The 57,671-nt window shown below is 60.1% G+C and carries 50 protein-coding genes and 2 pseudogenes (2 of these 52 cut by a window edge); 30 read left to right on the plus strand and 22 right to left on the minus strand.

Annotation, left to right across the window (positions count from 1 at the left end):
* From ACS4NR_RS11090 to ACS4NR_RS11115, 6 genes and pseudogenes are all read left to right on the plus strand, one after another.
* Positions 1-855: pseudogene (locus tag ACS4NR_RS11090) on the plus strand (RHS repeat-associated core domain-containing protein); its annotated part reaches 1,377 nt to the left of the window's first position; the annotation flags it as partial.
* Entirely contained in the window at positions 852-1,472 is a 621-nt protein-coding gene (locus tag ACS4NR_RS11095; RefSeq protein WP_367085073.1) for a hypothetical protein, read from the plus strand. The pseudogene ACS4NR_RS11090 and the gene ACS4NR_RS11095, both read left to right, overlap by 4 nt.
* Before the next feature lie 318 nt (positions 1,473-1,790).
* Positions 1,791-2,589 (plus strand): annotated as a pseudogene (locus tag ACS4NR_RS11100) (RHS repeat domain-containing protein); the annotation flags it as partial.
* A gap of 216 nt (positions 2,590-2,805) precedes the next feature.
* Positions 2,806-2,991, plus strand: coding sequence for an HNH/ENDO VII family nuclease (locus ACS4NR_RS11105; RefSeq protein ID WP_456020103.1), 186 nt, complete (start codon positions 2,806-2,808; stop codon positions 2,989-2,991).
* 62 nt (positions 2,992-3,053) lie between these two features.
* A complete protein-coding gene (locus ACS4NR_RS11110) occupies positions 3,054-3,500 on the plus strand; it encodes an SMI1/KNR4 family protein (protein ID WP_456020104.1) in 447 nt (148 codons plus the stop codon).
* 900 nt (positions 3,501-4,400) lie between these two features.
* Positions 4,401-4,898, plus strand: a complete 498-nt coding sequence (locus ACS4NR_RS11115) for a hypothetical protein (RefSeq protein WP_456020105.1) — start codon at positions 4,401-4,403, stop codon at positions 4,896-4,898.
* Between the two features lie 37 nt (positions 4,899-4,935).
* Here the strand turns inward: ACS4NR_RS11115 and ACS4NR_RS11120 are convergent, their stop codons facing one another.
* On the minus strand, positions 4,936-5,748 hold the full coding sequence (locus tag ACS4NR_RS11120; protein ID WP_456020106.1) for a VanW family protein: 813 nt from the start codon (positions 5,746-5,748) through the stop codon (positions 4,936-4,938).
* Between the two features lie 215 nt (positions 5,749-5,963).
* Between ACS4NR_RS11120 and ACS4NR_RS11125 the strand changes: the two genes are divergently transcribed.
* Positions 5,964-6,770: a glycosyltransferase family 2 protein gene (locus ACS4NR_RS11125; RefSeq protein WP_456020107.1), complete on the plus strand. Its 807-nt coding sequence runs from the start codon at positions 5,964-5,966 to the stop codon at positions 6,768-6,770.
* Between the two features lie 329 nt (positions 6,771-7,099).
* Here the strand turns inward: ACS4NR_RS11125 and ACS4NR_RS11130 are convergent, their stop codons facing one another.
* The 6 genes from ACS4NR_RS11130 to ACS4NR_RS11155 form a co-directional block, all read right to left on the minus strand.
* A complete protein-coding gene (locus ACS4NR_RS11130; RefSeq protein ID WP_095136646.1) occupies positions 7,100-7,684 on the minus strand; it encodes a hypothetical protein in 585 nt (194 codons plus the stop codon).
* Positions 7,685-7,769: 85 nt separating this feature from the next.
* A complete protein-coding gene (locus ACS4NR_RS11135; RefSeq protein ID WP_007961361.1) occupies positions 7,770-7,952 on the minus strand; it encodes a hypothetical protein in 183 nt (60 codons plus the stop codon).
* 11 nt (positions 7,953-7,963) lie between these two features.
* A complete protein-coding gene (locus ACS4NR_RS11140) occupies positions 7,964-8,206 on the minus strand; it encodes a hypothetical protein (protein ID WP_448180124.1) in 243 nt (80 codons plus the stop codon).
* Positions 8,207-8,356: 150 nt separating this feature from the next.
* Positions 8,357-9,427 (minus strand): lipocalin-like domain-containing protein, encoded by a 1,071-nt coding sequence (locus tag ACS4NR_RS11145; protein WP_456020108.1) that lies wholly within the window; start codon positions 9,425-9,427, stop codon positions 8,357-8,359.
* Positions 9,417-11,888, minus strand: a complete 2,472-nt coding sequence (locus ACS4NR_RS11150; RefSeq protein WP_456020109.1) for an ABC transporter permease — start codon at positions 11,886-11,888, stop codon at positions 9,417-9,419. The genes ACS4NR_RS11145 and ACS4NR_RS11150 overlap by 11 nt, the downstream gene beginning before the upstream one ends.
* Entirely contained in the window at positions 11,885-12,538 is a 654-nt protein-coding gene (locus tag ACS4NR_RS11155; RefSeq protein WP_456020110.1) for an ABC transporter ATP-binding protein, read from the minus strand. The genes ACS4NR_RS11150 and ACS4NR_RS11155 overlap by 4 nt, the downstream gene beginning before the upstream one ends.
* 138 nt (positions 12,539-12,676) lie before the next feature.
* Between ACS4NR_RS11155 and ACS4NR_RS11160 the strand changes: the two genes are divergently transcribed.
* The gene (locus ACS4NR_RS11160) at positions 12,677-14,650 is read left to right on the plus strand and encodes an alkyl/aryl-sulfatase (RefSeq protein ID WP_456020111.1); all 1,974 of its coding nucleotides are present in this window, start codon (positions 12,677-12,679) and stop codon (positions 14,648-14,650) included.
* A gap of 248 nt (positions 14,651-14,898) precedes the next feature.
* Here the strand turns inward: ACS4NR_RS11160 and ACS4NR_RS11165 are convergent, their stop codons facing one another.
* The 5 genes from ACS4NR_RS11165 to ACS4NR_RS11185 form a co-directional block, all read right to left on the minus strand.
* Complete coding sequence (locus ACS4NR_RS11165) at positions 14,899-16,290, minus strand: DUF1254 domain-containing protein (RefSeq protein ID WP_456020112.1); 1,392 nt, start codon at positions 16,288-16,290, stop codon at positions 14,899-14,901.
* Entirely contained in the window at positions 16,287-17,636 is a 1,350-nt protein-coding gene (locus ACS4NR_RS11170; RefSeq protein WP_456020113.1) for a DUF1254 domain-containing protein, read from the minus strand. Before ACS4NR_RS11170 ends, ACS4NR_RS11165 begins: the two co-directional genes overlap by 4 nt.
* Positions 17,637-17,781: 145 nt before the next feature.
* The gene (locus tag ACS4NR_RS11175) at positions 17,782-19,119 is read right to left on the minus strand and encodes a DUF1329 domain-containing protein (RefSeq protein ID WP_456020114.1); all 1,338 of its coding nucleotides are present in this window, start codon (positions 19,117-19,119) and stop codon (positions 17,782-17,784) included.
* An 11-nt stretch (positions 19,120-19,130) separates the two neighbouring features.
* Positions 19,131-20,957 carry a DUF1302 domain-containing protein gene (locus tag ACS4NR_RS11180; protein ID WP_456020115.1) on the minus strand — a complete coding sequence of 609 codons (1,827 nt, stop codon included), beginning with the start codon at positions 20,955-20,957 and terminating at the stop codon, positions 19,131-19,133.
* A 98-nt stretch (positions 20,958-21,055) separates the two neighbouring features.
* Entirely contained in the window at positions 21,056-21,898 is an 843-nt protein-coding gene (locus ACS4NR_RS11185) for a helix-turn-helix domain-containing protein (RefSeq protein WP_456020116.1), read from the minus strand.
* Between the two features lie 98 nt (positions 21,899-21,996).
* Here ACS4NR_RS11185 and ACS4NR_RS11190 point away from each other — a divergent pair, with 98 nt between their 5' ends.
* Entirely contained in the window at positions 21,997-22,917 is a 921-nt protein-coding gene (locus tag ACS4NR_RS11190; protein WP_095136658.1) for a LysR family transcriptional regulator, read from the plus strand.
* 199 nt (positions 22,918-23,116) lie between these two features.
* Here the strand turns inward: ACS4NR_RS11190 and ACS4NR_RS11195 are convergent, their stop codons facing one another.
* Positions 23,117-24,049: a LysR family transcriptional regulator gene (locus tag ACS4NR_RS11195; RefSeq protein WP_456020117.1), complete on the minus strand. Its 933-nt coding sequence runs from the start codon at positions 24,047-24,049 to the stop codon at positions 23,117-23,119.
* Between the two features lie 71 nt (positions 24,050-24,120).
* Between ACS4NR_RS11195 and ACS4NR_RS11200 the strand changes: the two genes are divergently transcribed.
* On the plus strand, positions 24,121-25,143 hold the full coding sequence (locus ACS4NR_RS11200) for a helix-turn-helix domain-containing protein (protein WP_456020118.1): 1,023 nt from the start codon (positions 24,121-24,123) through the stop codon (positions 25,141-25,143).
* Positions 25,144-25,268: 125 nt separating this feature from the next.
* Here ACS4NR_RS11200 and ACS4NR_RS11205 read toward each other — a convergent pair whose 3' ends face one another.
* The gene (locus tag ACS4NR_RS11205) at positions 25,269-26,966 is read right to left on the minus strand and encodes a sulfatase-like hydrolase/transferase (protein ID WP_456020119.1); all 1,698 of its coding nucleotides are present in this window, start codon (positions 26,964-26,966) and stop codon (positions 25,269-25,271) included.
* Between the two features lie 388 nt (positions 26,967-27,354).
* Here ACS4NR_RS11205 and ACS4NR_RS11210 point away from each other — a divergent pair, with 388 nt between their 5' ends.
* From ACS4NR_RS11210 to ACS4NR_RS11285, 16 genes are all read left to right on the plus strand, one after another.
* On the plus strand, positions 27,355-28,707 hold the full coding sequence (locus ACS4NR_RS11210; RefSeq protein ID WP_115987034.1) for a UDP-glucose dehydrogenase family protein: 1,353 nt from the start codon (positions 27,355-27,357) through the stop codon (positions 28,705-28,707).
* Positions 28,704-29,741, plus strand: a complete 1,038-nt coding sequence (locus ACS4NR_RS11215) for an NAD-dependent epimerase (protein ID WP_456020120.1) — start codon at positions 28,704-28,706, stop codon at positions 29,739-29,741. Before ACS4NR_RS11210 ends, ACS4NR_RS11215 begins: the two co-directional genes overlap by 4 nt.
* An 18-nt stretch (positions 29,742-29,759) precedes the next feature.
* Positions 29,760-30,506, plus strand: coding sequence for a sugar transferase (locus ACS4NR_RS11220; protein WP_115987032.1), 747 nt, complete (start codon positions 29,760-29,762; stop codon positions 30,504-30,506).
* Positions 30,506-31,153 carry a CpsD/CapB family tyrosine-protein kinase gene (locus ACS4NR_RS11225; RefSeq protein WP_047601869.1) on the plus strand — a complete coding sequence of 216 codons (648 nt, stop codon included), beginning with the start codon at positions 30,506-30,508 and terminating at the stop codon, positions 31,151-31,153. The genes ACS4NR_RS11220 and ACS4NR_RS11225 overlap by 1 nt, the downstream gene beginning before the upstream one ends.
* A 21-nt stretch (positions 31,154-31,174) precedes the next feature.
* Entirely contained in the window at positions 31,175-32,197 is a 1,023-nt protein-coding gene (locus ACS4NR_RS11230) for a polysaccharide biosynthesis/export family protein (protein ID WP_456020121.1), read from the plus strand.
* Between the two features lie 16 nt (positions 32,198-32,213).
* On the plus strand, positions 32,214-33,803 hold the full coding sequence (locus tag ACS4NR_RS11235; protein WP_095136666.1) for a GumC family protein: 1,590 nt from the start codon (positions 32,214-32,216) through the stop codon (positions 33,801-33,803).
* Entirely contained in the window at positions 33,800-34,891 is a 1,092-nt protein-coding gene (locus ACS4NR_RS11240; RefSeq protein ID WP_456020122.1) for a glycosyltransferase family 4 protein, read from the plus strand. Before ACS4NR_RS11235 ends, ACS4NR_RS11240 begins: the two co-directional genes overlap by 4 nt.
* A complete protein-coding gene (locus ACS4NR_RS11245; protein ID WP_456020123.1) occupies positions 34,888-36,255 on the plus strand; it encodes an O-antigen ligase family protein in 1,368 nt (455 codons plus the stop codon). Before ACS4NR_RS11240 ends, ACS4NR_RS11245 begins: the two co-directional genes overlap by 4 nt.
* Positions 36,252-37,220, plus strand: a complete 969-nt coding sequence (locus tag ACS4NR_RS11250; RefSeq protein WP_456020124.1) for a glycosyltransferase family 2 protein — start codon at positions 36,252-36,254, stop codon at positions 37,218-37,220. The genes ACS4NR_RS11245 and ACS4NR_RS11250 overlap by 4 nt, the downstream gene beginning before the upstream one ends.
* Positions 37,213-38,349, plus strand: a complete 1,137-nt coding sequence (locus tag ACS4NR_RS11255; protein ID WP_115987028.1) for a glycosyltransferase — start codon at positions 37,213-37,215, stop codon at positions 38,347-38,349. The genes ACS4NR_RS11250 and ACS4NR_RS11255 overlap by 8 nt, the downstream gene beginning before the upstream one ends.
* A 13-nt stretch (positions 38,350-38,362) precedes the next feature.
* A complete protein-coding gene (locus ACS4NR_RS11260; RefSeq protein ID WP_456020125.1) occupies positions 38,363-39,364 on the plus strand; it encodes a polysaccharide deacetylase family protein in 1,002 nt (333 codons plus the stop codon).
* Positions 39,361-40,668 carry a lipopolysaccharide biosynthesis protein gene (locus tag ACS4NR_RS11265; protein ID WP_456020126.1) on the plus strand — a complete coding sequence of 436 codons (1,308 nt, stop codon included), beginning with the start codon at positions 39,361-39,363 and terminating at the stop codon, positions 40,666-40,668. Before ACS4NR_RS11260 ends, ACS4NR_RS11265 begins: the two co-directional genes overlap by 4 nt.
* Positions 40,665-42,584: a hypothetical protein gene (locus ACS4NR_RS11270; protein WP_456020127.1), complete on the plus strand. Its 1,920-nt coding sequence runs from the start codon at positions 40,665-40,667 to the stop codon at positions 42,582-42,584. Before ACS4NR_RS11265 ends, ACS4NR_RS11270 begins: the two co-directional genes overlap by 4 nt.
* A gap of 61 nt (positions 42,585-42,645) precedes the next feature.
* On the plus strand, positions 42,646-43,335 hold the full coding sequence (locus ACS4NR_RS11275; protein ID WP_456020128.1) for an N-acetyltransferase: 690 nt from the start codon (positions 42,646-42,648) through the stop codon (positions 43,333-43,335).
* Positions 43,336-43,339: 4 nt separating this feature from the next.
* Entirely contained in the window at positions 43,340-44,530 is a 1,191-nt protein-coding gene (locus tag ACS4NR_RS11280; protein WP_456020129.1) for a GNAT family N-acetyltransferase, read from the plus strand.
* Positions 44,527-45,219, plus strand: coding sequence for a GNAT family N-acetyltransferase (locus tag ACS4NR_RS11285; RefSeq protein ID WP_095136676.1), 693 nt, complete (start codon positions 44,527-44,529; stop codon positions 45,217-45,219). Before ACS4NR_RS11280 ends, ACS4NR_RS11285 begins: the two co-directional genes overlap by 4 nt.
* Positions 45,220-45,356: 137 nt before the next feature.
* Here the strand turns inward: ACS4NR_RS11285 and ACS4NR_RS11290 are convergent, their stop codons facing one another.
* Positions 45,357-46,163, minus strand: a complete 807-nt coding sequence (locus ACS4NR_RS11290; RefSeq protein WP_456020130.1) for a class I SAM-dependent methyltransferase — start codon at positions 46,161-46,163, stop codon at positions 45,357-45,359.
* 384 nt (positions 46,164-46,547) lie between these two features.
* Positions 46,548-47,435, minus strand: a complete 888-nt coding sequence (locus ACS4NR_RS11295) for a LysR family transcriptional regulator (protein WP_095136678.1) — start codon at positions 47,433-47,435, stop codon at positions 46,548-46,550.
* Between the two features lie 129 nt (positions 47,436-47,564).
* Between ACS4NR_RS11295 and ACS4NR_RS11300 the strand changes: the two genes are divergently transcribed.
* Both ACS4NR_RS11300 and ACS4NR_RS11305 read left to right on the plus strand, forming a co-directional pair.
* Positions 47,565-48,581 carry an alpha/beta hydrolase gene (locus ACS4NR_RS11300; protein ID WP_456020131.1) on the plus strand — a complete coding sequence of 339 codons (1,017 nt, stop codon included), beginning with the start codon at positions 47,565-47,567 and terminating at the stop codon, positions 48,579-48,581.
* 177 nt (positions 48,582-48,758) lie between these two features.
* The gene (locus ACS4NR_RS11305; RefSeq protein WP_456020132.1) at positions 48,759-50,186 is read left to right on the plus strand and encodes a mechanosensitive ion channel domain-containing protein; all 1,428 of its coding nucleotides are present in this window, start codon (positions 48,759-48,761) and stop codon (positions 50,184-50,186) included.
* 199 nt (positions 50,187-50,385) lie between these two features.
* Here the strand turns inward: ACS4NR_RS11305 and ycaC are convergent, their stop codons facing one another.
* The 5 genes from ycaC to ACS4NR_RS11330 form a co-directional block, all read right to left on the minus strand.
* Positions 50,386-51,009 (minus strand): isochorismate family cysteine hydrolase YcaC, encoded by a 624-nt coding sequence (gene ycaC / locus ACS4NR_RS11310; RefSeq protein WP_007961287.1) that lies wholly within the window; start codon positions 51,007-51,009, stop codon positions 50,386-50,388.
* Positions 51,010-51,077: 68 nt separating this feature from the next.
* Positions 51,078-52,916 (minus strand): amidohydrolase, encoded by a 1,839-nt coding sequence (locus tag ACS4NR_RS11315; RefSeq protein WP_095136681.1) that lies wholly within the window; start codon positions 52,914-52,916, stop codon positions 51,078-51,080.
* 30 nt (positions 52,917-52,946) lie between these two features.
* The gene (locus tag ACS4NR_RS11320) at positions 52,947-53,573 is read right to left on the minus strand and encodes an antibiotic biosynthesis monooxygenase (RefSeq protein ID WP_095136682.1); all 627 of its coding nucleotides are present in this window, start codon (positions 53,571-53,573) and stop codon (positions 52,947-52,949) included.
* Complete coding sequence (locus tag ACS4NR_RS11325; RefSeq protein WP_456020133.1) at positions 53,566-53,982, minus strand: DoxX family protein; 417 nt, start codon at positions 53,980-53,982, stop codon at positions 53,566-53,568. Before ACS4NR_RS11325 ends, ACS4NR_RS11320 begins: the two co-directional genes overlap by 8 nt.
* A 214-nt stretch (positions 53,983-54,196) precedes the next feature.
* On the minus strand, positions 54,197-55,120 hold the full coding sequence (locus tag ACS4NR_RS11330) for a LysR substrate-binding domain-containing protein (RefSeq protein WP_456020134.1): 924 nt from the start codon (positions 55,118-55,120) through the stop codon (positions 54,197-54,199).
* A gap of 307 nt (positions 55,121-55,427) precedes the next feature.
* On the opposite strand from ACS4NR_RS11330, the gene ACS4NR_RS11335 reads away from it, so the two are divergent.
* Entirely contained in the window at positions 55,428-55,883 is a 456-nt protein-coding gene (locus tag ACS4NR_RS11335) for a helix-turn-helix domain-containing protein (RefSeq protein ID WP_456020135.1), read from the plus strand.
* 34 nt (positions 55,884-55,917) lie between these two features.
* Here ACS4NR_RS11335 and ACS4NR_RS11340 read toward each other — a convergent pair whose 3' ends face one another.
* Entirely contained in the window at positions 55,918-56,487 is a 570-nt protein-coding gene (locus ACS4NR_RS11340; protein WP_456020136.1) for a flavodoxin family protein, read from the minus strand.
* A 355-nt stretch (positions 56,488-56,842) separates the two neighbouring features.
* Between ACS4NR_RS11340 and ACS4NR_RS11345 the strand changes: the two genes are divergently transcribed.
* Positions 56,843-57,671 carry the start of an ATP-binding protein gene (locus tag ACS4NR_RS11345; RefSeq protein ID WP_456020137.1) on the plus strand. Its footprint extends 1,979 nt past the window's final position, so only the first 829 of its 2,808 coding nucleotides appear in the window; it begins with the start codon at positions 56,843-56,845; the stop codon falls past the right edge of the window.

The raw sequence follows: 57,671 nt of genomic DNA on the forward strand, positions 1-57,671 counted from the left end.
GCTGAAAGCGCCGAAAACCGCTACCGCAGCTACATCTATGAGCCCGGCAGCTTCCGCCCACTGGCGATGCTCGATGGCGAAGGCCCGCGCAAAGCCACGCCGTTTTACTACCAACTCGACCACCTCGGCACACCGCAGGAACTCACCGACTACAGTGGCGAGATCATGTGGTCGGCCAAGTACCGCGCCTACGGTAACCTCGCGGCGCTGGACGTCAGCGAGATCGATAATCCGTTGCGCTTCCAGGGTCAGTATTTCGACGCCGAGACGGGCCTACACTACAACCGGCATCGCTACTACAATCCGGGGACTGGACGGTTTTTGACGCCGGATCCGATCAAGCTTGCTGGGGGGTTGAATAATTACCTGTATGTCTCAAACCCCACAGGCTGGGTGGATCCTCTTGGGCTTAATCAGTGTCCGGGTAGCGGCAGATATTTAGACAAACCCGCAGAAGCTGATGGTTCTTTAAACATTGGTGCCGGTACAAATCCGATAGAGGGTTATTACAATATCGATATTGATCCTAAAGCTCCGGGAGTACACGCTGGGAATGCAACGGATTTGTCGGGTATAAAATCAGGATCACAAAGTCATATCAACATGGATAACCCTTACGGCTACGACCCTTTAAACCCAGAAATATTAAGGGTATTATCCGAAAATGGAAAAATCACTATTACAGGCAGCGCATTCGCAAACAAATACATAAAGAAATCACTAAAAAGAATAGATGAATTAGGGCTAAGAATAGTTTCACAAACCAAAGTCGACCCAAAAGGCTTTAAAACAATTGACGGCAACCAAATCGAATCAAAACAACTTGATCAGTTTGTAATCGAGAGGGCAAAATGAATTTCTCAGTTGACATTACAGAATCCTTTGGCGCTATCGATTTCGATAATGCCGGCGGAGTTATTTCACATATAAATATACCCCCGAACGAAAATATTCAAGATAAATTTCGACTCGAATTATTTAACTTTGTACTTAACTTAATAGACAAACCGGTAATTTCTTCAATAGAAAACCAGAATCCAAATTTTCTAGAAAAGATGGACGAGGACGGATTCCTGGTCATTAAGAAAGCTATTATCACATTTGAAAAAATAAAAGGTCACGAAAAATTAATACGCCTATTGAACCAGGAAAGTGGCTACTTGACACACGAATCTTACGGCCCAAAACTAGAGAACAAAGATAAAATATACGACATCGGCGGAAGATCGTTTTCAACTCCTGAATTATTAATTAACCTCGCAATAATTTCACCAAAAAAAGTAATCCTCGACTTCAGCGCTTCAAACCACACCTATATACCCACATACGAAGAACTTCAGAAATCAGTAGGAATATTGAACTCACAAGCAAATCGTTCCCAACCTGAAATCCAGGGAGTATTCGATACTAACTTTAGCAATTCTCATATGATAAACGACTTTGACGCAGGCTATCGAGTATACAAATTATAGAAAAGTAACGAACCGGGGCCATATGGAAGAGATTATTCAGGAGCTTTTGCTCAAAGTTTCAACCAGAGGTATCCTCACGAAAACCTGAATGTATAAATAGTTGCAGCACGCACAACAAGAACCGTAACTGATGGATAGCATTTTTATAGACAAATCAAAGGACAAAAACAGGCAAGAAAAGTTTACAGATTTATTTCGCTTGCAAAAAAGGGACAGATTTATTTTCCGGCTTGCCCCCCTTTTTTTGATTCAAAAGTTTTTTGAAGACAGCCTTTCTTAGCCCCCTTTTCAGAAAATAAATCCGTCCCCTTTTTTCTCAGCTATCACTACGACCCGCTTGATCGGCTGATCAGCGTGCGCGGCGCTACGCCGGAAAGCTTCGCCCACGATCCGGCGAGTAACCTCCTGGGTCAGAACAACGAAGGCACGGCCAACCTCGCCAACGTCAAAGGCAACCGTCTGCTGATGCAGGGCGACCGTCATTACGACTATGACGCCTATGGCAATCTGATCCGCGAACGTCGTGGCACCGGCCAGAAACTCGTCACTGAATACAGATACGACTGCCAGCACCGTCTCATCGGCGTAAGCCTGCCGGGCGGTAGCACCGCGTCCTACAAATACGACGCCTTTGGTCGCCGCATCGAAAAAACCGTCGACGGTCACACCACCGAATTCCTGTGGCAAGGCGAGCGGCTGATCGCCGAAAACGTAGAAAACCGCTACCGCACCTACATCTACGAACCAGGCAGCTTCCGCCCACTGGCGATGCTCGATGGTGAAGGTCCCCTGAAGGCGACGCCGTTCTATTACCAACTCGACCACCTCGGCACCCCTCAAGAGCTCACCGACTACAGCGGCGAAATCATGTGGTCGGCGAAATACCGTGCATATGGCAATCTGGCAACCCTGGACGTCGCAGAAATCGACAACCCTCTACGCTTCCAAGGTCAGTATTTCGATGCCGAGACGGGGTTACATTACAACCGGCACCGCTACTACAATCCGGGCACTGGACGGTTTTTGACGCCGGATCCAATCAAGCGTGCGGGTGGGTTGAATAACTACCAGTACGTGCCAAATCCTACGGGGTGGGTGGATCCGCTGGGGTTGAACTGCGTCCCTGAAGAATGTCCCGATGAGGTGCCAGCTCCCGAAAAAGATGTTCGCAAATTTTCCAGCACCAAGTACAAACCAGAGGAGGTATTGGGTCGTAAGGTCTATAAAAATACTATGGACGTAGAGCCTGGGGTTCCTACTACAATCGACAAGAACGTTGACCCTAGAATACGCAAAAAAAATCGAAGAAGACGGATGGAGTAACCTGGACCTGATGAAAAACGGAAACGCTCCCATTGGTCCAGATGGGAAATACATCAACCTTCACCACGTTACAGGCGATGAGCCAGGGCCGATGGTGGAGTTAACCGGAACCGTACACAAGAAATACCATAAAGAACTTCATGGCACTATTGAAGACGGTGATAGCTTCAGGAATGACCCAAAGCTAGAATTATAGTATTCAAAATTTAGAAAAGCATATTGGAAAGAACGAGCCAAAGACTTTGAGTGAGGAAGCCCATGCATAACTATCAAGATTTGATAACAAAGCTCGACAACTCCGACGAAGAAACTTTTTGGCTCGGCTCCGCCACTACTGAGCAAATTAAAAAGCTCGAAATCATTTTAGACATAAAACTACCTGAAGATTTCGTTGATTTCTTGAGTGTATGCGGTGGCGGTGGAGCAGCAGGCTCAGAAATATGTGGAATTGAGAACAATGATGCGGCCTTAGATAATGGCGGAACTGTAAATTACAGCACCGTGTATTGTCGATCAGAATTTGAACTACCTAGAAACTTCGCAGTGATTTACTTAAAGGATGACGAAGTTTGCTGGGTAATAGATTGTGGACCCACAGGAAACGGCCAGATCACTAGCTACGATCTATTTAAGAAAAAACCGTCAAAAAAAATAGCAGATAACTTTTATTCATTCTTTAAAGAATACGTCGAACTTAGAACCTGACTTATTCAACCCTGAACTATCTGATAAGCGGCAAGGGGCATTCTACATTCGATTTTCTAGACGTGGTCTAGCCCCGAACAGATATCTGTATCTCGGTCTCCGAAGGTGGCATGTACATCAATCACCTTGCCGAGGTGTAGGGACTTAAAGGCAAATGAACAGATTTATTTTTCGACCGGCTCCCCTTTCGATTCAAAAGGGATTGAAAATAAACTCGTCGCCCTTTTACTTCATTTCAATCAACGACCAGTTGAAAACTCTATAACAGGCGAAGCATCTAGTAAAGCCTACTACATATTTTGAGCAATCTAAAATGTGGACATCATCAATATCGAACAAAAAACAGTGGACGTCTATTTTCGGAAAAACATATTCCCCCTCAAGCATGCGTACGTCATACGTAATGCTGGACGGAAACTCTATATGCATAAAATTATCCAGAAAAATAGAGCAAGCAGCCCCTAAAAAGTGGCTGGCAAAGAATTACAACGAGTATGAGTTTCAGCTCTACATAGTAGACATAGAAATTTTAATGTAGAGAACTCAACTTCAGCGGCACCACCACCTTAACAATCGAGGGAAAATCCTCAGACTACAAAGTCACAATTAAATTTGAAAATAGCTGTATAACCACATGCCAAGCAAAAAATATTAATATAGCCAATATTACGGCATACAATAATGACGGCGCAGTGTAGCGCAATGCGCTCACTGACACTTTTATAGACAGTGTGCATTCAGACACTACCGACGATCTCGGGAAAAGATCACAGTTTCTTATTACATAGATGTGATTATCTTACAACCTAAACGCTTTCATAAATCTGGCTCGTGAGCTTCTTAGCTCTATGCAGAAACCATACCCATTACTTTGCGGCCTTTCAGTTTACATGAGCACCCATGAATAAACATCAAATCACACTCGCCAACAACTGGACCGCCACCTTCGAAAACAACGGTGAATTCCGCATGGGAGCCGAAGGCTGGAGCTTGCTCCTGCAAGGGCCTGACGGCAGAAATATCAAATACTTTTCGGACAAGGTCATATTGGTCAACGATGACGACGGCACCCAGGCTAATTCGTGCATTCGTCTATCCAGCGACGGTGTCTACGGTTATTTGAGCACAGCCGTTGACAGCTGCTGGGTGATCGATTTCTCGCGGTGCATGATCGCCCCGCACCGAGTGAGCATCCATCACTACCATGACGCCTATGACGAAAGCGTGGCAGCTTACGAACAACCGGCCTTCAAGCGTGCGAGGCAATATATCAGTGTGGTTGGAAGGTACGTCTATCTGACCTTCCCGCTGACCAAAGATGAAGACTTCCCCAAGGTATGGGAAGAGTATCTGTCCATACGCAAACGCCAACTGGATGAGCTTTATTTCAGAAACTGACCAGTGGGCGCCAATATCATGTTGCTATTGGCGCGCCCTACCCGATCAACTCGTCCGCCACCTCATACTTAACCACCACCCGATTCCGATACAACCTCACCCTCTCCACCAACTCCCCCACCTGCCCCTTCTCCCGCAACTCCCGCCAGATCTCATTCTCCCGATACACCCGCTCTCCCTCCCGAACAAACCGGTGCCCTTCCTGAAACACGTGATATCGATACGCCCGCGCCTGATCGCACAGTAACTCACCCTCCAACTGCGTCTCCCCCACGTTCAACTTCAACTGAAAAGTCCGATCCGTCGGGTTATGCAGTATCAAATCAACGTAGTTGTAGAAAATCGCCGCGCCGGAACCGAATGGCAGTACTCGCCCTTCGTCCGGGAATGGGTCGAAGCTGTGGTTGGAGCGCTCGATCACGACCAGCGGTGAGTGAATCGCCATCCAGTGGATCAGGTTGCTCAGTTGGCAGATTCCGCCGCCGATACCGCGTCGCGCTTCGCCGAAGGACAGTTCCATGCCTTCGACGTAGCCGCGTTTGCGGGTTGGGCGGCCGACGAGGCGGCAGAAGGAGAAGTGTTCGCCGGGGGCGATGATGAGGCCGTCGATGGCGGCGACGGCGAGTTTGAGGTTGATGACTTTGTTGTGTTGCAGGGCGAGGTCGGAGTCGCCGAGTTTGCGGATGAGTTTCGAGGTGTGTTTCAGGTAGCGGAATGGCAGACGGTCAGCGCCGGCAACCAGGCGTGCGTAGCGTTTGCTGGAGCAACGCCAGGCGATCTGGCGGAACAGTCTTTTTTGCCACACGCGCAGCCAGTACAGGGCCGGGTGGTAGAGGGAAAGTGGTTTCATCCGTGAGGCAACGGCAGGCGCCGTTTTGTCCTTGAAGCGTGTTAGGGGCGCGCAGTTTAGCCTGTGGGACGGCTTGCGTCGTGCGCGAGATGTCGTGTCTCGACACACTTCGAATGACTTGCTGAACGGCGAATTAAGCTTCAACTAAGCTTGCGTCGCTAGCATCCCGGCCCGAGAGATACCTGTCGCCGATCAACCGCGGATGAGCTTCCAGAATGAGCCAGTTTGATTTACCAGCCGTTACGCAGCCGAATTTCAGTCTTGTATTGGTAAATTACAAAACCCCGGACATCACCCGGATGTGCCTGGAGTTGTTGCGCCAGCATGTTCAGGAACAGCGCATTCCGGTTTGGGTGGTGGACAATGATTCGGCGGATGCCAGCCTGGATTACTTGCGTTCGCTGGACTGGATCAATCTGATCGAACGTCCCTCCCCCGGCAAAGAAGCCGGGCATATTGCGCATGGCAAGGCGCTGGATCTGGCGCTGGAAAAAGTTGAAACCGACTATCTGTTTCTGCTGCACACCGACACCTTTGTCTACGACAAGGAGGTCTTCGCGATGATGCTGCGTGAGTGTACAAAGTCTGCGGATATCGCCGCAGTCGGGTGTGTCGAGCAAATCAATCGTGGGATAGTCAGAGACACCTGGCGACTAACTTCGCGGTTTTGCAAACACTATATTCGCCGGGCGAAAACTGCGTTGGGTTTGCGCAGCAAAGAGCCGAAACCTTATCGGGAAACTCATCTCAAAAGTTTTTGCACCTTGTGGAACGCCAAGTTGATGAAGTCCCAGGGACTGCACTTTTGCATGGATGACCGAGTGCCCGGTTATACCCTGCAGGATCGAATGGTGGGTCTGGGTTACGGCATCAAGCTGCTGTCACCGCGCAAGATTTTCCGCTACCTGGATCACATCCAGGCAGGAACCGTCGCCGCTGCCGGCACCTACGGCAAAAACCACCGCCGCACCAGGATGTATGAAGCCACCCTCAAACGCTTTGAGGAGCAGGCATCGGTATAATCGCGAACACAAAAAAGGGCGACTGCAAAGTCGCCCTTTTTTTATCTGAAATTGTATACATCCGCTCCGAAGAGGTGTTCGCCCAGTGTAATGGCCTGGCAATCCATGCACCGGTAAAGAGCCCTGACACTGGGCGAACGGGAAGGATTTTAATAGAAGTTGGCGGATATGTCGTCATACCCAAAGGTAAATTTAATGTACGAAGAAGTTAATAGATATTTATCGACGAAATCCTTTCATGAAACTTTCAAAGCACGGCTCAAATCGTTTCAGATGATTGTTCTCATACAATAATCTGTACAAGAACAATCATCTTGTAGAGTTAATGCTCAGCTTTCATGCTGACTGGTCACTTTTAATACATCGGTATAAGTGACAACTACGCTTTGACCGACTTTCAGATCTTTCAGCCTGGCTTGAATTTCAGGCTTTTGCACGTCGAGGGTTTTCGACTTACCTTGAGGGTTTTCCAGGGTCACCTGATTATTCTTCAAATCAATTTTGGTGATTTTCAGTTGCACCTGAATCTGGCGATAAGCAGCCCCGCCCGGGTTTTCAGTGCCCGGAGCGTTGCGCAGCTCGCCGCTGCGCTCGACGGTGCCAGGCAGACCTTTATCCACATCGGTATCGAGGTAAGCCGCCACCGAGCGTTCCACTTCGACTTTTACCTGGTCGCCAACCCTTAGATTGGCGAGGTTTTTCGCCTGGTCGCTCAGTTGAACGTGGACCTGTTGACCTTCGGCACCTTCAAGCACGACCTGATGTTTGGCCGCATCGACAGCCAGCACTTTGGTGGTGACCTGATCGGCCAGGACAGTGGCGGACAGCGGAATATCCGCCGCCATGGCGCCGAAGCTGGTGGCGGACAGAACGGTTGCGAGAGTGATGGCCTTGGCCAGAGCGTGGAGCTTCATAAGCGGTACTTTCCCTGTAATGAATGGCAGCAACCGGCGCCCACGCGTGGTAGGCGCCGACTGTGCCACTGAGCATAGACGCTGTTCAGGGCTTGGCTTTCGTTTCAGCCGCAGCGGTCTCCTGCGCAGTGGACTCGCCACTCGCGGTGCCCTTGCCGCTGTCTTTGCGCTGTTTGGGGTCGGTTGGGCGCAGGGCGTCGTTGTCGCGCTCAGTTTCTCCCGGGGGCCGGGGTTCGTCGGGGTGTTCGCTGGGGGATACGGGTTTCATGGCGGGGCTCCTCAGGCTTCAGGGTCATCCAGTTCATTGGTAACGTTCACGGCTGGCGAATCCTTGTGCAGATCGTCGGCCTTGGCGCGCAGGATCTGCCACTGCTCCAGATCGATCGCGCCCTGGCCGAGCAGATCGTCGGCGATGCGCTGCAGGTCGAAATAGTGAGCGTCGGGGGACTGCTGCCAGTAGGTCTGGTCGTCGAACAGGCGCTGCCAAGTGGTGAGGTCTGGGGGTTGCAGGTCGTCGCTCATGGGCGGGGTCCTCGCCGGGGTCTCGGAAATAGGCCGGGATTGATCGGTAGAGGGCGGTAGACGGGGCGGAGTTCCGGGCAATTGCTCTGTGGGTGACTGTACCGGCGCTTTCGCGAGCAAGCCCGCTCCCACGGGTTTTGCGTGTGAGCGTCAGTACCCGGTCATTTCCAGATAGCCGCGCCCGCCATGGCTGCCGGCGATCCGCACCGGCCCTTCCCAGTAAGGGATGCGCAGGTCCATCCAGGCCTTGGGATTGAGCGCGTCGAGGCTGATGTCGAGGTGTTTGTCGGGAATGCTGATCGACCAGCGTACCGGCATCTGGCGGCCGGCGACTTTGGCGGTGTCTTGAGGGGTAAGTTTGATTTGCTCGCCGTGCAGGGTTTCGGTCTGGCCGTTGGCGCTGATCCAGGTGCCGGTCAGAAACGGCGCGCCGTCGGTTTGCCGGGTGCGAAACAGCATCAGCGATTCGCCGCTGTCCAGGTGCAGGGAAAACCAGTCCCACCCGGTCTGATTGGCCGCCAGCGGCTGACTGCTCCATTCACGGTCCAGCCACGCCGGGCCGCTGACGGTGTAGGTCTGGCCGTCGATTTGCAGGGTGCCGCTGGCCTGAAAGAACGGCTGACTGTAGTAATACGAGGCCTGGCCCTGTTCGGATTTGCGGCTGAAACCGTTGTCACCCTGCAACACCAGCGGCCGACTGGAGGTGAGGTGCAGTTGATAGCTGAAAGCTTTGTCGCTGGCACTGAGTTGCAGATCGGTCAGCGGATCCTGCGCCTGACTGGCGAAACGCCAATCATCGATCCACGCCTCGAATGGCGCCACGTTCACCCCGGCCTGCCCCACTCCGCCCCGGGCATAGCGCTCTGCGGCATGGTGCGCGGTGGCCGACGTCACGGCGGCATGGCCGAGCCAGATTGTCTGGTTGGCCCAGCCCGGTTGCTCTGCCGCAGGCTTTAACGCACTGCGAAACAGCGTCCATTGCACACCGAAATCGTGACCCTGCCGGTCCTTGAGATTGGCGGTGACATACCACCACTCGATACGAAAACCATCATGCGCGCCGTGATCCGCCGGGAAGCTGAACTCTCGCCCCGACACCACGGCGGTGAACTGCGCAGCCTGATCGCCAAGCCCGGCGAAGCCCTTTTGCTCAGGCACAGACTGATCGCAACCGCCCAAGAGCAGCAGCGCGAACAGCAGCGCAACCTGATTAGTCCTCATGGGCAAACGTCCTCAGCAGATCCGCCGGTTGCGTGCGGTACAACGAATACAGCGGCCATGCCGAGGCCAATAGCGTCGCCAGCAACGCCAGCCCGAGCAATTGCAAGAGTTGCAGCGGAAAGATCCGCAACGGCAAACGCCAACCAAATGCCTGCACGTTGATCACCGCATCCAGACACCACGCCAACGCGATCCCCAACGGCAACGCCAGCACCAGCGTCAACACCGCCAGCAGCCAGGTCTGGCCGAGGTTGAGCAGCATCAATTGGCGGCGCGTCACGCCCAAGGCCCACAGCGGCGCCAGTTGCCCGAGGCGGCTCTGGCTCTGGGTCAGCAGGCTGATGAACAGCGCCACACCGGCCACCGCCAAAGTCAGGCTGTTCAGCGCGGCAGTGGCGGCGAAGGTGCGCTCGAACACTTGCACCGACCACCCCTTGAGCCGCGCCTGATCGACGATGCGGCTGTCATCGAGTTGAAAGTGCGTTTGCAGTGCGCGCAAAAACGGCGGGATGTCGGGCGGTGCGATGCGCAAGTTGAATCGGTTCGGTGTCAGTGATGGCCACAACCGCAGCAGATGATTGCTGTTGATCAGCACGTGGCCCTTGGGATTGCCGTAGTCGGCGTAGATCCCGACGATCCGCGGCGACCACGCTCCACTTGGGGTCGGCAGACTCAGATGTTCACCCGCGCGCACCTTCAAGCGCCGCGCCAGTTGTTCGCTGAGCATCACCGCGTCGTCATTTGCCAGATGCGCCCACGGATCTCCGGCGATCGCCTCGAGCAACGGCCAGTGCTGCCGGTAATACGGATGATCGATCACCCCGAACACATCCGCCGGCCAGCCTTGCAGGGTCACCGCGACTTGCCAGTTGGGCAGCACCGCGCTGACGTTCGGCTGTTGCTTGAGCCAGGCGTACATCTCGCGCGATTGCGCCGGATTGACCGGGTTGAGGTACAGCTCGGCACTGAGGCGTTGTTCGAGCCAGTCGTCGAAGGTCTGGCGAAAACCGGCGGTCATGCTGCCCGCGCCGATATTGGCCGACAGCGCCAGCAGCAACGCCATCAGCGCCAGACTGAGTGCCGGCAGTTGCTGGCGGCAGTCGGCGAGAAACCACTGACCGAGCACCGAGCGACTACGCCCGAGCAACGGATTGAGCACCGCGCTGAGCACTACCGGCAACGCCAGCGCGGCGCCGAGCAGCAACCCGGCCATCAACACAAAACCACTGCTCAGGCTGTCACCGAACAGCAACGCCAGCAGCGCGATCAGTCCCAACACCGCCGCCAGCCAACCCTGACGGCGCAACCAGCGCGCATGTTGCTGATGCCAGGCCTGCGGATCCGCCACCGCCAACAGCGGCAAGCGTGCCGCACGCAAAAGACTGTTGGCACCGGCCAGCAACGCGCCGAACAGGCTCAAACCGATACCGCTGAACCACCACCAAGGGCTCAGGCGCAACTGCCCCGCCACTTCCGCGCCGTACAGACCGCGCAGGCTGGCGGCGACATCCGGCAGCAACACGCTCGCCAGCCAATAACCGCTGATGACCCCGAACACCCCGCCAACCAACGCCAGCACACCGAGTTCGACCACCAGACAGCCGATCAGCATCCGCGCACTGACCCCGCAGGCACGCAACGTGCGCAACAGACCACGACGCTGTTCCAGCGCCAGACCGATGGCCGCGTGCACGATGAACAGCCCGACCAGAAACGAGAGAAAGCCCAAGGCATCCAGGTTGAGGTGAAAGCTCTCGGTCAGGCGCGTCAGATTGTTTTCCTCGGCGCTGCTTTTGAGCTGCAGCCGGCCATTGAACGCGGCCGGCAGCTCGGCATGAAAATCCTTCGGCAGTAACAAGCGCGATAATTGTCCGGGCTGTTCGAGCACGGTTTGTGCGACACCGATGTCCACCAGCAACACGCCCGGCGCCATGTCCTGTTGCGCGTGCAGCGGCGGCAGTGTCTGGCCGTTGACGGTTTGCGGCGTGGCGCCTTCGGTCAAGCCAAGGGCCTGCAGGGTTTCCGGTGAAATCCAGGTGCTGCCCGGCGGCGAGAAGAACGCGACGATGCGCTCGATCGGCATCGCCTGTCCGGCCACCGCAGCGTCCGTGGGCAGCGACACCGGTTCGATGCCCATCAGTTGCAGCCGCTGGTCCGGGTGATCCTTGAGAACCAAACGGCCTTGCAACAGCGGCGACACCGGCCAGCCTGCGCGGCGCAGATCGACAAACCACTGCTGACTGAAGGTCGCACCGCTCGGTGTGGCCAGACTGGCCTGGGGTTCACCGCCGATCATCTGACTGGCCCGGGCATAACTGTCGCGGGCCTGACTGTTCAGTGCCTCGACCCCGGTCAGCAGACTGGTCGCCAGCCACAACCCGGTCAGCACACTGAAAAACTGCACCGGATGCCGCCGCCAGTGGCTGAGCAGCGCGCGCAGGGTTTGCCAGAACACGTTCACGTCAGGCGACCGTTGGACAACTCCACCCGTTGCGCCAGCCGCGCCGCCACGCGTGGGCTGTGCGTGACCATCAGCAGCGTGGTCGGCGTGTCGTCGAGCAGCTCCAGCAACAGGCGCAGCACTTCATCACTGGTGGCTTCGTCGAGGCTGCCGGTGGGTTCGTCGGCCAGCAGCAATTTCGGCCGTGAGGCCAAGGCCCGGGCCAGCGCCACCCGCTGTTGCTGACCGCCGGAAAGTTGTTCGGGATAACGCTTGAGCAAATCGCCCAACCCCAGACGCTGCACCAGATGCGCCTGCCAGCGCGGTTCATGGCGCCCGGCCAGACGCGCCTGAAACGCCAGATTATCCTCGACCCGCAGACTGCCGATCAGGTTGAACTGCTGGAACACCAGACCGATTTCAGTGCGGCGCCAGTCGGCCAGTTGCGCTTCGTTCATCCGCTCCAGCCGATGCTCGCCGCTGTGGATGCTGCCGCGATCAACCTTGTCGAGGCCGGCGATCAGGTGCAGCAAGGTGCTTTTGCCGCTGCCGGATTCGCCCATCAGCGCCAGACTGCTGCCGGCTTCGAGCGTCAGGTCGACGCCTTGCAGTACCGGGAGCGGGCCTTGGGGAGTGAGGTAACTTTTGAACACGCCTTGAACCTGAAGCATGAGCCAACCTGATCGATGAACCTGGCCCCAAGGATAGCGGCCCTGAATGGTTTTTGTCCGTTGACGATCATCGTCGCGCCAGACCAGCGCCCTACCCTCCGGGACGGATCCCCCATAACGATAAAAACCGGAGACACCATGCCCCGTTTCATATTGAGCCCCCGTGGCCTGCTCGCCTGCCTGATCACCGCATGCCTGAGCCAATCGGCGATGGCCGCCAACGCGCCTGTTGCCCCCAGCGCCCAGACCATCGCCAGTAATGCTGCCGTCCTGCAACAGCTGCCCTTCAGCGATCGCACCGATTATGAGTCAGTCAGCAAAGGCCTGATTGCGCCATTCAAGGGCCAGGTCAAGGACGCTGCCGGCAAGGTGATCTGGGACGTGCAGGCCTATGATTTCCTCGATAAGGATCAGGCGCCGGAGTCGGTCAACCCGAGCCTGTGGCGCCTGGCCCAACTGAGTGCCCACGCCGGTCTGTTCGAGGTCAGCCCCAGGCTCTATCAGGTGCGCGGTCTGGACCTGGCGAACATGACCATCATCGAAGGTGATGACGGGCTGATCATCATCGACCCGCTGACCATGGCTGAAACCGCCAGGGCGGCGCTGGATCTGTACTACGCCAACCGCCCGCGCAAGCCAGTGGTGGCGGTGATTTACAGCCATACCCACCTCGACCATTTTGGTGGCGTGCGCGGAGTCATCGACGAGGCCGACGTCAAGGCCGGCAAGGTCAAGGTGTTCGCCCCGGCCGGGTTCATGGAACACGTGATGAGCGAGAACGTCTACGCCGGCAACGCCATGAGCCGCCGTGCGCAGTACCAGTTCGGCAGCCTGTTGCCGCGCGGTGAACAGGGTCAGGTCGACGCCGGGCTGGGCAAGAGCACGCCTTCTGGCGGCACGATTACCCTGATCGCGCCCACCGATCTGATCGCCAAGGAACTGGAAACCCGTACCATCGCCGGCGTGCAAGTCGAATTTCAGCTGACGCCCGGCACCGAAGCCCCGGCGGAAATGAACCTGTATCTGCCCGAACTGAAAGCCTTGTGCATGGCCGAAAACGCCACGCAAATGATGCACAACATCCTCACGCCACGTGGCGCGCAGGTGCGCGATGCCAAAGCCTGGTCGCAATACCTGGACGACAGTCTGGCGCGCTATGGCGACAAGGCAGATGTGCTGTTTGCCCAGCACAACTGGCCGACCTGGGGTGGCGAACGGATCCGCACATTCCTCGCCGATCAGCGCGACATGTATGCATTTCTCAACGACCGGACCCTGCATCTGCTGAATCAGGGCCTGACCCCGCTGGAAATCGCCGACGCCATAAAGCAACTGCCGGGTTCGCTGGATCAGAAGTGGTACACCCGCGGCTACTACGGCTCGCTGAGCTTCAACACCCGCGCGGTGTATCAGCGCTACATGGGTTTCTATGACGGCAACCCGGCCAACCTCAATCCGCTGCCACCGGCGGACACCGCCAAACGTACCGTCGAGGCCATGGGTGGCGGCGCGGCAGTGCTGGACAAAATGCGCGCGGCAATGGCCGCCGGTGACTATCGCTGGGCCGCACAATTGGGCAATCAGTTGCTGTTCGCCGAACCGGACAACGCCGACGCGCGAAAGGCTCAGGCCGAGTCCCTGGAGCAGTTGGGTTACCAGAGCGAGAACGCCACCTGGCGCAACATGTACCTGACCGGGGCCATGGAATTGCGCAATGGCGTGCCGGCACACGCCGGGACTTCGGTGTCGGTGGACATGGTGCGCGCGATGAGCCCGGAGATGTTCTTCGATTATCTGGCGGTTCGCCTGGACAGCGACAAGGCCGTCGGCCATGACCTGACACTGAACTGGACATTCGAGGATCAGAAGAAGGACTTCAATCTGACGTTGCGCAATGGTGTCCTGACGCACCGCGCCGGTCTCAATCCGGCGGCAGATGCGGGCATCAGTTTGAGCAAGGACACGCTGGAGAAGATCAGCCTCAAGCAACTGGATTTCCCGACCGCAATGCAGAAAGGACTGATCAAGTTGCAGGGTAACGGCAAGAAGTTCGCCGAGTTGATGGGCAGCCTCGATACGTTCGGGCCACAGTTCAACATCGTCACCCCTTAAACCGCGTCACGCCCTTCGCGAGCAAGCTCGCTCCCACAGAGTTGCGCGGCACCCTGTGGGAGCAAGCTTGCTCGCGAAAGCACTCCCACAGCATTGCGCTGCCCCCAGTGGGAGCGAGCTTGCTCGCGAAGGCGCTCCCACAGCATTGCGCTGCCCCCTGTGGGTGCGAGCCTGCTCGCGAAGGCGCTCCCACTGCATTGCGCTGCACCCTGTGGGAGCGGGCTTGCTCGCGAAGGCGTCGGTCCAGACTACACAGAAACCACTTCAACCACCGGCATCCGCCAGCGCTGTTCAATCACATCCCGCGTCGGCCCATACAACCGCAAGATCAGCGTAAACGCCCCGCTCTGTGGCGTCGGCAGCCAATTGCTCGACACCCTCTGTTCAGGCGCCCCACTCTGCATCATTAACGTCAGGCCGCCATCGTTATCCGCCTGCAATACATCGCGACTGCTCAGGCAATAACGATCGATCGCGTTCGCCACCAGTTGCCGATCGGGCAAGTCATACAACGTCAGTGACCAGAACTCACTGGCTGGCGGCAACTGTCCCGGAGCGAAGCGCAGACGATAACGTCGTCCGCCCTGCAACGGTTGTCCCTGATTATCCAGACGGGCGCCGGTGTAGAACGCCTCCTCGACGCTGTTGCCGTAGATCCCGATGTTGGCGGCCACCGCCCGATTGAGGTCATTGCCGTGCATCGCTTCACGGTTGCCGAACAACCCGAGCGTGGTGCGGGTCTTGCCCACCGCCTCCTGCAGTTGAGCTTGCGCCTGCCGGATACCGGCGAGCAGCGCCTGCTGCGCCTCGGCAGGCAGCGTGGCGAAATCGAACGCCTGTCCCGGGACGATGCCGATTCGCGCAAAACGCTCGCGCAACCCTTGCTCCGCAGACGGCATCGGACACAGCGTCAGGATCTGGTTGAGCACGCTAATAAACGCCGGCCCCAGCCCGGTCTTGCTATCCCACGCCGGCCAGGCAATCGCCGGCGCCGCGACAGGTGCGGCGCTGCCGGTGTATTCATGCAAACCACGCAAGCGGTACTGCGCCTGCAACGCACGCACGGCGGGCATGTCATCAGCGTTCTTCAGGCCCGTGCGGCCAAGGATCATGACGATCTCGGTTTCGCTGCGCAGCACGGCTTTGATTCCGTCCGGCACCACGCCCTGCCAGTGCGGCCCGGCGATCAGGTAATCGCCCGCTGCGCGACCGGTACTGAGCACACCGACGTAGCCAAAATTGTGGGTGTACTGATCGACCAGTTGATGCACGTAGTAGCGGTCCCGGGTTACCGCCGGAACGCTCAATACTTGCGGTTCGCTGCGCAGATCGAGCCAGGCCCAGGAGTACGGCGTGTCGTTGTTCGGTGTGACGATTTCGCGATTGGCCGGAGTGTAGAGCTGGCTGTAATGACGAAAGCGATTGAAGCCGCCGACGTATTCCGGCGCACTCGGATTGAACAGCTGTTTTTCCAGGGTCTGGTAGTGCATGAGCATCGGGTAGGCGTAAATCCATGCCTGCTGCGCAATCGCTTGCAACTCAGAGGGCTCGCCGGCCAGCAAGCAGCGCGGAACCATCAGACTGGCGCCCAGCAGCCCCATGCCACCGAGCACCGTGCGGCGGCTGTAAACAAAGCTCATGGCTCGACCCTCGCAATGCTCGGCAACTGATAACGGCCATCCAGCGCCGGTTGTTTGGGCAGGTACAGCCGCAACAGCAGATTGAACGGACCTTGCGGAGTCGGCAGCCAATTGCCTTGTTGCGCCTGCGCCGGAGCATTCGGTTGCAGCAGCAGGGTCAAACCGCCATCGGCGTCGTATTGCAGATTTGCGCTGCGATCACCCAAGGCGTAACGCTGGATCGGATTGGCCGCGAGCAACTGGGTCTTGCCGTCGTACAGGGTCAGCGACCAGAACGCATTCACCGGCGGCAATTGTCCGGCCGGGAAGTGCAGGCGATAAGTGTGATGGCCATCGAGCAACTGACCTTCGGCATCGCGCAGGGCCATCGGGTAAACCGCTTCGGCTGCATCATTGGCATAGATGTAGCGCCAGGCCACGGCGGCGCGCGTCAGGTCATCATCGCCGAACTTGCCGACATTGGTTGGCGACGGCAACCAGCCTTGCTGCTCGCGAGCCAACTGACTGGACGCCACGCGCACCTGCTCACGGCCCGCCTCAGCACCGGCCGCCACCGCGTCACGCAGGGAGTCTGCCGGGGTAAACGGCGCTCCGGGGATCACACCAATGGCGGCGAAACGCGCCAGTCTGCTCTGCTCGCGGGTCGTCCATTCATGCAACGGCGCCAAGGCGTTGAAGGTTTCGAACAGCGTCTGCGCGGCGCCCTGTTTGGTGTCGTGATACGCCGGCAACTGCAGCGGCGGCAGTGGCGCCGGCGCGGTGCTGTCCAGCACTCGCGACAGAGGTTGCAAGGCGTAACCCGTGAGGACTTTTGCCGCTTGTTTCTGATCGCTCTCACCTTTGACTTCAGTGCGGCCGAGCAAAAACACCAGGCGGCTGGGTGAACGGATCACGCCGTTGAAACCGGCCGGGACTGCGCCCTTCCAGTCCGGCCCGGTAATCAGGTAGCGCCCGGCCTGATTGCCGGTGGCGCGCGTGCCAATGTAGTCAAGGTTGTCGGTGCGCAAGTCGACCAGTTGAAAGCTGTAGTAGCGCTCTTCAACCGCTGGCACCTCAAGCACCATCGGCTCGGCGCGCAGGTCGAGCAAGGCGCGGGAATAGAACGTGTCGTTGTTCGGCGACACCACTTTGTTGTCTTGCGGGCCGAGCAGACGCGGTTCGCTGTAGAGCCGGTTGAACGGCAGTTTGGCATTGATCGCGGTCAGCACCTTGTCGTGTTCGACAGTGGCATAAGCGAACACATACGCCTCTTGTGCCAGGGCTTTGGCCTGGTTTGCATCAAGGTCGGCGGCGTGCACGGTGCCCAGGCTGGTGCCGAGGGCAAGCGCGGAAATCCAGTGGCGCATAAAGATTCTCCTGAAGCAATAAATCCCCTGTGGGAGCGGGCTTGCTCGCGAAAGCGCTGTTTCAGGCGATGAATATCGCTGAACATGGCGACGCCTTCGCGAGCAAGCCCGCTCCCACATCGGGTTTTGCATGGCTGTTGAAAAATTACTTGGCCCAGCGCCGCAGATCCGACGGTGTGTAATCGTCGGTCTTCGCGGCAAACCCGACCCGCATCGGCTCGGTCTCTTCGTTGGTCAGACCGCCGGCGTAATAACGCCCGGCGATCAGGTCGTAGGAGGTCTCGAGCACGTTGTAGGTAAAGCCATGGTCGTATTGGGCAATCGCGTGCAGCTCACCGCTGCGCCACAGTTCGCCGCGACTGTCGTACTGGTCGGACTGGGCGATCTGCCAACTGTCCTCGTCCACATAAAACCGCCGCTTGCCGTAGATGTGCCGGGCATTGGGCTTGAGCGTGGCTTCCACCACCCACACCCGATGCTTCTCGTAACGCGCCAGATCCTGGTTGATGTGGTTGGGCTTGATCACCTCGTCGTACTTGAGCGAATGGCTGCCGATTTTGTAGCTGTTGTAGGGAATGAACAGCTCCTGCTTGCCGATCAGTTTCCAGTCGAAACGATCCGGCGCGCCGTTGTAGCCATCGATGTTGTCGGCGGTGATCAGGCCGTTGCTGTATCGCGCGCTGTTGTCATAGGCGAGCATCGGCGCACGCCGTACCCGGCGTTGGCCCGGCAAGTATTGCCAGGCTGAACGCGGCTCGGCGACCTGGTCGATCGGCTCGTGCACCAGCACCGCTTCGCCGGACAACCGCGCCGGTTCCAGTACCCGGCTCTTGAACAGAAACAGCGTGTTGGCATTGGGCTCAAGCCCGGAAACGGTCTCGGCAAAGTTGATCAGCGACTGATTGCGCACGTAGCTGGTGGCACCGTTTTCGCGCACCAGCGCCGCGCTGCTGATGCGCTCGTAACTGCCGCCGCGATAGCGGGTCATGTGGTTCCACATCACCTCCAGCCCTTCGGTCGGCAATGGAAACGGAATGCCCCGCGCATAGTCATGCAAACCGTTGCCACCGTCGGCCAGGCTGGTTTTCGCGACGTTGGTGCGGCTCTGCTCCAGGACATCCTTGGGCAGGTTGGCGCTGCGGTGGGTGGGGTAGATGTTCATCTTGTAGCTGTCGGGATAGCGCTTGAACAAGGCGATCTGCCCGGGGCTGAGAAACTTCTGGTACTGCGCGACGTTCTGCGCGGTGATGGTGAACAGCGGTTTTTCTGCCGCATACGGATCGCTGTAACTGCCCTTGCTGTCGACGGTGCCGGCGTTGCTCGCCAGGCCGCCGATCCAGGCCGGAATGGAACCGTCAGCGTTGGCCGCCATCTCCGAACCCATCGGCGTCAGCGTCTTGCCCAGCGGCGCCGGATCGTTACCTTTGGCCTGCGCCAGACCGACACTGCACGCCAGCGCGAGCACACACATTTGCATACGCATGATGATTCTCCTTAGAAGTCTGCCTTGAAGCTGACGGATGCGAAGTCGCGGTCGTCGAGGGTGCTGTAATCGTTGGAACCGAAGAACGCGTTGTAAGCCAGCTCCACGCTGTAATCGTTCATGTAGACGCCGGTCAGGCTCAGGCCGAGGGCCTGCTGGCCTTCCTGAAGCGGCCCTTGCGGGTCGTAGGAATAGCCCGAAACGTCGTGCCGCCAATTGATCGCCGGAATCAGGTTGATCCCCGGCAACACGTCGCTGTATTCAAGGCTGGCGCGCAGGCGATAACCCCACGACCATTCCGTGGCAAAGCCCTTGTCGGTGCAGTACTGATTGGTGACGCCGGAAGCGACCGTGTTGCACGCCGTGCCGTTGCGCGGTGCGCTGCGCCCGAATGCCGAGTTGCGCCCCAGACGCTCGTCGCCGAGGTCATCGATGTGCACGACCCCCGCCTCACCGAACAGACTCAAGCGTGTGGCGCCGAGGATGTTGTCGAAGGCCTGGGTCGCGGAGCCGGTCATCTGCCACACGCCTTTGCGCACCCAGCCGTCATAGCGACTGCCACCATTGGTGTTGAAACCCGGCGGCAGGTCGAGCCAGGAACTGCCGCCCGCGCCGGAGATCACTGCGACGTTGATGTCCGGTGCGTTGATCGCCAACGGCATGTTCGGCCGATAGCTCAGTTCACCGGCGAGCGAGATGCCACTGACCGGTTCCACGCCGTTGAGGCTGATGCCATACAGGTGAATGTTTTCCGGAAACGCCGCGGCGTAGCTCGGTGCCTGAATGCCCCCGGGAAAGGTTCCGGGCAGCGCCGAGTTGCGCGCATCGAGGCTGAAGTACGGCAGCCGCGAGTGATAGTTGATGTAGTAGAACGCCGCCTCGGCATCGTTCAGCGCCGCAATGATGTTGCGCAGGGCGAAGCCGAACTGGCCGTTGTCCGACGGCGACTCGTTGCCGCGCGAATAGGCGTACAGCCCCGCAGCCTGCATCTGTTGATCGGTCTGCACCTGGCTCAGATAGAGCGGCCCGCAGCCCTTCTGGATCGCATCGCTGGAAGCGAAAAATGTCCCGCAACCATCCAGCACGCTGGGGCGCCAGTTGTATTGGTAGAAACCTTCGAGGTTGAGGGTGTCGGAAATGCCGAAGCTGAACGAGACCATCTCCACCGGCAACTGGCCTTCCTTGATTTCCACGCCGGGCCGGTTGAAAGCGGAAATATCCAGCGGGTTGATCACGTTGATGCCGTTCTGGATCAGCAACGATTCGCCCCACGACAACACCTGATTGCCCACCTTGACATTGAGCGGATGATCGTCGATCTGGAAGTCCTTCCAGACGTACGCGTCGAGAGCCTTGAAGCCTTTGAATTTCGACAGGTCATCCCAGCCCGAATCATCGAATTTCTTGAAGCGGCCGTTGCCATCCTCGTACGCCGCGTCATACCAGTATTTGAAGCGGATGAACGCGCCCTGCCCCTGACCGTCGAGGCTGAAGTCGGTCAGGCCTTTGAAATTCTGCGAGATCGGATCACCCCTCTCGAAATTCAGCCGATTATCGTCGGCGCTGACGCTCGTGCCATTGGCGCGTACGCCCTGGGCCTGCAAGGCGTTGGCGCGGGTCATCAGGCTTTTGTCAGGGTTTTGCGTCGACCAGCTGCTGCCCAGGGTCAGGGTGGTTTTGGTCGACAGGCTCCAGTCTTCGTCGAGTTCGAAACTGGTGGCGTAGGCGGGACTCGACAGTGCGGCGAGGATCGCCAGAGTCAGGGGTTGCGTACGGCTGTGGCCACGCCGGAAAAGTCGCGGACGGACTTGGGGCGTGACCGAGCATATTCTTGTCATTATTGGGCTCCGGTCAGGTTTGCTCAGCACTGACACGGTGCCCAACCCTCAGCCGCTACACGCAAGCGATGGCCGACAAAAAACAATCATCGGCGCGCTTATATCGGGTTGAGGCGAAACTGCTTGGGCGTGATGCCGAACTGTTTGCGGAATGCGCGGATGAAGTTGCTCGGCTGGCGGTAACCGAGACGCTCGGCGATACGTTCGATCGGCTGATCACCGGCAGTGAGCCAGTGCCGCGCCAGTTCCAGGCTGTCATTGCGACTGGGCGTACAAGGTTCGGCCTGCCAATGCCGGAGCATGCTCTGGTGCAGAAACGGATTGGCGCCGAGCAGCGTTTCGTCGAGTAACGAGCGATGCAGCGTCAGCCGTGGATATTCACTCTGCGCGACGTCGATTCCGGCGTCACGCAGCCAGGCGCCGGCAGCTTGCGGGGGGCATAGACCGACGCTGGCAAACACTTGCCCGGGCGGCTTGCCGAGCCGCCGGGCGATGTTGCGCACCAAGGTGATCGTCGCCGCATCCAGGCCAAAGTGATGCGCCTGACCTTGCACCGGGCGCAGCTGCAAATGGGCGAACGCGCCGCTCTCCTGCAACTCGGCGGCGACGTAATTGGTGACTCTGGGCACGAACGTCACGAAGCAATCGAGGCTGGCGCGCAGGGTCGCTGCCGAGTCGAGCAGAATATTCAGCCCTTGCAGGCACGTTGTCGCCAAACCGTTGACCAGTTCGCAGCCAAAGGTCGACGCAGCACCCGCCTGCTCACACTCGCGCCACAGTTGCTCGACTGCCTGCGCAGGAATCTGCCGACCCTGATCGTCAAGCGCTGTCGGGCAGATCCCGGCCCGAACCAGCAAGGTCTGCGGGCACAGGCCGGACTGCTCGGCATGGCCAAGAATGGTGCGGGTGAAAGCGCTGGAGGCGAAAAGGGGTTGGGGCATGACGGCAAGCTTTGCGAAGGACAGGCGTGTACTTATGCCAGCCAACGTGGTATCGATCCAATGCATTAAAAGTATCCGCAAAATGCAGGAGACGCATGATGGATTTGCGCCAGCTTCGCCACCTCGTGGCCCTCGCCGATTACCGCAATTTTGGCCGCGCCGCCGAGGCAATCAACCTCAGCCAACCGGCGTTCAGTCGCAGCATTCAGACCCTGGAGCGCGATCTCGGCTGCGAGTTGGTCGAGCGCAGCAGCCGCGAGTTCCGTCTGACCGGCCAGGGTGAATTGGTGCTGCAACACGCGCGGCGCCTGCTGGCTGGCAGTCAGGCGTTGCACAACGAGTTGACGCAATACAACGGCCTGACCGGCGGCGAACTGCAATTCGGCTGTGGCCCCTACCCGGCGCAAGTGCTGGTCCCTGAGGCATTGGCCGAATTCATCCAGGCGCACCCGGCGATTCGCACGCGTTTTCATCAGGGCGACTGGCAGCAACTGTCACTGTGGCTGCGCGAACAGCAGATCGAATTCCTTGTGGCGGACGCACGCTACTTCATCGGCGACCCGCAGTATCAGGTGCAATTGCTGCGCACCCGGCCCGGGCGTTTTTTCTGCCGCGCCGGACACCCGCTCGCCGGGCAGAAGAACCTCAAACTGCGGGCGTTGCTCGACTATCCGGTGGTGGGTACGCGGATCCCGCCGATGATCCGCAAGATTCTTGCCGACGTACTCGGCGAGCCGGATTTCAATCCCAGCGTCGAGTGCGCCCAATTCGACGCGATCCAGCGCGTGGTGCTGCGCTCGGACGCCGTGGGCCTGGCCACCCTGGAAGCCCTGCGTGAACAGGTTGATCAGGGCTTGATTCACCTGCTCGAATTCATCGACGTGCCCCGCGACGATCCGGCCCTGCATCTGAGTTACGGCATTGTCACCCGCGTCGGCTATTCCATGACCCCGGCCGCGCGGGCGATGGTCGAAGCAATCCTGAACGTCGATCAGCGCCTGCTGGCGGCCAACCAATAACCCGGAAGGTTTCGCAACTTCAAAATCCCGCAACCTGACCTTCCGCTTTCGCGAGCAAGCCTGCTCCCACACGTGAACCGCATCCAGGCTGATGGAACAGGGTCGATTGCTCCGTGTGAATCGAACGCGGTCAAGTGTGGGAGCGAGCTTGCTCGCGAAGAGGCCGGTACGCACAACCCGTCCCTAGGCTGACACACCGCTATCGCGAGCAGGCTCGCTCCCAAAGTGTCGGGGAAATGGCCGGGGTCTGAGGATCGCCCAAAGCGCACAGCAGGCAATGCATGGCTTCTTCGCGACTGCGTTCGAAGCGATAGCGCGCCTCGATGTACAGCGCCAGTTTCAGTTCCACTGGGTCTTCCAGCGGCAACGGCATCTGCTGCAAGCCCAGCACACTGGCGACCCGACTCGGCAGACTCAGACCAAAGGGCTGACGATCGGCAATCAGCTTCGCCGCCAGAGTACTTTGCGTGGTCAGGCTAATCGTGCGACGCATCCCCTTGAGGCCCAGCTGCAGATCCACCGGGCTCAGGCCGTCGCGGCGGCTGGACACTTGAATCTGCGGTTGCTGCAAATACGCCTGCAAGGTACGCGGCGGCTCTTTCAATGCCGAGCCATAGGCGAACACATAGTGATCCGCCGCAAGGCTGCGCTTGTGCAAGCCACTGAGCCCGGCCAGCGGTTGATCGATGTCGATGAGGATGTCGAGCTTGCCGCTGGCCAGTTCCTGCAAGGCATCGCGCCGGCGTGGCTGAAAGTAGCGTACCTGCCAGTCGGCATGCGGCACTTGCAGCAAGGCATCGAGCAATACCGGCTGCAGACAATCCAGGCAACTGATGCGCAGCAACGGGTTGTTCTGCCGCGCCGCCGGAATCATCCGCAAGCCGTCACGCAATGATTCCAGCGCGTTACGCACGTAATCCGCCAACCGGTGCGCCACCAGTGTCGGTGTCACCCCCAGACGACTCTTGATGAACAACGGATCCCCGCACAATTCGCGCAGACGCCGCAGCGCATTGCTCATGGCCGGCTGCGACAGACACATGACTTCGGCGGCGCGGGTGACACTGCGCTGCTGATAGATCGCATCAAAGGCAAGCAGCAGGTTGAGGTCGAGCTGGCGTAAATCAAGCATGGTCTTGCTCCGGCAAATCGCTTAACGTCGGGCAGCCTAACCAGTGTCCCGGAACAAGCGGTGAGCCCTACATGACAAAAATCAATCAGCCGCCCGCCAACGCCTTTTACGCCCCGACCTTGCTGCCGGCGATCGAGGAATTGCTCGCGCGCGGCGTTGCCCGAGAAGCGATCGAAGCGCAGTTTCATCGCAGCCTGTTCGACTTGCGCACACCGTTCATGCGCATTCCACTGATGCTCTCGCGACGCTTCTGGGCCTTCGCCCAAGCGCAGACGAACGACCCACTTTTTGGCCTTGCCGCTGGACGCCGATTCGTTTCAACGGCGACCAACGGCCTGACTTATCTGTTCGACATCGCGGTGTCGCTGGAGAGTGCCTGCGCTTACTTCGTGCGTTTCTTTCCGTTTTTCAACGGGCACTTTCAGGCGCAGATCGTGCGCGAAAACGGTGAGGTCCAATTGCGCCTGATCGAGTCCGGCAGCCTGCGTGCCGCTCCCGCCACCGCTGATTACATCCTGATCAGCCTGTGCAGCATGTTGCGGCGCAAATTGCTCGCCAGCGGTCTGGGGCGCGATCCGGTGCTGGGTGTGCAACTGACTGCGCCGGGCAGCGAAGAACACGCGCGCGCCTTTCGTGCCCCGGTGCAGGGCTCGCGGCAGTACCTGGCGATCCACCTCGATCCGCAGTTGTTCATCGCGCCACTGACGCCGGGCAGCCAGGCACTGGAACAGACTCTGGTGGAGCTGCTTGAGCAGACCCGCCGCAACAGCGAAGCGACCTTGCTCGAACAGCTCAGCGACTACCTGATCGAGGATCTGGCGACGGCAGACTGGAAGCAGTTCTGCGCAGAGCGGCATCTGCTGGAGCGCACGGCTGCGCGGCGCTTGAAGGCACTGGGCTGGCGTTTTTCTGAATTGCTCGATGAATACCGGCGTTATCGGGCCGAGGATTTGTTGCGGGCGGGCGAGTTGGAGCTGGTGCACATTTCCGATCGGTTGGGTTACAGCGATGTGCAGAGTTTCAACCGTGCGTGTCTACGCTGGCTGGGCTGCGCGCCGGGGGTTTATCGAGGTCGGTGGCTGTCGGTTGCCTGACCCGCCCCCATCGCTGGCAAGCCAGCTCCCACAGGGATTGAGGTTGTCCACAAATACTGAGTACAACCTGAAACACTGTGGGAGCTGGCTTGCCAGCGATGAGGTCAGTGAACCCCGCGCAAATCTCACTGCCCGGTTGCCACACTGGTCGCCGCCGCCCCCGGCGTGACAATGGTATTCAGATCAATATGCTTCCACTCAGGCTTGGCCCCCAACCGCGCATTGAAGCGGTAGTTGAAGGTGAAGTCGTCCGCCGTCGGCAGCGTCAATGGTTTGCCGTACAGCGCCTCGACTCCCGCCAGGTCATAACCCATTAACTGCAGCAGCGTCGGAAAAATGTTGTAGTGGCTGGAGCGATCCTTGTTCGCCGATAACGATTGCGCCCAGTCCGGGCCGTGCACCTGATCGCCCTGAATCACCACCAGCGGCACCAGCCCTTCTTCCTCCACCGGATTACCGCCGCAATGGGTATTGAGCCCGGGGTTGCCGCGTTCATGCAGGTCCTGGCCGTGATCGGAGGTGTAGATCAGCAGCGCATTGTTCAACCTGGCTTGGGCGAATACCCGGGCGAAGAACTCGCCGACGTTCCATAGCACCGTGTTCTTGTAGGCGTTGCGGTACAGCACCCAGTCATCTGACTGGCCGTTGAAACCGTCGCGTTTGCCGGTGTCGGCCACTTCAGTGAATTGCCCGCGCGGCAAGGTCGGCCGATAGGCCATGAAAGCGTCGGGGTATTTGTCGTGCACCGGGAAATGCGCGCCGACCTTGTTGACCACCACCAGCTCCGGCTGATCGTCGTTGAGCAATTCGATCAGCTTCGCGGCGGCAGCCATGTCGCGGTCACGCACGCTGGTCTGGTCAAACTGGACGAACTGGTCAATGTCCTTTTTCTCGGTCTCGGTCATCAGGTTCTGCAAATTGCCGCCGGTGCGCTGGGCGTCGATGTACACCGTGCGCAGCCCGGCCTTTTTCGCGTACTGCCAGATCGACGGCAGCGTGCTGTTGATCCGTATGTAGTCGGCACGGGTGCCGCCGTAGCGCAGAGTGACGTTGGTGTCGGCGCTGCAATTGGTGATGGACGCGGCGTAGCCGTAGTTGAAAATGTCGACGCCCGGATGCGCCTGCTTGAGGTTGCTGTGCACGCCGAACGGCGCGTTGATGTCCAGGTAATTGCCGGAGATGCTCTCGTCGATGATCAGCACGATGTCGTGATTGACCGTCACTGCGTTGCGCGCCAGCGTCACCGGCTCTCGCGGGCCGACCGTATTGTGCAGCGCTTCATAGGCGAACAGGTTCAGATAGGCCAGCGGCGTGTACATGATCGGCAAACCGCGCGCGCCCTCGCCCGCCCGCAGGAACAACACTGCGCTCAACAGCAGTACGCCACACACCGGCGCCGCCACGCGCAGCGCGTTGGGCACCGCCAGTGCATGACGCGGTTTCAGGCCGATGCCGAACAGCAACAGCAGACCGCTGAGCGCGCCATGAATGATCGCGTCGCGATACTGGTAGGCGGCTTCCTGGATGAAACCACCGGAGTACACCAGCGAGACAAAATTGCTGTAGCTCAGGTAATCCGCGGTAACCCGGGTATAAACATCGAAAAACACCGCCGAAACAAACAGTGTTATTGCGAACAAGTGGCGAATGAGAGCCTGACTTATATAAGCCGCCAGATATAATGCGAAAGTAAGCGCCAAAAACATCGCGCCAAAAAGAAGTACAGCAAAACCGACGCCGATAGCATTTAACCGATCAATGTAATATTCGGAATAAAGCAGCAGATAAACAATTAAAAGTACTTCTTTGGCATATCTGAACATGGCGATACCGATCGTTCAAATGGCAGGGAGTCAAAGGTTTGTCGGTCAGAACCTGACACTAGCACCCAGCCCTCAAAGCGCAAGAATTGACTGTTTTCTTCAGAAAGCGTCAAAAAACCGGTGACTCAAATCTGACACACAGCAGACGCTACAAGCCTTTAGATTAGCGGCTTACAACCGTTTATCGCTTATTTTAAATCTGAACAAATCTGCAATTAAACAACAAATCCAATCGCAGCAATGACTTGATGGCCAATCGCCAAAAAACGCTCAAGTGTTATACAGGTGCAACATGTCATTTTGCTGACACGCTTTTCAAACCCTGCGCTATACCCCTTTTACAGTCTTCTTCCGAACTTCTTCTTTTCGCTCTATCGAGGGTGCGCAGATGGACGTGAGCGTATTTGGCACCGGCTATGTCGGATTAATTCAAGCCGCCGCACTTGCAGATGTAGGGCATCGGGTTTTATGTGTCGATATTGACCCAAACAAGATCAGACAACTGCAACAAGCCGTGCCGCCTATTAGCGAGCCGGGGTTATCCGCCGCACTGGAAGAAAACATCAAGGCCGGGCGCTTGCTGTTCAGCACCCAGGCCAGCGACGCCGTGGAACATGCCGAGCTGATCTTCATCGCCGTGGGCACCCCGGCCGATGAGGACGGTTCCGCCGACCTGACCCACGTGCTCAACGTCGCCCGGGAGATCGCCTCGCACATGGAGGCTGATCGCACCCTGATCATCAAGTCCACGGTGCCGGTCGGCACGGCGGACCAGGTGGCCGCCAAGGCCAACGAAGAATTGCTCCGTCGTGGCAAAAGTGGCCTCAAGGTGCGAGTGGTGTCCAACCCCGAGTTCCTCAAGGAAGGCAGCGCCCTCGCCGATTGCATGCGTCCGGACCGGATCATCGTCGGCACCCGCGATGAGACAGCCCGCGAGCAGATGAGCGAGTTGTACGCGCCGTTCTGCCGCAACCGCGAAAAACTGATGTTCATGGACAACCGCAGCGCCGAGCTGACCAAATACGCGGCCAACGCGATGCTCGCCACGCGCATCAGTTTCATGAACGAGTTGGCCAACCTCACTGAACTGCTCGACGCCGATATCGAAGCGGTGCGCAAAGGCATCGGCTCCGATCCGCGCATCGGCTACCACTTCATTTATCCCGGCTGCGGCTTCGGCGGCTCGTGCTTCCCCAAGGATCTGCGCGCGCTGCTGCACACTGCCGAACACAACGGCATGCCGCTGAAACTGCTGCGCAGCGTCACTGATGTCAACGACCTGCAGCGGCACATTCTCTTCAGCAAACTCAAGGCGCAGTTTCCGCAAGGTCTGGCCGGCAAGTCGATCGCGATCTGGGGGCTGGCGTTCAAACCCAACACCGACGACATGCGCGAAGCCCCCAGCCGCTATCTGATGGACGCGCTGTGGGCCGAAGGCGCCAGCGTGCAGGCCTACGATCCGGAAGCCATGTCCGAGTGCCGGCGCCTCTACGGTTACCGCAACGACCTGCACCTGTGCGCCACCCGCGACGACACCCTGGAAGATGCCGATGCGCTGGTGATCTGCACCGAGTGGAAGAATTTTCGCGTGGTGGATTTCGAGCTGCTGGCGAGCAAGCTGCGCTCGAAAGTGATTGTCGACGGACGCAACCTCTACAACCCGGAACACGTGGCCGCTGCCGGTCTGCATTACAGCGGCATCGGCCTGCGCCACATCGCTCCGGAAGGACTGCGCCCATGAAAATTCTGGTCACTGGCGCAGCCGGCTTCATTGGTGCCCATTGCGTGTTGCGGCTGATGCGCGACGGGCATGCGGTGGTCGGCCTGGATAACTTCAACGGCTACTACGACCCGCAGCTCAAACATGATCGGGTGCAATGGGTACGCGATCAGGTAGGGAATTTCCCGCTCGCACGGATTGATCTGACCGATGCCGCGGCGATTGAAGCGCTGTTTGTCCGCGAACAACCGCAAGTGGTGATCCACCTCGCGGCGCAGGCCGGGGTGCGCTACTCGCTGGAAAACCCACGGGCCTATCTGGACAGCAACCTCAGCGGCTTCCTGAATATTCTGGAAAGCTGCCGGCACCATCCGGTCGAGCACCTGATCTATGCCTCGTCGAGCTCGGTGTACGGCGCCAACCAGCACACCCCGTACTCGGTGCACGACGGCGTCAATCACCCGCTGTCGCTGTACGCCGCGACCAAGAAAGCCAACGAGCTGATGGCCCACAGTTACAGCCACCTGTTCGGCATTCCCAGCACCGGCCTGCGCTTTTTCACCGTGTATGGGCCATGGGGTCGGCCGGACATGTCGCCGATCCAGTTCGCCCGGGCGATCAGCGAAGGCACGCCGCTGAAGCTGTTCAACTACGGCGAGCACCAGCGCGATTTCACCTACATCGATGACATCGTCGAAAGCATCGCGCGCCTCACCGACCATCCGCCGCACAGTCAGCCGGAGTGGGATCGCGAACATCCCGACGCTGGCAGCAGCATGGCCCCCTGGCGCCTGTTCAACATCGGCGGCCACCACCCGGTGGCGCTGAAAAATTATCTGGCGCTGATGGAAAAACACCTCGGCCAGAAAGCCATTGTCGAGCTCTTGCCCCTGCAACCGGGCGATGTGCTCAACACCTGTGCCGAGACCGACGATCTGGCCCAGGCCACCGGGTTCCAGCCCCGGATCGAGCTGGATGAAGGACTGGGGCGTTTCATCGCCTGGTTTCGCGACTACTACCCCACTGCCTATCGCCCACGCGCCGCTCGCGGCTGAACATCAGCGGAGGACCCCATGACTGGACATGAACAAGGTGTACCGATCACTCAGATGCGCCGCGACAAGCGCATGGATCCCGAGCACCGAATGCGCCTCGATAGCGCCATCCACAGGCAGGGCCGTGGCTGGCTGACCGGCCGCGACGGTGGCCGGCCATGGACCCTGTCGCGCACCAATCGCGTGCTCGCCTGCATCGGTGCATTGCTGATTCTGCTGGTGTTTTCGCCGCTGCTGCTGGGCCTGGCACTGGCCATCAAATTCACCAGCCCGGGACCGGTGATGTTCGTGCAGAAACGCACCGGTTATCGCGGCCGCACCTTCGGCATGTACAAGTTCCGCACCATGGTGTGCAACGCCGAAGAACTCAAAGAATCGCTGCGCCACCTCAACAAGCACGGGGTCGACGCCATCGATTTCAAGATCGACAAGGATCCACGCATCACCGGCATCGGCGGTTTCCTGCGGCGTACCAGCCTCGACGAACTGCCCAACCTGTTCAACGTGGTCAGCGGCGACATGCGCCTGGTCGGCCCGCGGCCGACCTCGTTCAACGCCTACCGCTACAAGGACAATCACCTCGCGCGCCTGAGCATCTACCCCGGCATGACTGGCCTCTGGCAGATCTCCGGGCGCAGCAACATCGACTTCGACCAGCGCGTTGAGTTGGACCTCAGCTATATCGCCGAGCAAAGCCTTTTGCTTGATCTGAAGATCTTGTTGAAAACCCCCTTCAAAGTATTCAGCGGCCACGGAGCAAGCTAATGGACGGTTCAACCAGCAAAAGCCTGAGCATTGCCAACCCCAGCGAATCGAACCTGATTTCGACCGTGCTGGATCTGGATCTGCGGATCCTGTTCCTGACCGCCGCCAATCCCGGCGCGGGCACCACCACCAGCGCCCTGGCGCTGGCCAGCCAACTGGCGCAGATGAGCAGCGGCCAGGTGCTGGTGGTCGATGCCAGCCATTCGGCAGGCAACCTCACGCAGCAATTGAACCTGGGCAAGGAGCGCGGCCTGCGCGACCTGCTGTTCAACCCGGACAACCCGCCGCTGTTGCAGGACTGCGTGGTGCAGGTCTCGAGCCTGCCCTTCCACGTGCTGCCCAACGGCCGGCCGATCCGCACCCTGGAGCACCTGACCGCCGAGCGCCTGAGCCCGTTGCTCGATCGCCTGGGCACGCAGTACCGCTTCGTGGTGATCGACGGCGACGCGGTGTATTCCGCCGCCGACACGCTGGTGCTCGCCACTCAGGTCGATGGTGTGGTGTTCGTGGTGCGCGCCGAGGACACCCGCTGGGAAGTCGCCCAGGCTGCCGTGCAACGCCTGACCCAGGCTGGAGCAAAAGTGGTCGGCAGCGTGTTCAACCGGCGCAAGTACTACATGCCCAAGTGGCTTTACAAAAACCTGTAAGCGAACGCAAAGGATGACGCCATGAACGCCAAGATACTTGTTCTGCTGATGCTGCCGCTTGCAGGCTGCTCCAGCAATTCCGAGACCCGCAACATGCCGGTGAATATCCTCACCGCCACACCGGCCAATGCCCAGGCCACTGACATGCCGAGGGTCGAACAGACCCTGCGCCCGAAAGACGTGCTGGATGTGATTTTCCACATCAGTACCAGCGGCTCGGACGCTTATCGCGTGCAGTCGGGTGACCAGATCGGCCTGAACTTCACCGCTGCCAGTCAGCTCAACGGCACGCAACTGGTGCTGCCCGATGGCACCATCGAACTGCCGGGCGCCAACACCTCGGTGAAAATCGCCGGTTTGACCAGCGACGAGGCCCGTCAGGAAATCCAGCGTACCTATCAGCGCAAGCAGCTGTTCCAGCCCAACCGCAATCAGCTCTCGGTGCAGATTCTCAGCCCGCTGAGCAACGAGCAGAACCTCAAAAGTGCGCTGAACCACCCGGCCACCGGCATGAGCCGCGAGATCACCGTCGGCACTGACGGCTACGCGAGTTTCCCGGAAATCGGCGCCGTGCCGCTGCAAGGCATGACCGTCAATCAACTGGAAACCTTCCTCAACCAGAAGTACGCGCAACTGCCGGGGCGGATGACTGTGGATGTGCTGCTCAAATCCACCGCCGGCAATGAGATCTACGTGCTCGGCGAAGTCGCGCAACCGGGCTCCTACCCGATCCGCCGGCCGGTGTCGGTGCTTGAAGCGTTGACTCTGGCGCGCGGCACCAACGTCAAGGCGCGGCTCGATTCGGTAGTGATCATGCGGCGCAACGGCAATCAGGTGCAGGCCATGAACTACGACGTGGAGAAAGCCCTGTCGGGCGATGCGCCACAGATCGCCTACCTGCAACCGGACGACATGCTCTACGTGCCAAAAACCAAACTGGCCAGCGCCGGCGAACTCGCCCGCCAACTGGCCGACGTGGTGCTGTTCCAGGGCGTGGGTTTCAGCTTCGGCTACCGCGTCGACAACAAAGGCAGTGACAACTGACTCTCAGGTGAACGACATGAACCCAAAAGAAAATTACCTGCACGAGTTCTTCAGGATTTTCTTCGCCAACAAGCAACTGGTGAAGCGCATCTTCCTGATCTTTGCAGTGATCGCGTTGTTGCTGCCGCTGTTGCTCAAACAGAGCTTCGATATCACCGCGCAGGTGATCGTGCAGTCGAAAAAACTGTCCCAGGGCGATGCGACCACCTCGCTCACCCAGGACAACGCCACCTTCATTCCGCCATCGCTGGCGGACATGGAGACCGAAAGCAATATCCTCCGTTCGCCGGCGCTGATTCGTCAGACCATCAGCGAACTGCGCGACCAGGGTCAATACAACCCGCCGCCGGGGATGCTCAGCAAACTGGCCGAACCGTTCAAACGTTACGTCAGCACGCCGCTGCGCGAATACATGATCAATCCGCTGCGTGATGCATTGGGCATGGAAACCGATCCGGTACGCGACACGGTACTGGATGGATTGACCCAGGACGCCATCGACAATCTGAAAATTGAAACCCTGCCGGGTTCCAATGTCATCTCGATCGTCTACAGCTTCCCTGATCCGGCCCAGGGCACGGTGTTCGTGTCCACGCTGCTGCGAAACTATCTGGTCGATCGTCAGGCGTTGCAGTCGATCGAACTGCCGCACTCGTTCTACGAGACCAAAAAGCATCAGTATCAGGTCCGGCTCGATGGCCTGGAAGGCGCGCGGCTGAGTCTGCTGGAAAGCGTCGGCTCGTCCGATCCGAAAGAGGAAATCACCTTTCGCCTCAACGCGATCAACACCGAAGAGCAGGCACTCAACCTGTATCGCGATCGCCTGCTGCAAAGCCAGCGCTGGCTCGATTACCTGAAATCCAGCCTGGCCGCTGCCAACACCAACAAGCTCAATGACTACACCTTCCCGTTCACCTTCACCACGACGGTGGACAACATCGCGTTCGAGGATCGCGAGATCCGGCAGATGGGCGAGGCGCTGACCACTCAGGTCAGCCGCTACATGAATGACCTCGCGGTCTTTCAGCCCGGTAGCGAACCGATGTTGCTGGCCCGCGAGCAGATTGCCCGCACCCGCCAGCAGTTCCTCAAAGTGGTCAACAACCGCATCCAGGAACGCACGATCGATCTGTCGGTGGTCAGCCAGGTGATCGAGCAGAAAACCGCGCGCATCGCCGAGTTCAAGAATCGGATCCATCAATTGCAGCAGACCCAAAGCAAGCTGCGTCAGATGGACACCGAGATCGGCGCGTTGCACGCAGCGTTTTCAACCTATGCGCAACGCTTTGCCGAAAGCAGCACGACACGCGCGCTGGACAACGACCTGTCCAATGCCCGGGTCTTGAGCCCGCCGTACGAACCGACCGAGGCGGCTTTTCCGAAACCGATGCTGATCATTCCGTTCGGTCTGCTCACCGGTCTGCTGCTGGCCATTGCCTTTGTCTATGTGCGTGAGTTCTTCGATCACCGCTTCAAGCATCCAGCGCAGATCAGCCATGAACTCGGCCTGCCAGTGCTGATGGTGCTCAACGAAGAAACCTCGCAGCCCGGCAATCCGCACAAGAACTGGACCATGCCGAGCCTGGTTCACTGGGTGCGCAATTGAACGCGGCGTCCACCCCGTGCGTCGCGCTGCCGATCATTCATTTGCTCAGCAGCGGCGGCTTCTACGGAGCCGAGCGGATGTTGCTGGATCATTGCCTGGCGACGCCGGGGCAGCATCAGGTGCTGTTCCTCGACGCGCCACCAGAGCTGATCGAGCGTTTTCGCCAGGCCGGGGTGGATGCTCGCGGCTGTGCCGGGCTCGGCGGACTGCTGCGCCACTTGCGTCAGCGCCGAGGCGACCAACCGTTGCTCAACACGCACAACTTCAAAGGATTGCTGTTCGGCTGGGTTGGCGCAACGCTGTTGCGCCTGCCTCTGGTGATCACTCAGCACGGCTTCACGCCGCGCAGTCGCAAGCAGAAGTTTTACACCTGGCTGAGCCTGCAACTGTGCCGCACGGCATCGGTGAAACAGGTGGTCTGCGTGGCACAAAGCATCGCCTCGCTGCACCTTGACGCCAGCGTGCAGGCGGAGAAGTTGCAGGTGATTCCCAACGGTTTGCCAGCGGCACCCGCAATGCCGCCGGCGCTGGAACGCCAACGCTGGCTGGCCGGTTACGTCGGTCGGTTGAGCAGCGAGAAAGGCCCGGATCTGTTTCTCGATGCACTGATTGCGTTGTGTCACCAGCATCCGCAACTGGACGCCGTGATGCTCGGTGACGGCCCGGAACGTGAGGCTTTGCAGGCGCGCATCGACGCGGCCGGTTTACAACAGCGGATTCGCTTGCCGGGCTATCAGACGGCGATGCAAGGCTGGTGGCAGCAACTCGATGCGCTGGTGATCAGCTCGCGCACCGAGGGTACGCCGATGATTCTGCTCGAAGCGATGCAGGCCGGTGTGCCGGTGGTGGCGTTCGCGGTCGGTGGCATTCCCGATGTGTTGCAGGACCGCCACAACGGCCTGCTCGCCGCACCGACCGATACCGTCACCCTTGCCCGTCAGCTCGACACGTTGCTGGCCGAACCGAAGCTGGCCGCGCAACTGCGCGACAACGCCAGACGCACACAACAGGAACGCTACGACCTCAAGGCTTTGGCTGAACGCTGGTCGCAGCTGTACATCCACACGGCACGGGAGGCACGCGCATGATTTTCCCGCTCTCGATCGTCAGCCTGCTGGCACTGGTCTGCATGGCTTTGCTGGTCAGTCCTTATCCGTATCTGGCGCCGGGGGCGGTGCTGGGGCTGCTGGGTTTCACGGTGCTGTACCGCAAACCGTCCTGGGGCCTGCTTGGCATTGCCGCGCTGGTGCCGTTTGAAGGGTTCTTCAAGGACAGCCTGGTGTCCGGGAGCAAATTGCTCGGTGTTTCGCTGGCGCTGATTCTGATGTTGCAACTGGCATTGCATCAGATTCCAGCGCAGCGCCTGCGCAGCAATCTGTGGCGCTACCTGATCGGTTTCATGGCGCTGTACTTTCTCAGCCTGCTCGCCTCCGACAACCTGGGCATGTCACAGGGTCATCTGCGGGAACTGAGCGTGGGGCTGATTCTGTTCGTGATCACCTTGTTGATCGGCCGCGAGTTGAACCTCGATCTGTTCGCCCGACTGGTCACGCTCAGCGTCAGCACGACCTGCGCGATGGCGATGTTTTCCAGCCGGTTCCAGGACAAGGGCCGCGCCGCCGGCCTGCTCGAAGACCCGAATGCCTTTGCTCTGCTGATCGCCTTCGCCGTGCCGCTGGGCCTGCTGCTGGTGATTCGCAGCCCGAACCTGCTGCACCGATTGTTCTGGGCTGGCTGCTGCCTTTTGCTGCTCGGCGGCATGACCAAAACCGAGTCGCGCTCAGGCCTGGTGGTACTGGCCTTGAGTCTGGCGATCGGGGTCTGGCATTACCGCCAGCACCTCAATCGCATCCGTCCCCGGCATTTCGGATTCGCCATGCTCGGCGCCGCCATCGTGCTGCCACTGGCGATTTATGCAATGCCTGCCGGTTATCTGGCGCGCATCCAGTCGCTGAGTATCTTGAGCGCCGGGGCCAAGGCGCAGGATGAGTCCCTTGGCCGTCGCGCCTCCTACATTGTCGTCGGCAGCCAGATCATCCGCGAGCATCCGCTGCTCGGTTCCGGCCCCGGGACCTTCCCGTTGCACTACGCAACCACCGGGTATGCCAAGGCGTTCTCGGCCAACCGCAAGATCGGCGATCTGTATCGCCGGGCGCATAACACGTATCTGGAGATTTTCAGCGAACTGGGCATTCCTGCCGGTCTGTTGTTTGTCGGCATGCTCGTGCAGGGTTTCTACAACCTGATCCGCGCACGACGTGCGTGGCTGCAACGGCGCGAGTGGCAGCACGCGGACGTAGTGACTCATCTTGGAATGAGTTTTCTCTCGCTGACGCTGTTTCTGATGTTTCTCAGCGCGCCGAACCTGAAGTACCTGTGGATCATGCTGGCGCTGACCTGGGTGCTGCGCCTGAAAGCCGAGCAGGCACCGCTGACGGAGGCCAGGGCATGAGCCGGATCAGCATCGTCATTCCGATGTACAACGAGGCCCGGCACATCGGCCGCACCCTCCTGGCCGCGCGCAAAGCCGCGAACGTCGCCGACATCGACTGCGAACTGATTGTCGTCGACAACGGCTCCACCGATGACGGCCCACGGATCGCCCGCGCATTCGGCGCACAGGTTCTGGTGCTGCCCGGGCTGCTGATCGGCGCGTTGCGCAATCGTGGCGCAACGGTTGCCAGCGGTGAATGGCTGGCGTTCATCGATGCCGATATCGAAATGCCCGAAGACTGGCTGAACCCGTTGTTTGCCCTGGCTGCGAGCGGTCAGGGCGACGTCTTCGGTCTTGATCTGCACACCCCGGCCGCCGCGCCATGGTACGCCGACGCGTGGCAGCGCCGCTCTTTGCGTCCGTCGACCCGCGCCGCTCGCGCCGTGCAATGGCTGCCCAGTGCCAACCTGCTGATGCGCAAGCAGTGGTTCGACAGTGTCGGCGGTTTCAACGAAACCCTGCGCACCGGTGAGGACAAGGAGTACACCCTGCGTCTGAGCGGACACGGCGCGCGCTTGCTGTCGGTCAACTCCAGCGTAGCCCTGCATTGGGGCTATGAAATGACCTGGCGTGAATGGATCGGCAAGGAACTGTGGCGCCAGGGCAGCCACCTGCAATTACTCCGCGCCCACGGCATGAGCCTGCGGCTGCTGCGTTTTCCGTTGCTGTCATTGCTGGTGTGGGTGCTCGATGCGCTGGCGGTGATTGCATTGCTTGCGGGTTATGCGCAGCAAGCATTGCTGCTGCTGTTGCTGAGCCTGCTGCCGAGTCTGTTGCTCAGCGTACGGCAAAGCATTCGCCAGCATAACGTCAACCTGACCTTGCAACTCTGGGGCCTGCACTGGGTGCGCCTGCACCTGGCCAGCGCGGCATTGCTTCTCGGTCTGTGTCATTGGAACGCCAGGAGGCCCGCCCGTGGCTGAATTCATATTTTGCCTGTGCCTTGTGCTGCCGGCGTACGCCTACATCGGCTATCCGCTGCTGCTGACCTTGCTCGCGCCACTGTTCCCGGCCTGGCGGCACGCACCGGCACCGCCGCTGAACGTCAGCATCGTCATCGCCGCGCACAACGAGGCGCGCCACATCGAGCACAAGCTGCGCACGCTGCTGGCGCAGGATTATCAGCCGGCGACGCTGCAGATCATTCTCGCCAGCGACGGTTCGAGCGATGACACCGTGGCCTGCGCGCACAAAGTGCTTGATCCGCGCATCACCGTCCTCGACCTTCCGCGGCAGGGCAAGGCCGCCACACTTAATGCCGGCGTCGCCGTGAGCAGCGGCGACATTCTGGTGTTCACCGACGCCGACAACCAATGGTCGCGCGACACCCTCGGCCATTTGCTCGCGCCGTTGAGCGATCCGCAGGTCGGTGCCTGCGCCGGGCACATGGTGATCCCGGTCACCGGTGGCGGCTTGAGCATCGGCGACAGCCTCTATCGGCATTATGAAGGCTGGTTGCGCCGGGTCGAGAATCGCACCGGCTGTATGGTCTCCGCCGACGGCGCCCTGCTCGCCTTGCGCCGCGAGCTGTTCCAGAACGTGCCGGCCGAGGTCAACGACGATTTCTTCATCAGTACCTGCGCGCCGGTCGCGCACAAACGCATCGTTTACGTCCCCCAGGCGCAGGTGATCGACCAGGGCGTCGACGCAGCGGACAAGCAATGGCGGCGCCGCCAGCGGGTCACCGTCGGCGGCCTGCAGAGCCTGGCGCAACGCAGCGAACTGCTCAATCCATTCAAGCACGGCCTGTATTCGATCGCCTTGATCAGCCACAAGCTGATCCGTCGACTGGCGCCGGTGCTCTTGCTGCCGCTGCTGCTGAGCAATTTCTGGCTGTGGAACGAACACGGTTTCTATCGCCTGAGCCTGATCGCGCAACTGATCGGCTACGGGCTGGCCATCGTCGGTCTGCTGGATTCGCAACACCGTTTGCCCAAACCGTTCCGCCTCGCGGCGTTTCTGCTGGTGACGCTGGCAGGCATGAGCGTCGGCCTGTGGCAGTTCTTGCGCGGGCAACGTTACGCACAGTGGAATCCTGACCAGAATCGTTGAGAGGACTCAAGCCATGGCGATCAAACAACTGATAAAACGCACCAGCGGCTGGCTCTATCTCAACTCGCCAGTGGGGCGCAACCAGTTGCACGGGGCCGGGGTCATTCTGATGCTCCACCGGGTGCTGGCCAACGACCGCGCGGCCAGCCTGCCGCACCGCAATGAACTGTGCGTCGGCCCGCAAGCGTTCGAACACCTGCTGGTGTGGCTGCGCAAACATTTCGATTGCGTGCCGCTGATGGAGTTGCTGCAGCCCAGCGCCCTGCGCACCGAGCGCCCTCGGGTGGCGCTGACGTTCGATGACGGCTGGCGTGACAACGCGGTCAACGCCTATCCGCTGTTGCAGAAACACCAGGTGCCGGCGAGCATTTTTCTCTCCACGGATTTCATTGGCAGTCGGCAACGCTTCTGGTGGGAAAGCGTGGGCGAAACGCTGTGGGGCAGCCATGGCGAAAAGGCACGCATGCATCTGATCGAGTACCTGCGGATCACCGGTCATCCACTGCCGGTGCTGCTTGACGATATCGATGTCGACCGGCGCAGCCTGGCGCTGCTGCATTACCTGCAAGGCTTGAAGCGTCTCGAACCGCAGGCACTTGAACGGCTGACCGATGAATGTCCGCCGGAATCCTTGCCGCAAGCCCTGGACTGGCACCAGGTGCGCGCCATGGAAGCGTCCGGGCTGGTGCGTTTCGGCCCACATGGCGCCAGCCACGCGATCCTTACCGAACTCGATGCAGTGCGTCTGCGCGAAGAAATCAGCCGCAGCCGCGATGCCTTGCACAACGGCTGCAATCGGCCACTGCCGGTGTATTGCTACCCCAACGGCGACAACGATGAGCACGTGCGCGAGCAGGTCGCCAATCACGATTATGCGTTTGCCCTCGGCACGACCAGTGGCCTTTATCGCGGCGTCGGCGACCCGTTGAACCTGCCGCGCTTCGGCGTCAGCCAACGTACCGCACGCAACCCTGAACTGCTGTCGTTACGGATCTTTCGCGGGGCACGGCCATGAGTCGCGGTAGCTACCTCAAGCATCTGGCCCTGAGCATGGGCACCAAACTGGCGATGATCGCCTTGCGCCTGCTGCGCAACGTGTTGCTGGCGCGGATTCTCGGCCCGAGTGAACGCGGCTTGTTCGCCCTGCTCAGTACCCTGCCGGATCTGATCAGCGCGGCGACCAGCGGCGGCCTGAATTCGGCAGTCGGGTACCAAGCGGCCAATCAGCGGCCGATGGGCTTGTTGCTCGCCCAGGTATTGGTGTTCGGTTGTTTCCTGGCCGGGCTGCTGACCTTGCTGGTGGTCGCGCTGGCGCGAGAATTTGGCAGCGAACTCGATGTCACGATGCAGCTCGGCCTGCTCGCGTGGCTGTTGCTGCTGGCGGTGCCGCTGACCGTGCTCAAGAGCGGACTGCTGACCTTGCACAACGCGTCGGGCGGCGTGGTCGCATTCAATGTGCTGCGTCTGATCGAATCCCTGGCGCCGCTGCTGCTGTTTCTTGCGCTGTTCTGGATGTGGAAACAGGCAGCACTCGAAGCGGCGCTGATCAGTTGGCTGGCCGGCATCAGCCTGGTGGTGCTGGTGGGCTGGATGTGGCTCAAACGCGCACAGCCGCTGCAACTGCAATGGGATCGTGCGAGCCAGAACGAGCTGCTGCGCTTCAGTGCGCGCAGCCATCCGGATCTGCTGTTTCAACAGATCATTCTGCGCTCCGACTACTTGTTTATCGGCGCCCTGCTGGGCAGTACCGCGCTCGGCCACTACGCCATGGCCAGCGCTGCCGCCGAACTGTTGCTGATCGTTCCGGAAGCGGTCACCACACCGCTGATGAAGCGACTGCTGCAACAGGACAAAGGCATGGACAAGGTCACGCCGCTGGCGCTGCGCCTGACCGCCACGGTGATGCTCGGCGCCTGCCTGGCCATGGCAGTGATCGGCGAATGGTTGATCGTCACGCTGTTCGGCGCAGCGTATCAACCGACGTATCCGGCGCTGCTCGCGTTGCTGCCCGGCCTGCTGGGCCTGTGCTATGCGAGCATTCTGCGTCTGGATCTGATCGGCAAGGATCGCCCCGGCACGGTGTCGTTGCTGATGGGCATCGGCGCTGTGCTCAACTTGGCGCTGAATCTGCTGTTGATTCCGGCCTTCGGCATTGTCGGTGCAGCGGCGGCTTCATCAATCGCCTATCTGGCGGTGACGGTAGCGATGCTGGTGCTTTATTGCCGCTTGAGCGACGTGCCGTTCTGGCAAACCTTGATCATCCTGCCCGGCGACATCAGCCCGATGTGGTTGATGTTGCAACGTCGGAAGGCAGCATGAAACGCCTGGCCCTGCTGTTCGGACTCGGCCTGACGCTGAACGGCTTCGCGGCGCCGATGCACTGGGGCGATATCCGCGACGGCAGTCTGTATCTGCAAACGGATCGCCCGGACACCGTGACAGTGCGATGGGTGCCGGCATGGCAGGCCGAGGCCAATGAAGAGCGTATTTATCTGCTCGATGGTCAGGGCAAGCTGCAGAGCGAACGGCTGATCAAAGCCAGCGAGACCCGCGGTTCGCAGAGCTGGACTTTGCGGCCCGGGGCTGCCAGCAGTCGCCTGGAAATTCCCGGCTATAGCTTTCGTGGTTATCGGATTGAACATGACGAAAAAACCGTGGCGCTGTTCGCCCCGGCCAAGGTGCATTTCAGCGCCGAAGCGCGTAACGGCGACGAGTTGTATTTCAAAGTAGCCGCCGGCGAGCGCGCGGTGCTGGCCGGCAAGTTTCATGGCGGCGTCAGCGGTTTGCAGGCACAACGGGTCGGCGATCAGCAAACGCTGACGCTGGCACTGAAACCCTATCGTGCCTATTGGCAATTCGATCAGGTCGCCCTGCCGGTCAGCCAGCAGGAACAAGTCTGGCGCCTGCGTCTGCGCGGCACTGGCAAAGCGGCCTTCTGGCTCGACGGCACGGCCAATCTGTTTGCGCAAAATCCGCAGCAGTTGCAGCCCGTGCGCGAAGATCCGGGGCAAACGCATTTGACCCTGCACGACAAAATTCTCGGCCGCACGCCGGATCTGGGCATTGCTCTGCCGTACCTCGTGCCGCCACCCGCCAGTCATGCCTTGCTGGATGCGCTGAAGCCGGGGGCAGCCAGTTACTACAGCTTCGTTGACGTCACCTCGAAGAATCCGCATTTCGAAGACGCGTTCCGTGAGCTTTATCAAAATCGCTTCGGCATTCGCCAGGACATCACCCTGCTGGCCGGCACCGGGCGTCAGGCCGATCTGCGCGCCGATGTGCAGAGCAACAGCGGCCTCGACGCCTGGCTCGCCGGCACCCGCGCCCTGGGTGGCAAAGGCACGCATTACATCGGTTTCGCCGACGAGCCCAACCTCAACTATTCAAGCTACGAACAATTCCGGGCGATCTTCAGCAGCATGGCGCGGCAGGTGCGCAGCGACCCGGCCAACGCCAAGGCAGGCGTGCGCATCGCAATGCCGGCCAGCTCACGGCTGGTCAACGGGCCGTTCACCGACAACGCAGCGGACAAGCGCGGCATTGACTGGGCCCGGCGACTGCTCGGCGAGTCCGCCGATCAGGTCGACGCATTGGCCTGGCACGAATGGATGATCCGCGACCTGCTCGCAACCCGGGTCTACCGCGACAGCGTGCGCCGCGCCGCCGATCTGGTGGGGCTGGACGCCAAAGGGCAGCCACGCAAAGCGTTGCTGCTGGATCAGACCAATCTGTCCAGTGGCTCAGCCCTGAGCCCCTACGATCAGGAAACCCATTACGCCGCGCTGTGGTGGGCCTCGGTAGTGATCAACGCCTCTCAGGATGGCCTGCTGAGCATGCTCAACTGGTTTCAGGCCGCCGACGAACCGCCCTACGGCAAGGGCATGGTGCGCATCCATGACGATGGTCGCTTCGAGCTCAAACCCGTGGGCCTTGCCCAGCAATTCATCGCCGGGCATTGGCTGCCGCAAGTGCTGCAACTGGATAACGACGCTTTTGAGGTGGATGTCCTGGCGATGGCCGGCGACGAGCAGCGCGCATTGCTCGGGGTGAACAAAGGCACGCGCCTGCAACGCGTTGAGCTGAGCGGCGCCAGGTGCCCGCCAAACCCCGGTGCCCTGCGTTTCTTTGGTGCCGACAATCGCAGCCGCGACGCACCGTTTGCCTGCGAAAACGGGCGCGTGCGTTTCGAATTACCGGGGCAAACCCTGTTTGCCCTGAACTGGAGCGCGTCATGAACCGCCCTTCTGCCCTGCGAGCGTAATGCTGCGCGTGGCATCTTCATCAGGAGAAGTAAGTATGGATATTTTACGAAAACTCAGCGGACATATCCGTCGTAAAGGCCTGCGAGCGACCTTGGCGAAGATCCGCAGAATGTACATTTTTGCCCATCAGGAACTGTTGTGGATGGAGCGCGATCTGGTCAGCCCCGTGCCGCCGCACAGCCTCAAACCCTACCCGCCGCTGCGCGTAATGGAGATCACCGCAGACAACGCCAGCGCCTTCACCCGCTACTTCGGCGACCGTGTCGGCGTCATGGCCGAGCTGGCCAGTGAAGGTCACACCGGGCACATGCATATCGACGAGCAAGGCGATGCCGTGGCGTTTATCTGGGGCACGCCACGCGATTATGTCGATCGGCATTACTACGGTTGCCGGTTCCCGGTGAAACCCGGCGAGTTCTTCGAATTCGGTGGTGAAATGACCCGCGCCTACTGGGGCAGCGAATTGTCAGTCGATGTGCAAGTGCTCCTGTGGAAAGCCATGGCCGCCCAAGGCTGCCGCAAAGTGGTCGATGTCTGTGACGCAAGCAACACCCCGGCGCTCAAGCTGCACCTACGCATGGGCTATACCGAACAACAGCGGATCATGAATATCTACACGCTGTTCGGCCGCTGGCGCTTCTACCGCGAAACCCGCTACAGCGGCTCGCGTCTGGCGGCGCTTGGTAAACCTTCCCGTCCATCTGTCCCAGCAACGGCGGCCTGAACCCATGGTGATGCGATTCGAATGGCGCACGTCCCTGTGCGCTGCCGACTTCCCGGCAACAGCCTACGAGGCACTGCGCCTGCGTGTGGCCGACCACACGCCGTTCAACAGCCTTGGCTGGCTGTGCGCAGCAGAGCAGGCCCTGGGCGAGGATCAGCGTCTGCAGGTTCTGCTCGGCTGGGACGCCGGGCAATTACTGCTGTGCCTGCCACTGGTGGCCAGCCGCGAACGCTTCGCTGGCGTGCCGTTTCGCGTTTTGCATCACTTGGGTTATCCAATGGCCGATCGCCTCGCGCTGCTGTCGTTGCTCGGCAGCGAAGACATGCACAAGGCGCTGCTGCTGATCCGTGAACATCTGCCCCATGCGCTGCTGCAACTCAACGAACTGTCGGAACCTGCCGGTGAAGAAAGTGCGCTCACCGAATGGATGGCGCGCAGTTCCACGGCTGAACGACGCCTGAGTTGCCGGGTGCCGGTGCATCTGATCAGCGACGCCGATCATCAGGAAGTCTCTGGCGACCCGCGCTACAAGTTGCGTCGGGCGCGCAAACGGATTGCCGCCTGCGGTGCGCAGATACGCCGGATCACTCCGGATGCGCTGAACATGGGCGCCTTGCTGCAGACCCTCGGCGAAGTCGAAGCGGTGAGTTGGAAAGGCGATGAAGGCGTGGGGATTTTCGCCACGCCGCGCACTCGCCAATGGATCGAACTCGCCTTCACCGCGCTCGCCGGCCAAGGCCTGGTACGCGTGGTGATGCTCGAACTGGACGGCCGCTGCATCAGCTATCGCCTCGGTCTGCTCGAACAGGGCCGGCTCTACGATTACAACCTGGCGTTTGTGCCGCAGTACGCCGACCTCGGTAGCGGCCGGGTGTTGCTGGAGGAATGGATTCGCTGGGGGCTGGATGAGCACTGGCGCTGGATCGATGCGTCGCGGGTCAGCCTGGAAAACTCCAGCCATCAACTGCACGAACGCATGACCGGGCAACTGGAACATTGGCGCTGGAGTTTCTACTCGTGGCGCCCCAGCGGCTTGCTGCTGGGCCTGGGGCTACGCCTTTGGCACCACGTCAAACCGCTCCTGCAAAAATGGCGCGCCCAGCGTGCCGGCAACTCGCCAGCGGCGAACACATCCGACATTCAACCGGCAACACCACCCACCACACCTGGGCTAGCGCCTCGGAGGGCATCATGAGCATCATCGATAGTCTGCTTCTGCGCATCAAACAAAAAGGCCTGCGCCGCACCTTGGGCGCGCTGTGGAAACGTTACGTCTTCGCTCACCGCGAATTGCTGTGGATGGACCGCGACCTGGTCACGCCGATTGCCCCAAACAAACTGCGCCCCTGTGAAGGTTTGCGCAGAGTCGACATCACCGCGCAAAACGCCAAGGCTTTCAGCAAGTACTTCGGTGACCGCGTGCAGACCATGGCCGAGTTGGCCACTGAAGGGCATACGGGGCACATGTACCTGGATCAGGACGATGACACCGTCGGGTTCGTCTGGGCCAGCACTCGCGACTATTACGACCGCCACTTCTACCGCTGCACGTTCCCGGTCAAGCCCGGTGAATACTTCCAGTTCGGTGCCGAAATTACCCGGCACTATTTCGGCAGTAGCCTGACCGTCGATGCTCAGACCGCACTGTGGCAAGTCATGGCTGCCCGAGGCTACAAAAAAGTGGTGGATATCTGCGACGGCGCCAATATTCAGGCCCTGAAGATGCATATACGCCTGGGCTATCAGGAACAAGGGCGGATCACGCATGTTTACGACCTGTTCGGGCACTGGCGGTTCTTCCGCGAAACCCGCTACGACGGCTCCCGCCTGGAACTGCTGCGCAAACCGGAACGGCCGGCAGTGAGTGCGGCGGCACAGGCGTGATTCACATTTGAAAGGTTGTGGTGTCAATGATGCAGCCTTCGCGAGCAAGCCCGCTCCCACAATGGATTTATGTATGACGCAGATCCAATGTGGGAGCGGGCTTGCTCGCGAAGAGGCCGGTTGTCGCGGTCAACCATTCAGGCCTTGCTGGCGACCAGGGTGAAGCACAGCGGCATTTGCGCTGACTGATTCAGGTACTGGTCGTACACCTCTTCCCGGTTCGAATGCGCATATTCCTTGAAGTGCGCGATGTTCAGACCGGCCGCGATGGCGCCGCTGAAAATGGCGCCGAGGGTGTGCACAAACCAGTAGGACTTTGCCGCCTGCTGCTCAACCTTGCCGACGTAGACAATCGGCTCTTCCTGCACAAACGGCTCGGCGCGGAAGTAGGAGCTGGCGAGGCGGTACGGATCTTCGCCTTCAGGGTCGACCATTTCCAGAAACGGATGGGTTTCGTAGATCACCAGTTTGCCGCCCGGTTTCAGGGTCAACGCCACGTGGCGAAAGAACTCGCCGATGTCGGGCATCCAGTTCAGCACGCCGATGGTGATCAGCGCCACGTCGAAGCGGCTATGTAATGACGCTGGCAGGTGATGGATATCGCTTTCGATGAATTCGGCGTTGTGTGGCGAGCGCTGGTTCAACTCGCGGGCCTGTTCGAGAAATGCCTCCGATTGATCGACGCCGACCACACTGCGCGCGCCGAGGGCAAACAGCGACAGGCTTTCGCGACCGTTGTTGCAACCGAGTTGAATCAGCTCTTTGCCGTCGACGCCGACCTGCTCCAGCACGCCACGCAAGGTGTCGTCGAGACAGGAGAAATCAGCCTTCGACACGTCGTTCAACAGCGCTTGCCATTCCGCTGATTCACGGTGATGGCGAGCGGAATCGTTCCACGCCTGTCGATTGCTGTCGATGGCGGTTTTATTGTTGGGCACTTCCATGGCGCACTCCGGGCGATGCTCGTGATTGAGCGGCCCCGAGTCTAGAACAGCCCGGCAATTCGGGTTGTTGCAAACTTGTAAGCCAACCCACAGTGCCATTGTGGGAGCGGGCTTGCTCGCGAAGGCGGTGAGTCAGGCAACGGAGATGTTGGCTGACAGGACGCTTTCGCGAGCAAGCCCGCTCCCACAGGGGGTAATGCGGCGGCTTCGTAGAGCTTTTTGCGACCCGGCCTCATCGCTGCAAAAAGCTCCCACAAGGTTTCATGCACACGCCACAAAACCTGTGGGAGCGGGCTTGCTCGCGAAGGCGGTGTATCCGTCAGCATGGATATCGACTGACACGACCTCTTCGCGAGCAAGCCCGCTCCCACACTTTTGGCGTGGTCACATCTGATTCAGGCGTTCGCGCAGGAATTCCACCAGTGCCTGCACCGGGCGCGAAGCCTGGCGGTGCTGCGGGTACACCGCCGACAGGGTCAGTGGTTCGGGGCGGTAGTCGTCGAGCACTGGCAGCAGTCGCCCGTCCTTCAGCGCCGCGCCAACGATGAACGTCGGCAGATAGGTAATCCCCATCCCCTGCACCGCCGCATCGCGCAGCAACTCGCCGTTGTTCACCCGCATGCGTCCGGTGACGTTGACCAGCAGCGGCTTGCCCTGACCTGCGTTGAAGCGCCACTGCACCGAACGACCGTGGCCGTACGGCAAACAGTCGTGGCTGTGCAGGTCTTCGGGATTGAGCGGTGTGCCACGTTCGGCCAAATACGCCGGGCTGGCGCAGTACACCCGTTCGATGGCGGCGATGCGCCGGGCGATCAGTGTTGAGTCTTCCAGCACACCAATGCGCAGCGCCAAGTCATAACCTTCGCCGAGCAGGTCCACCGGGCGGTCGCTCAAATCCACCTCCACGGTGACATCGCGATAGCGCTGCAGGAACAGCGGCAGCAGACAGCCCAGATGCGCCACGGCAAATGACAGCGGTGCACTGACGCGAATGGTCCCGCGCGGCTCGGCAGTCTGCCCCGCGATGCCCTGCTCGACCTGTTCCACTTCGCCCAGCAGACGCAGCGCCGATTCGTAGTAGCTCTGGCCCAGTGGCGTGACGTCGAGGCGTCGGGTGGAACGGTTCAACAGCCGCACACCGAGGCGCTCTTCGAGCTGCATCAAACGGCGGCTGACGAACTGCTTGGACAGGCCCAACTGATCGGCCGCAGCAGTGAAACTGCCGGAGTCCATGACCTGGCAAAAAATACGCATGTCTTCGAACGGGTTCATTGTCACTCTCTGGTAGACAGTCAAACGCTTTATAGCCGCTTTTTCACTTTTCGACAGCTCATTAATCTGTGTTCACGGTTTGAAAACAGCCCGACACAACACCAATAACTTTCGAAAATGGAATTGAGCATGAACATCAAAAAGACCCTGACCGCCTCCCTCCTCGCCCTGTCCATCGGCAACGCGTTCGCCGCCGGCAGCCCGGGTGTCGAACACCAGACCCAGGCCTTCCTCGAAGCCCTCGCCGCGGGCGGTGGCAAACCGCTGGAGCAACTGAGCCCGAAGGATGCGCGTGCAGTGCTGACCGGCGCTCAGGCCTCGGTGAAGGTTGATCTGTCCGGAGTTGAAGTCAGTGACAAGGCAATCAAGGTCGATGGCCAGACGATCAACCTCAAAGTGGTGCGGCCGGCCAAGGTCAAAGGCGAATTGCCGGTGTTCATGTTCTTCCACGGTGGCGGCTGGGTGTTGGGCGATTACCCGACCCACCAGCGCCTGATTCGCGATCTGGTGGTCGGCTCTGGAGCGGTCGCGGTGTACGTCGATTACACGCCGTCGCCGGAAGCGCAGTACCCGACGGCGATCAATCAGGCCTACGCCGCGACCCAATGGGTCGCGGAAAACGGCAAGCAGATCGGGGTCGACGGCAAGCGTCTGGCGGTGGCCGGCAACAGCGTCGGCGGCAACATGGCGGCGGTCGTGGCGCTGATGGCCAAGGAGCAGCAAACCCCGGCCCTGCGCTTCCAGCTGCTGATGTGGCCGGTGACCAACGCGCAGTTCGACGACGGCTCGTACCAGCAGTTTGCCGAGGGACATTTCCTCACCAAGGGCATGATGCAATGGTTCTGGGACAACTACACCACCAACCCGGCCGAGCGCGCACAGATCCACGCCTCGCCGCTCAACGCCAGCGCTGAACAGCTCAAGGGCCTGCCCGCCGCGCTGGTGCAGACCGCCGAATTCGACGTGTTGCGTGATGAAGGCGAAGGCTACGCGCGGCATCTGGATGCGGCCGGTGTGCCGGTGACCTCGGTGCGCTACAACGGGATGATTCATGACTTTGGTTTGCTCAATCCGCTGAGTCAGATTCCCGAAGTGAAGGCGGCTGTGCGCCAGGCCGCGGCTGAGCTGAAGACGCATCTGAACTGAGGTCCCCTCACTCGCCACACCTGACGGTGTGGCGAGTATTTCGCCTGACCACATTCTGTGGCGAGGGAGCTTGCTCCCGCTGGGCTGCGCAGCGGCCCCAAAATTGGGTGAGCGCTGCGCACTCAAGCGGGAGCAAGCTCCCTCGCCACAACAGCGCTCATCATCGTGGAGCACATCATGTCCATCCTCCTCACCCACCCACTGTTCTGGAGCGCCGCCCTGCTGCTGCTCGACGCGCTGCTCTGGCACCTCGCGCCGTTCAGGCACCGCGCACCGAGAGTCGGTATTCGCCTGGCGCTGTTTCTGGCGTTCAGCGCATTGATCATCAACGCCGAGATCAGCCCGTTGCAGGCGCCGCTGTTCGCCGATGACCGGGTGATGCAACTGGGCGCGACGGCACTGGGAATTGTCTGGTGGCTGTACGCCGCGCGGGTGCTGACCGAAGTGATCGGTCTGGCGCTGATGCGGCGCATCGGCCACAGCGGTCGGCTGTTGCAGGATGTGATCGGCGCGCTGGTGTTTCTGGCGGCGATCGTCGCGGCCGCCGGCTACGTGCTGGAGCTGCCGGTCAAAGGCTTGCTGGCGACTTCCGGGGTGGTGGCGATCGTCGTCGGTCTGGCGCTGCAAAGCACCTTGAGCGACGTGTTCTCGGGGATCGTGCTCAACACCACCAAGCCGTATCAAGTCGACGATTTCGTGGTGATCGACGGCGTCGAAGGCAAAGTCATCGACATCGACTGGCGCGCAACGCATCTGCTGACCAGCACTGGCACCCTGGCCGTGGTGCCGAACTCGGTGGCGGCCAAGGCGAAGATCGTCAATCTCAGTCGCCCGACCAACCTGCACGGCGTCTCGATCAGCATCAAGGTGCCGAATCACATTCGCCCACGACGGGTACTCGACGCCCTCGACCGCACGCTGCAGGGCAGCAGCAGTCTGCTGCTCAATCCGCCGCCCAAAGCCGTGTTGAAAGAGGCCGGCGAGGAGATGTCGGAGTACGTCGCCAGCGGTTTCATCAGTGAACTGAGCAAGAAAGGCGAAGTGCGCAATCAACTGTTCGACCTCGCCCACCGGCATCTTGAAGCCGCAGGAATTTCCCGCCATCCCGATGGCGTGATCGAACCCTCGACCCGCGCCCGGGCACTGCTTGATGAAGTGAAAGTTTTTCGCTCGTTGAGCCATGAGGAACGTGATCGCCTCGCCGAATCGATGGTCGCGCAGCAGTACGCGGCCGGTCAGGTGGTGTTGGGTCTGGATGAAGTGCCAGACAGTCTGTTTGTCATCGCCACTGGCGTGGTCAGTGCGACCGTGCCCGATGGCAGCGGCCAGACCGAAGCCGGACGCATGGGGCCGAGCGAGGTCATGGGCGAACAGAGTATCCTCGCCGATACCCCGTCGCAGGCCACGTTCACCGCGCTGACGTCGAGCATCATCTACCGCCTCGACAAAAACCTGACCCGCCAGTGCATGGAGCAGCGCAGCGAAGTCGGCCAGGCGTTGAACAAATTGCAGGCGGTGCGACAGCAGAACAGCCGGCTGGCGTTGATGGCCAAACCGGTAGCGGTGCGCAAGGGTGGTTTTCTCGGGTGGCTGCAAAAGCGCTAGCCCTGTCAAACAGGTGAACGCCAAACCTTGTGGCGAGGGAGCTTGCTCCCGCTTGAGTGCGCAGCGCTCACAAGATTTCGGGGACTGCTGCGCAGCCCAGCGGGAGCAAGCTCCCTCGCCACAGGAGGTGGTGGATTGCGCCACTTTTTACTGCACATGAAAATGCCCGCAATCAAGCGGGCACTTTCAGTTCAAGCAATTACTTGGCAGTGAACTTGGTGTAGCTGTTGATCAGATTGCGGTAGTTCGGCAGGCGTTCGGACAGCAGATGCGCCAGGCCTTCCATGTCGTTGCGCCAGTCGCCTTGCAGCTCGCACGCCACCGAGAACCAGTTCAGCAGGTGCGCGCCGGCAGCCGACATGCGCGCCCACGCCGCTTGTTGCACGGTGGTGTTGAAGGTGCCGGAAGAATCGGTGACCACAAACACTTCGAAGCCTTCAGCAATGGCCGACAGGGTCGGGAATGCTACGCAAACGTCCGTCACCACACCGGCGATGATCAGTTGCTTGCGGCCGGTGGCCTTGATCGCCTTGACGAAATCTTCGTTGTCCCAGGCATTGATCTGGCCAGGGCGCTGAATGAACGGTGCATCGGGGAATTGCTCGCGCAACTCAGGCACGATCGGGCCGTTCGGGCCGGCATCGAAACTGGTGGTGAGGATGGTCGGCAGCTTGAAGAACTTGGCGATGTCGCCCAGCGCCAGCACATTGTTCTTGAACTCGTTGGGGGTGAAATCCTGTACCAGCGAGATCAGACCGGTCTGGTGGTCGACCAGCAGCACGACCGCATCATCTTTGTTCAGACGCTTGTAGGGAACGCTCATGGGAAACTCCTCGGTGGATGGTTGTTGCGTGAGGCGCCGACCGGTTAGCCGGCGCTTTTTTGTAGTGATCAGAAAGCGAAACAGGAACAACCGAACGCGCCCCAGAAACCGGCAAAGTCGCTGACCGGTGCGTTCGACAGTCGGGCTTTTTCATGGCTGTGCGAGTGCACTGCGCAGGCACCGACGCACTGGTGCACTTGCGCCTGCAAAGGCGAGTTCGGACGCCAGTGGCCCGGCACCTTGACCACCGGCGACCAGTCCGGCAGCACAGGGATCGAGCGTGGGCCGAGGTCTTCGAAATCGCCCGCGGCGTAAACGATCTTGCCGCCAACCACGGTCAGCACCGACTCGATCCACTTGATCGCTTCTTCCTCGACGTGGAAGAAGTCCGCGCTCAGCGCCGCCAGATCCGCCAGTTGCCCGACCTTGATCTGGCCCTTCTTGCCCTGCTCGGAAGAGAACCAGGCGCTGCCGTGGGTGAACAGTTCCAGCGCGGTGGTGCGCGGCAAACCTTCTTCGTACAAGGCCAGACCGCCGACGGTGCGACCGCTGACCATCCAGTACAGCGATGTCCACGGGTTATAGCTGGAAACCCGCGTGGCATCGGTGCCGGCACCGACCGGTACGCCTTCGGCGAGCATGCGTTTGATCGGCGGCGTGGCTTCGGCGGCTTTCGCGCCATAACGGTCAACGAAGTATTCGCCCTGGAACGCCATGCGATCCTGAATCGCGATGCCGCCGCCCAGCGCCCTCACCCGCTCGATGTTCTGCGGTGTGATGGTTTCGGCGTGGTCGAAGAACCACGGCAAGCCATTGAACGGAATGTCGCGATTGACCTTCTCGAACACGTCGAGCATGCGGCTGATCGACTCGTTGTACGTAGCGTGCAAGCGGAACGGCCAGCGCTGCTCGACCAAATGGCGCACCACCGGCTCCAGCTCCTGCTCCATGGTCTGCGGCAGGTCCGGGCGCGGTTCGAGGAAGTCTTCGAAATCGGCGGCGGAGAACACCAGCATCTCGCCGGCGCCGTTGTGCCGCAGGTAATCGTCGCCCTGGTGCAACTTGACGCTGCCGGTCCAGTTCTGGAAATCGGTCAGTTCTTCTTTCGGCTTCTGGGTGAACAGGTTGTAGGCGATGCGCACGGTCAACTGGTCATCCTTGGCCAGTTGCTCGATCACCTGATAGTCGTCGGGATAGTTCTGGAAACCACCGCCGGCATCGATCGCGCTGGTGAGGCCGAGGCGATTGAGTTCGCGCATGAACTGCCGGGTCGAGTTGACCTGATATTCCAGCGGCAGCTTCGGCCCCTTGGCCAGCGTCGAGTACAGAATCATCGCGTTGGGTTTTGCCACCAGCATCCCGGTCGGATTGCCATTGGCATCGCGCACGATCTCGCCGCCCGGCGGGTTCGGCGTGTCGCGGGTGTAACCGGCGACGCGCAGTGCGGCGCGGTTGAGCAGCGCGCGGTCGTACAGGTGCAGGACGAACACCGGAGTGTCTGGTGCGGCCTGGTTGAGTTCTTCGAGGGTCGGCATGCGTTTTTCGGCGAACTGGAATTCGTTCCAGCCACCAACCACGCGCACCCATTGCGGAGTCGGCGTGCGGTCGGCCTGCTCCTTGAGCATGCGCAATGCATCGGCCAGCGACGGTACGCCTTCCCAACGCAGTTCGAGGTTGTAGTTGAGACCGCCACGGATCAGGTGCAAGTGCGAGTCGTTGAGACCGGGGATCACGCAGCGCCCGTGCATGTCGATCACTTGCGTGGCCGAACCACGCAGGGCCATGGCCTGAGTGTCGTTACCAACGACGACAAAGCGGCCGTCCTTGATCGCCACCGCACTGGCCAGCGGCTTGCTGCGGTCTACGGTATGAAATTGGCCATTGAACAGAATCAGATCGGCGTTCATCGCAGTTCCTTTCGAGTAGATGAATGGGTGTCAGCGTGACGGCTGTTTCGCGGGCTCGACGTGAGCATGGGCCTGACCGGCTTCCAGCCACGGCGCGAACAACCGGGTCACGCGGGGCATGAACACGTACACCACCGACAGGACGATGGTCAGGGTGATCAGGAACGTGGCGACCACGTAGTTGGAAAGCAGCGGATGCAGCTTGAGCAGCGGCCCCCAGATCAGCGGCACCAGCAGCGTGTGCGGCAGAATCACCAGCAGGGTGATCACCGCTTGCTTCCAGCGCGGCGGCGGCTTGGCGGCATCGGCCAGCGGCGCAAACCAGAATTCGTTGACCGGTGCGACTTCAGTCTGGTCGCCATCGGCGAGCATCGGCGCTGCTTCATCCACCAGCGCCTGACGCTGCGGCGACTCCAGCCACAGTTGCATGGCCTCGGTGGAGGAAAAGCGCAGGACGCAGGTGTACGTGTCGAGGCCGGCCAACTTGCCGCGCACCACATCGACCCCGAGGTGACCGTCGCGCTGCCCGGCGACCCGGACAATGTTGCGCAACCACGCTTCGTAAGGCTGTTCAAACCCGGCCTTGACCCGGTGCTTGACGATCAGGGTCACGGTTTCACCGACCCCCGGTGCTTTTGGACTCAGGGCTTCAGGCATAACGCAGCACTCCGGGCAGACGAACATTGAGCGCCAGGCGTCCCGGCCCGGCGATAAACACAGTGGCGAACAGGATCAACAGCAACCAGCCGAACTGCCCCTCGGCCACACTCCATTGCGGGTGCACGACCAGCAGCGCCACCAGCAGAACAAAAAGAATAGGCAAGCAGGCCAATCGCGCCAGCACCCCGGCGACGATCAGTAGCGGGCAGAGGACTTCAGCGAAAATCGCCAGGCAGAGTGTGAGGTGCGCGCCGAGGTGGAACGGGTCTTCGATCTGCTGCAATTGCACGTTGAAGTCCAGCAGTTTGGGCAAACCGTGCACCCACAGCAAAAACAATCCGCCGCTGACCCGCAGAAACAGCAGACCGATATCCTGTGCCTGTTCATCGCGTTGTGATGCGCTCATGACCCTACCCTTTAATCCTTATCGGGTTGAATCATGCTCGGTACGGGCGAGGGAAAATTGAATGGATGTGCTCTCTTTCAGGCGAGTCGGATTCCTGTGCGAGCGAGCCTGGTGCGGGCGGCGATCCGACAGTGGCGTCCGGTCAGCCAGCATCATTGTTGAATGACACACCGCTTTCGCGAGCAAGCCCGCTCCCACAGGGAAATTTGGCGCGTCAGGAATGCGGGATATCCAGCGGCGCCGCCATGAACTGACTGATCCGCGAGCGCAGCCAGCGCTCGGCCGGGTCGTTGTCGTGCACCCCGCTCCAGGCCATCGACAGCTGTGCGGCATCGATCGGGAACGGTGGATCTTCAACGCGCAAGGCGCAGCCTTCGACCAGCGCACACGCGGCATAGTCAGGCACGGTGGCAATCATTTCGGTGCCGGCGAGCAACGCACGCAAACCGCTGAACTGCGGCACGCCGAGCACCACGCGCCGACGCCGGCCAACCTTGGCCAGGTCCAGGTCGATGTTGCCGCTCAGGTCACCGGAGAACGACACCATTGCGTGCGGGCGCTCGCAGTATTCGTCCAGCGTCAGCGGCCCCGGGCGATCATCGCCGCGTAGCACTTTGCAGGGAATGTCGCGCAGTTTCTTGCGCTTGGCGTTGGCCGGCAGATCGGTGGTGTAACTGACGCCGACCGAGATTTCCCCGGACGCCAGCAGCGCCGGCATCAACAGATAATTGGCACGGCGCACCACCACGACAATCCCCGGTGCTTCCTGCTGAAGCTGTCGCAGCAGCGGCGGAAACAGCCCGAACTCGGCGTCGTCCGACAGGCCGATACGGAACACGTCGCAGCTGCTGGCCGGGTCGAACTCCTTGGCCCGGCTGACTGCGCCGGAGATCACATCCATCGCCGGTTGCAGCTCCTGCAGAATCGCCAGCGCACGCGCCGTCGGCTCCATGCTGCGGCCGTTGCGCAGCAGCAACGGATCATCGAACAGGTCGCGCAAACGCCCCAGCGCGGCACTGACTGCCGGTTGGCCCATGAACAGTTTTTCGGCGACGCGGGTCAGGTTCTTTTCGAACATCAGCGCTTCGAAAATTACCAGCAGGTTCATGTCGACGCGACGCAGATCGTTACGGTTCATGGGCTCGTGTTCCTTGCTTGAGAAGTCGTGTTCAGTCAGGTGCGATAACGCCGTACTTTACTCGATCAACGGTACGTTGGCCGCGCGTTTGTATGGGCCGTATTTCACCGGCACCCATTGGAAGTGTTTGTCGAGGGCAGCGACTTGCAGTGATGTGCTGAGTTCAACGTTTTGCGGCGCAATTAACAACGTTTAACTCGTCAGTCTTCCGGCCCCGTCCAACAATGAAACCCTCTGCGAAACATTGTTTTTTTGACCAGAGGGAAACGTGCCGAGCGTGCGTTGCCCCCCGACACGGACATTGGCCATGGCTCACTTACAACAAACAGTCGCCCTCGCCCCCTTCAGCGAATCCCGCACACCGCGCATCGGCGGCCTCAGTCCGCAACGCGAACGACGGGCTAAACAATTGATCCTCGAACGCCTGGGTGAAAGCCTGGAAGTCACCGAACTGGCAGAGGCCTGTTCATTGTCACGCAGTCATTTTTCCCGGGCGTTCAAATGCAGTACCGGACTCTCGCCACAGGACTGGATCCGCACCCAGCGCATCGCTCGCGCCAAGCAGTTGATCCGCCTCACCCACTTGAGCCTGACGCAGATCAGCCTGGAGTGTGGCTTCTGTGATCAGGCACATTTCTGCCATATCTTCACCCGCAGCGAAGGGATCAGCCCTTTCGCCTGGCGGTGTCGTGAGGTGCCGGGCATGAAGGCCGAAAAGCCGCCAGCGTCGGCCGCGCCTGTCGACATACGCCTGGCGGTCTAGACGCTGTCGCAGGCTACGCGCATTTCCCCGTGCTTCACTTCTGCCTCAACCGCTGCGCCACTTGCGCCACCCGCTCGCCCAGATGTGCCGCCGTGCGCCGGTCTTCGAGCGGCGGCGCCTGCTCGGGGGGCTGTTCGACATTGGATTGGGACATGGCCCCGAGCGCGCTGCCCAGACGATTCAACTGTCCATCGAAGCAGCCCGCCGCCGAGCGCGCCGGGAGCAGGTCGAGACCCACCCAGATCATCGAATGCTGCGCGGCGAACACCGCCATTTGCAGCAATGTATTGAGCTTGTCGCCGCACAGGCTTCCGGAATTGGTGAACCCGGCCGCAACCTTGTTGCGCCACGGTTTTGCCAGATAGAACGCCGCGCTGGCCTCCATGAAATGCTTGAAGCCCGCCGACGCGCTGCCCATGTAAGTCGGCGCACCGAAAATGATCGCGTCGGCGCGGTGCAACTCATCCCAATAGAACTCAACTTCTTCTACCGCCACCAACCGACAGGTACTGCCCAAGTGCCGTTCGACGCCCTGCGCCACGGCTTCTGCCATGACCCGTGTGTGGCCATAGCCGCTGTGATAGACCACCACCACGTTGCTCATTGCGCCGTCCTCCGCACGCGTGCACTCCATTGCAGCCGTCAGGTCCTGGCCTGAGGGCAGGCTCGATTCAGCGGATTTTTGGGCTTGAAGCGGACACAGACGAGTTAATCGTTGTTAATTGTCCGCGAGACAAAGCGCTGGTCTGAACATTGCAGCGGGCAAAAAAGCCGATCGCTGCATCACTTTCGAGCATTGCCGGCAATCTGCACGTTGCACTGACGCCAGAACCTGCGGAATATGTCGGCAAAACTGTGGATTAGAAGGCTTGCGTGCCGCTGACGCTGATCCGCGCTGCCCTTCACGGAGGCTTCACACGCCGTGGGCAGGATTATAAAAATTTCGCAGGAGTGAGCTGTTGAGTCTTCCCCCGAATCAGGCCCTCGGTTTCGGCCCCTATCGGATTCAACCCGGCAAACGGCTGCTGCTTGAGGGCGAGCAGCCGTTACGCCTGGGCCGACGTGCCATGGACATTCTGCTGATCCTGCTGGCGCATGCCGGCGATGTCGTGAGCAAACAGCAACTAATTGCCGGCGTGTGGCCGGACAGCATCGTCGAAGACATCAATCTGCGGGTGCACATGGCGGCTTTGCGCAAAGCCCTGGGCGACGGTCAGGGCGGGCAGCGATACATCGTCACGGTGGCGCAGCGCGGCTACAGTTTTGTCGCACCGATCAGGCTGCAATCGATCGAACAGCACACCTGCGCCGAAACCGGCACCCGGCATAACCTGCCACTGCGCCGCACGCGAATGATCGGCCGCCAGCCGCTGGTCGACAGCCTGATCAGACAGTTGCCGCGCCAGCGCTGCATCACACTGGTCGGCCCCGGTGGCATCGGCAAAACCACCGTGGCCCTGCGCGTTGCCGAACAGATGATCGGCCACTATCGGGACGGTATCCGGCTGCTGGATCTGTCGCCGATCAACGACGCGCGAATGATCTGCTCGCACCTGGCGGCCCTGCTGGATGTGGTGCTGCATGACAACGATCCGCTGACCCACCTCGTCAATGCGCTGCGCGAGCGCCAGATGCTGCTGGTGATCGACAATTGCGAACACCTGATCGACGCCATGGCACTGCTCAGCGAGAACATTTTGCGCGGTGCACCGCAGGTTCACATTCTGGCCACCAGCCGCGAGAGCCTGCGTGCCGAAGGCGAGTATGTGCAACGCCTTGAGTCGCTTG

Source organism: Pseudomonas sp. JQ36 (assembly GCF_053851495.1).

Excerpts from the sequence above, each read along its gene's own strand:
- ACS4NR_RS11270 (WP_456020127.1), top strand. The coding sequence starts at position 40,665 with ATGAAACGCCTGGCCCTGCTGTTCGGACTCGGCCTGACGCTGAACGGC.
- ACS4NR_RS11145 (WP_456020108.1), bottom strand. The coding sequence starts at position 9,427 with ATGAGGACTAATCAGGTTGCGCTGCTGTTCGCGCTGCTGCTCTTGGGC.
- ACS4NR_RS11135 (WP_007961361.1), bottom strand. The coding sequence starts at position 7,952 with ATGAAACCCGTATCCCCCAGCGAACACCCCGACGAACCCCGGCCCCCG.
- ACS4NR_RS11140 (WP_448180124.1), bottom strand. The coding sequence starts at position 8,206 with ATGAGCGACGACCTGCAACCCCCAGACCTCACCACTTGGCAGCGCCTG.
- ACS4NR_RS11305 (WP_456020132.1), top strand. The coding sequence starts at position 48,759 with ATGTCCATCCTCCTCACCCACCCACTGTTCTGGAGCGCCGCCCTGCTG.
- ACS4NR_RS11215 (WP_456020120.1), top strand. The coding sequence starts at position 28,704 with ATGAAAATTCTGGTCACTGGCGCAGCCGGCTTCATTGGTGCCCATTGC.
- ACS4NR_RS11190 (WP_095136658.1), top strand. The coding sequence starts at position 21,997 with ATGGATTTGCGCCAGCTTCGCCACCTCGTGGCCCTCGCCGATTACCGC.
- ACS4NR_RS11105 (WP_456020103.1), top strand. The coding sequence starts at position 2,806 with ATGAAAAACGGAAACGCTCCCATTGGTCCAGATGGGAAATACATCAAC.
- ACS4NR_RS11335 (WP_456020135.1), top strand. The coding sequence starts at position 55,428 with ATGGCTCACTTACAACAAACAGTCGCCCTCGCCCCCTTCAGCGAATCC.
- ACS4NR_RS11220 (WP_115987032.1), top strand. The coding sequence starts at position 29,760 with ATGACTGGACATGAACAAGGTGTACCGATCACTCAGATGCGCCGCGAC.
- ACS4NR_RS11205 (WP_456020119.1), bottom strand. The coding sequence starts at position 26,966 with ATGTTCAGATATGCCAAAGAAGTACTTTTAATTGTTTATCTGCTGCTT.
- ACS4NR_RS11225 (WP_047601869.1), top strand. The coding sequence starts at position 30,506 with ATGGACGGTTCAACCAGCAAAAGCCTGAGCATTGCCAACCCCAGCGAA.
- ACS4NR_RS11120 (WP_456020106.1), bottom strand. The coding sequence starts at position 5,748 with ATGAAACCACTTTCCCTCTACCACCCGGCCCTGTACTGGCTGCGCGTG.
- ACS4NR_RS11165 (WP_456020112.1), bottom strand. The coding sequence starts at position 16,290 with ATGAGCTTTGTTTACAGCCGCCGCACGGTGCTCGGTGGCATGGGGCTG.
- ACS4NR_RS11180 (WP_456020115.1), bottom strand. The coding sequence starts at position 20,957 with ATGACAAGAATATGCTCGGTCACGCCCCAAGTCCGTCCGCGACTTTTC.
- ACS4NR_RS11280 (WP_456020129.1), top strand. The coding sequence starts at position 43,340 with ATGGTGATGCGATTCGAATGGCGCACGTCCCTGTGCGCTGCCGACTTC.
- ACS4NR_RS11170 (WP_456020113.1), bottom strand. The coding sequence starts at position 17,636 with ATGCGCCACTGGATTTCCGCGCTTGCCCTCGGCACCAGCCTGGGCACC.
- ACS4NR_RS11265 (WP_456020126.1), top strand. The coding sequence starts at position 39,361 with ATGAGTCGCGGTAGCTACCTCAAGCATCTGGCCCTGAGCATGGGCACC.
- ACS4NR_RS11095 (WP_367085073.1), top strand. The coding sequence starts at position 852 with ATGAATTTCTCAGTTGACATTACAGAATCCTTTGGCGCTATCGATTTC.
- ACS4NR_RS11115 (WP_456020105.1), top strand. The coding sequence starts at position 4,401 with ATGAATAAACATCAAATCACACTCGCCAACAACTGGACCGCCACCTTC.
- ACS4NR_RS11300 (WP_456020131.1), top strand. The coding sequence starts at position 47,565 with ATGAACATCAAAAAGACCCTGACCGCCTCCCTCCTCGCCCTGTCCATC.
- ACS4NR_RS11290 (WP_456020130.1), bottom strand. The coding sequence starts at position 46,163 with ATGGAAGTGCCCAACAATAAAACCGCCATCGACAGCAATCGACAGGCG.
- ycaC (WP_007961287.1), bottom strand. The coding sequence starts at position 51,009 with ATGAGCGTTCCCTACAAGCGTCTGAACAAAGATGATGCGGTCGTGCTG.
- ACS4NR_RS11160 (WP_456020111.1), top strand. The coding sequence starts at position 12,677 with ATGCCCCGTTTCATATTGAGCCCCCGTGGCCTGCTCGCCTGCCTGATC.
- ACS4NR_RS11155 (WP_456020110.1), bottom strand. The coding sequence starts at position 12,538 with ATGCTTCAGGTTCAAGGCGTGTTCAAAAGTTACCTCACTCCCCAAGGC.
- ACS4NR_RS11245 (WP_456020123.1), top strand. The coding sequence starts at position 34,888 with ATGATTTTCCCGCTCTCGATCGTCAGCCTGCTGGCACTGGTCTGCATG.
- ACS4NR_RS11130 (WP_095136646.1), bottom strand. The coding sequence starts at position 7,684 with ATGAAGCTCCACGCTCTGGCCAAGGCCATCACTCTCGCAACCGTTCTG.
- ACS4NR_RS11195 (WP_456020117.1), bottom strand. The coding sequence starts at position 24,049 with ATGCTTGATTTACGCCAGCTCGACCTCAACCTGCTGCTTGCCTTTGAT.
- ACS4NR_RS11210 (WP_115987034.1), top strand. The coding sequence starts at position 27,355 with ATGGACGTGAGCGTATTTGGCACCGGCTATGTCGGATTAATTCAAGCC.
- ACS4NR_RS11325 (WP_456020133.1), bottom strand. The coding sequence starts at position 53,982 with ATGAGCGCATCACAACGCGATGAACAGGCACAGGATATCGGTCTGCTG.
- ACS4NR_RS11260 (WP_456020125.1), top strand. The coding sequence starts at position 38,363 with ATGGCGATCAAACAACTGATAAAACGCACCAGCGGCTGGCTCTATCTC.
- ACS4NR_RS11175 (WP_456020114.1), bottom strand. The coding sequence starts at position 19,119 with ATGCGTATGCAAATGTGTGTGCTCGCGCTGGCGTGCAGTGTCGGTCTG.
- ACS4NR_RS11275 (WP_456020128.1), top strand. The coding sequence starts at position 42,646 with ATGGATATTTTACGAAAACTCAGCGGACATATCCGTCGTAAAGGCCTG.
- ACS4NR_RS11110 (WP_456020104.1), top strand. The coding sequence starts at position 3,054 with ATGCATAACTATCAAGATTTGATAACAAAGCTCGACAACTCCGACGAA.
- ACS4NR_RS11125 (WP_456020107.1), top strand. The coding sequence starts at position 5,964 with ATGAGCCAGTTTGATTTACCAGCCGTTACGCAGCCGAATTTCAGTCTT.
- ACS4NR_RS11295 (WP_095136678.1), bottom strand. The coding sequence starts at position 47,435 with ATGAACCCGTTCGAAGACATGCGTATTTTTTGCCAGGTCATGGACTCC.
- ACS4NR_RS11330 (WP_456020134.1), bottom strand. The coding sequence starts at position 55,120 with ATGAACCGTAACGATCTGCGTCGCGTCGACATGAACCTGCTGGTAATT.
- ACS4NR_RS11230 (WP_456020121.1), top strand. The coding sequence starts at position 31,175 with ATGAACGCCAAGATACTTGTTCTGCTGATGCTGCCGCTTGCAGGCTGC.
- ACS4NR_RS11285 (WP_095136676.1), top strand. The coding sequence starts at position 44,527 with ATGAGCATCATCGATAGTCTGCTTCTGCGCATCAAACAAAAAGGCCTG.
- ACS4NR_RS11250 (WP_456020124.1), top strand. The coding sequence starts at position 36,252 with ATGAGCCGGATCAGCATCGTCATTCCGATGTACAACGAGGCCCGGCAC.
- ACS4NR_RS11315 (WP_095136681.1), bottom strand. The coding sequence starts at position 52,916 with ATGAACGCCGATCTGATTCTGTTCAATGGCCAATTTCATACCGTAGAC.
- ACS4NR_RS11320 (WP_095136682.1), bottom strand. The coding sequence starts at position 53,573 with ATGCCTGAAGCCCTGAGTCCAAAAGCACCGGGGGTCGGTGAAACCGTG.
- ACS4NR_RS11185 (WP_456020116.1), bottom strand. The coding sequence starts at position 21,898 with ATGCCCCAACCCCTTTTCGCCTCCAGCGCTTTCACCCGCACCATTCTT.
- ACS4NR_RS11340 (WP_456020136.1), bottom strand. The coding sequence starts at position 56,487 with ATGAGCAACGTGGTGGTGGTCTATCACAGCGGCTATGGCCACACACGG.
- ACS4NR_RS11200 (WP_456020118.1), top strand. The coding sequence starts at position 24,121 with ATGACAAAAATCAATCAGCCGCCCGCCAACGCCTTTTACGCCCCGACC.
- ACS4NR_RS11235 (WP_095136666.1), top strand. The coding sequence starts at position 32,214 with ATGAACCCAAAAGAAAATTACCTGCACGAGTTCTTCAGGATTTTCTTC.